Origin of the sequence: Actinomadura syzygii, assembly GCF_008085905.1 — a bacterium.
In the GTDB taxonomy this organism is placed as follows: Bacteria; Actinomycetota; Actinomycetes; order Streptosporangiales; family Streptosporangiaceae; genus Spirillospora; species Spirillospora syzygii.
In genome coordinates, this window is sequence record NZ_VSFF01000011.1 from 454,837 (window position 1) to 512,507 (window position 57,671).

At 72.2% G+C, this 57,671-nt stretch carries 48 protein-coding genes and 2 pseudogenes (2 of these 50 only partly in view); 35 read left to right on the forward strand and 15 right to left on the reverse strand.

Features of this window, described 5'->3' with window-relative positions:
• On the forward strand, positions 1-62 hold the final stretch of the coding sequence (locus FXF65_RS30050; protein ID WP_148353397.1) for a hypothetical protein. It extends 304 nt beyond the left edge of the window; the window shows 62 of its 366 coding nt (coding positions 305-366); its start codon lies beyond the left edge, outside the window; its stop codon occupies positions 60-62.
• Between the two features lie 37 nt (positions 63-99).
• Positions 100-1,194, forward strand: a complete 1,095-nt coding sequence (locus tag FXF65_RS30055) for a DUF1996 domain-containing protein (protein ID WP_148353398.1) — start codon at positions 100-102, stop codon at positions 1,192-1,194.
• 282 nt (positions 1,195-1,476) lie between these two features.
• On the opposite strand, the gene eccB is transcribed toward FXF65_RS30055, so the two are convergent.
• Together eccB and eccD are read right to left on the reverse strand one after the other, a co-directional pair.
• The gene (eccB, locus tag FXF65_RS30060; protein ID WP_148353399.1) at positions 1,477-2,898 is read right to left on the reverse strand and encodes a type VII secretion protein EccB; all 1,422 of its coding nucleotides are present in this window, start codon (positions 2,896-2,898) and stop codon (positions 1,477-1,479) included.
• 5 nt (positions 2,899-2,903) lie between these two features.
• On the reverse strand, positions 2,904-4,286 hold the full coding sequence (gene eccD, locus FXF65_RS30065) for a type VII secretion integral membrane protein EccD (protein ID WP_246199222.1): 1,383 nt from the start codon (positions 4,284-4,286) through the stop codon (positions 2,904-2,906).
• A gap of 163 nt (positions 4,287-4,449) precedes the next feature.
• On the opposite strand from eccD, the gene eccCa reads away from it, so the two are divergent.
• From eccCa to FXF65_RS30140, 14 genes are all read left to right on the forward strand, one after another.
• Positions 4,450-8,421 (forward strand): type VII secretion protein EccCa, encoded by a 3,972-nt coding sequence (eccCa, locus tag FXF65_RS30070; RefSeq protein WP_222868777.1) that lies wholly within the window; start codon positions 4,450-4,452, stop codon positions 8,419-8,421.
• An 84-nt stretch (positions 8,422-8,505) separates the two neighbouring features.
• A complete protein-coding gene (locus FXF65_RS30075; RefSeq protein WP_148353401.1) occupies positions 8,506-9,012 on the forward strand; it encodes an Lrp/AsnC family transcriptional regulator in 507 nt (168 codons plus the stop codon).
• 147 nt (positions 9,013-9,159) lie between these two features.
• Positions 9,160-9,609 (forward strand): WhiB family transcriptional regulator, encoded by a 450-nt coding sequence (locus FXF65_RS30080; RefSeq protein ID WP_148353402.1) that lies wholly within the window; start codon positions 9,160-9,162, stop codon positions 9,607-9,609.
• A 7-nt stretch (positions 9,610-9,616) separates the two neighbouring features.
• Entirely contained in the window at positions 9,617-12,058 is a 2,442-nt protein-coding gene (locus tag FXF65_RS30085) for a hypothetical protein (protein ID WP_148353403.1), read from the forward strand.
• A 33-nt stretch (positions 12,059-12,091) separates the two neighbouring features.
• Entirely contained in the window at positions 12,092-13,417 is a 1,326-nt protein-coding gene (locus FXF65_RS30090) for a S8 family serine peptidase (RefSeq protein ID WP_148353404.1), read from the forward strand.
• 321 nt (positions 13,418-13,738) lie between these two features.
• The gene (locus tag FXF65_RS30095; RefSeq protein ID WP_148353405.1) at positions 13,739-17,086 is read left to right on the forward strand and encodes a right-handed parallel beta-helix repeat-containing protein; all 3,348 of its coding nucleotides are present in this window, start codon (positions 13,739-13,741) and stop codon (positions 17,084-17,086) included.
• 132 nt (positions 17,087-17,218) lie between these two features.
• On the forward strand, positions 17,219-18,706 hold the full coding sequence (locus tag FXF65_RS30100; RefSeq protein ID WP_148353406.1) for a LysM peptidoglycan-binding domain-containing protein: 1,488 nt from the start codon (positions 17,219-17,221) through the stop codon (positions 18,704-18,706).
• Positions 18,703-19,821: a hypothetical protein gene (locus FXF65_RS30105; protein ID WP_148353407.1), complete on the forward strand. Its 1,119-nt coding sequence runs from the start codon at positions 18,703-18,705 to the stop codon at positions 19,819-19,821. The genes FXF65_RS30100 and FXF65_RS30105 overlap by 4 nt, the downstream gene beginning before the upstream one ends.
• 82 nt (positions 19,822-19,903) lie before the next feature.
• A complete protein-coding gene (locus FXF65_RS30110) occupies positions 19,904-20,239 on the forward strand; it encodes a WXG100 family type VII secretion target (protein WP_148353408.1) in 336 nt (111 codons plus the stop codon).
• Between the two features lie 57 nt (positions 20,240-20,296).
• Positions 20,297-20,614, forward strand: a complete 318-nt coding sequence (locus FXF65_RS30115; protein WP_148353409.1) for a WXG100 family type VII secretion target — start codon at positions 20,297-20,299, stop codon at positions 20,612-20,614.
• 131 nt (positions 20,615-20,745) lie between these two features.
• Complete coding sequence (locus FXF65_RS30120) at positions 20,746-21,117, forward strand: hypothetical protein (protein ID WP_148353410.1); 372 nt, start codon at positions 20,746-20,748, stop codon at positions 21,115-21,117.
• A 50-nt stretch (positions 21,118-21,167) separates the two neighbouring features.
• A complete protein-coding gene (locus FXF65_RS30125) occupies positions 21,168-22,667 on the forward strand; it encodes a hypothetical protein (protein ID WP_148353411.1) in 1,500 nt (499 codons plus the stop codon).
• A gap of 28 nt (positions 22,668-22,695) precedes the next feature.
• Positions 22,696-24,123: a WXG100 family type VII secretion target gene (locus tag FXF65_RS44020; RefSeq protein WP_187412554.1), complete on the forward strand. Its 1,428-nt coding sequence runs from the start codon at positions 22,696-22,698 to the stop codon at positions 24,121-24,123.
• A gap of 16 nt (positions 24,124-24,139) precedes the next feature.
• Positions 24,140-24,634, forward strand: coding sequence for a YbaB/EbfC family nucleoid-associated protein (locus tag FXF65_RS30140; protein WP_187412555.1), 495 nt, complete (start codon positions 24,140-24,142; stop codon positions 24,632-24,634).
• Positions 24,635-24,671: 37 nt separating this feature from the next.
• Here the strand turns inward: FXF65_RS30140 and FXF65_RS30145 are convergent, their stop codons facing one another.
• From FXF65_RS30145 to FXF65_RS30155, 3 genes are all read right to left on the reverse strand, one after another.
• Positions 24,672-26,465: a type VII secretion protein EccE gene (locus tag FXF65_RS30145; RefSeq protein WP_148353413.1), complete on the reverse strand. Its 1,794-nt coding sequence runs from the start codon at positions 26,463-26,465 to the stop codon at positions 24,672-24,674.
• Positions 26,466-26,528: 63 nt separating this feature from the next.
• Positions 26,529-28,265 carry an HlyD family secretion protein gene (locus tag FXF65_RS30150; RefSeq protein ID WP_148353414.1) on the reverse strand — a complete coding sequence of 579 codons (1,737 nt, stop codon included), beginning with the start codon at positions 28,263-28,265 and terminating at the stop codon, positions 26,529-26,531.
• Positions 28,255-28,569 (reverse strand): hypothetical protein, encoded by a 315-nt coding sequence (locus FXF65_RS30155; protein WP_148353415.1) that lies wholly within the window; start codon positions 28,567-28,569, stop codon positions 28,255-28,257. Before FXF65_RS30155 ends, FXF65_RS30150 begins: the two co-directional genes overlap by 11 nt.
• A 476-nt stretch (positions 28,570-29,045) precedes the next feature.
• Here FXF65_RS30155 and FXF65_RS30160 point away from each other — a divergent pair, with 476 nt between their 5' ends.
• Positions 29,046-29,612 (forward strand): sigma-70 family RNA polymerase sigma factor, encoded by a 567-nt coding sequence (locus FXF65_RS30160; protein ID WP_281288964.1) that lies wholly within the window; start codon positions 29,046-29,048, stop codon positions 29,610-29,612.
• 119 nt (positions 29,613-29,731) lie between these two features.
• Complete coding sequence (locus FXF65_RS30165; protein ID WP_148353416.1) at positions 29,732-30,196, forward strand: Lrp/AsnC family transcriptional regulator; 465 nt, start codon at positions 29,732-29,734, stop codon at positions 30,194-30,196.
• A gap of 121 nt (positions 30,197-30,317) precedes the next feature.
• Here the strand turns inward: FXF65_RS30165 and FXF65_RS30170 are convergent.
• Together FXF65_RS30170 and FXF65_RS30175 are read right to left on the reverse strand one after the other, a co-directional pair.
• Positions 30,318-30,416, reverse strand: a pseudogene (locus FXF65_RS30170) (acyl-CoA dehydrogenase family protein); the annotation flags it as partial.
• A 165-nt stretch (positions 30,417-30,581) separates the two neighbouring features.
• Positions 30,582-32,240, reverse strand: coding sequence for a zinc finger domain-containing protein (locus FXF65_RS30175; RefSeq protein WP_148353417.1), 1,659 nt, complete (start codon positions 32,238-32,240; stop codon positions 30,582-30,584).
• A 669-nt stretch (positions 32,241-32,909) separates the two neighbouring features.
• Here FXF65_RS30175 and FXF65_RS30180 point away from each other — a divergent pair.
• A complete protein-coding gene (locus FXF65_RS30180) occupies positions 32,910-33,299 on the forward strand; it encodes a hypothetical protein (RefSeq protein WP_148353418.1) in 390 nt (129 codons plus the stop codon).
• A 352-nt stretch (positions 33,300-33,651) separates the two neighbouring features.
• Here the strand turns inward: FXF65_RS30180 and FXF65_RS30185 are convergent, their stop codons facing one another.
• Positions 33,652-34,200 (reverse strand): molybdopterin-binding protein, encoded by a 549-nt coding sequence (locus FXF65_RS30185; protein WP_148353419.1) that lies wholly within the window; start codon positions 34,198-34,200, stop codon positions 33,652-33,654.
• Between the two features lie 149 nt (positions 34,201-34,349).
• Here FXF65_RS30185 and FXF65_RS30190 point away from each other — a divergent pair, with 149 nt between their 5' ends.
• Both FXF65_RS30190 and modA read left to right on the forward strand, forming a co-directional pair.
• Positions 34,350-34,748, forward strand: coding sequence for a TOBE domain-containing protein (locus FXF65_RS30190; RefSeq protein ID WP_148353420.1), 399 nt, complete (start codon positions 34,350-34,352; stop codon positions 34,746-34,748).
• 49 nt (positions 34,749-34,797) lie between these two features.
• Positions 34,798-35,697, forward strand: coding sequence for a molybdate ABC transporter substrate-binding protein (gene modA / locus FXF65_RS30195; RefSeq protein ID WP_246199204.1), 900 nt, complete (start codon positions 34,798-34,800; stop codon positions 35,695-35,697).
• A 716-nt stretch (positions 35,698-36,413) separates the two neighbouring features.
• Here modA and FXF65_RS30200 read toward each other — a convergent pair.
• Positions 36,414-38,480 (reverse strand): ATP-binding protein, encoded by a 2,067-nt coding sequence (locus FXF65_RS30200; protein ID WP_148353421.1) that lies wholly within the window; start codon positions 38,478-38,480, stop codon positions 36,414-36,416.
• 26 nt (positions 38,481-38,506) lie between these two features.
• Positions 38,507-39,508, reverse strand: coding sequence for a CaiB/BaiF CoA transferase family protein (locus tag FXF65_RS30205; protein ID WP_148353422.1), 1,002 nt, complete (start codon positions 39,506-39,508; stop codon positions 38,507-38,509).
• Positions 39,509-39,669: 161 nt separating this feature from the next.
• Here FXF65_RS30205 and FXF65_RS30210 point away from each other — a divergent pair.
• Positions 39,670-39,888, forward strand: a pseudogene (locus FXF65_RS30210) (ABC transporter permease); the annotation flags it as partial.
• Between the two features lie 23 nt (positions 39,889-39,911).
• Here FXF65_RS30210 and FXF65_RS44835 read toward each other — a convergent pair.
• Entirely contained in the window at positions 39,912-40,178 is a 267-nt protein-coding gene (locus tag FXF65_RS44835; protein WP_222868778.1) for a helix-turn-helix domain-containing protein, read from the reverse strand.
• A 233-nt stretch (positions 40,179-40,411) separates the two neighbouring features.
• Between FXF65_RS44835 and FXF65_RS30220 the strand changes: the two genes are divergently transcribed.
• The 7 genes from FXF65_RS30220 to FXF65_RS30250 all read left to right on the forward strand — a co-directional run bounded on the left by FXF65_RS30220 (position 40,412) and on the right by FXF65_RS30250 (position 43,773).
• The gene (locus FXF65_RS30220) at positions 40,412-40,693 is read left to right on the forward strand and encodes a hypothetical protein (RefSeq protein WP_222868779.1); all 282 of its coding nucleotides are present in this window, start codon (positions 40,412-40,414) and stop codon (positions 40,691-40,693) included.
• Positions 40,694-41,052: 359 nt separating this feature from the next.
• Entirely contained in the window at positions 41,053-41,532 is a 480-nt protein-coding gene (locus FXF65_RS30225; protein WP_148353424.1) for an Asp23/Gls24 family envelope stress response protein, read from the forward strand.
• 161 nt (positions 41,533-41,693) lie between these two features.
• A complete protein-coding gene (locus FXF65_RS30230) occupies positions 41,694-42,011 on the forward strand; it encodes a hypothetical protein (RefSeq protein WP_148353425.1) in 318 nt (105 codons plus the stop codon).
• Between the two features lie 31 nt (positions 42,012-42,042).
• A complete protein-coding gene (locus FXF65_RS30235) occupies positions 42,043-42,243 on the forward strand; it encodes a hypothetical protein (RefSeq protein ID WP_378233968.1) in 201 nt (66 codons plus the stop codon).
• Entirely contained in the window at positions 42,240-42,593 is a 354-nt protein-coding gene (locus tag FXF65_RS30240) for an Asp23/Gls24 family envelope stress response protein (RefSeq protein WP_148353426.1), read from the forward strand. Before FXF65_RS30235 ends, FXF65_RS30240 begins: the two co-directional genes overlap by 4 nt.
• Positions 42,594-42,694: 101 nt before the next feature.
• Positions 42,695-43,198: a DUF6286 domain-containing protein gene (locus FXF65_RS30245; RefSeq protein ID WP_246199207.1), complete on the forward strand. Its 504-nt coding sequence runs from the start codon at positions 42,695-42,697 to the stop codon at positions 43,196-43,198.
• A 128-nt stretch (positions 43,199-43,326) separates the two neighbouring features.
• Positions 43,327-43,773 carry an alkaline shock response membrane anchor protein AmaP gene (locus tag FXF65_RS30250; protein WP_246199208.1) on the forward strand — a complete coding sequence of 149 codons (447 nt, stop codon included), beginning with the start codon at positions 43,327-43,329 and terminating at the stop codon, positions 43,771-43,773.
• Between the two features lie 387 nt (positions 43,774-44,160).
• Here the strand turns inward: FXF65_RS30250 and FXF65_RS30255 are convergent, their stop codons facing one another.
• Genes FXF65_RS30255 through FXF65_RS30270 form a run of 4 tightly spaced genes read right to left on the reverse strand, consistent with a single transcriptional unit; the run spans position 44,161 to position 48,402 of the window.
• The gene (locus FXF65_RS30255) at positions 44,161-44,814 is read right to left on the reverse strand and encodes an isochorismatase family protein (RefSeq protein ID WP_148353429.1); all 654 of its coding nucleotides are present in this window, start codon (positions 44,812-44,814) and stop codon (positions 44,161-44,163) included.
• 8 nt (positions 44,815-44,822) lie between these two features.
• Entirely contained in the window at positions 44,823-46,439 is a 1,617-nt protein-coding gene (locus FXF65_RS30260; protein WP_148353430.1) for a (2,3-dihydroxybenzoyl)adenylate synthase, read from the reverse strand.
• Positions 46,439-47,608: an isochorismate synthase DhbC gene (dhbC, locus tag FXF65_RS30265; protein ID WP_148353431.1), complete on the reverse strand. Its 1,170-nt coding sequence runs from the start codon at positions 47,606-47,608 to the stop codon at positions 46,439-46,441. The genes FXF65_RS30260 and dhbC overlap by 1 nt, the downstream gene beginning before the upstream one ends.
• 26 nt (positions 47,609-47,634) lie before the next feature.
• On the reverse strand, positions 47,635-48,402 hold the full coding sequence (locus tag FXF65_RS30270; RefSeq protein ID WP_148353432.1) for a 2,3-dihydro-2,3-dihydroxybenzoate dehydrogenase: 768 nt from the start codon (positions 48,400-48,402) through the stop codon (positions 47,635-47,637).
• A 176-nt stretch (positions 48,403-48,578) separates the two neighbouring features.
• On the opposite strand from FXF65_RS30270, the gene FXF65_RS30275 reads away from it, so the two are divergent.
• The 6 genes from FXF65_RS30275 to FXF65_RS30300 form a co-directional block, all read left to right on the forward strand.
• Positions 48,579-48,809 (forward strand): phosphopantetheine-binding protein, encoded by a 231-nt coding sequence (locus tag FXF65_RS30275; RefSeq protein WP_187412557.1) that lies wholly within the window; start codon positions 48,579-48,581, stop codon positions 48,807-48,809.
• Positions 48,810-48,885: 76 nt separating this feature from the next.
• Positions 48,886-50,406 (forward strand): tryptophan 7-halogenase, encoded by a 1,521-nt coding sequence (locus tag FXF65_RS30280; protein WP_148353434.1) that lies wholly within the window; start codon positions 48,886-48,888, stop codon positions 50,404-50,406.
• Positions 50,407-50,417: 11 nt separating this feature from the next.
• Positions 50,418-51,269: an ABC transporter ATP-binding protein gene (locus FXF65_RS30285; protein WP_148353486.1), complete on the forward strand. Its 852-nt coding sequence runs from the start codon at positions 50,418-50,420 to the stop codon at positions 51,267-51,269.
• Entirely contained in the window at positions 51,256-52,605 is a 1,350-nt protein-coding gene (gene entS / locus FXF65_RS30290; RefSeq protein ID WP_148353435.1) for an enterobactin transporter EntS, read from the forward strand. Before FXF65_RS30285 ends, entS begins: the two co-directional genes overlap by 14 nt.
• A 22-nt stretch (positions 52,606-52,627) precedes the next feature.
• Positions 52,628-53,608, forward strand: coding sequence for an ABC transporter substrate-binding protein (locus FXF65_RS30295; RefSeq protein WP_187412558.1), 981 nt, complete (start codon positions 52,628-52,630; stop codon positions 53,606-53,608).
• A 26-nt stretch (positions 53,609-53,634) separates the two neighbouring features.
• The coding region annotated (locus FXF65_RS30300; RefSeq protein WP_148353437.1) for a non-ribosomal peptide synthetase crosses the window boundary (this coding region is incomplete at its 3' end): on the forward strand, positions 53,635-57,671 show 4,037 of its 8,188 nt. Its footprint extends 4,151 nt past the window's final position.

Consider the following 57,671-nt stretch of genomic DNA (forward strand, 5'->3'; position numbering starts at 1 on the left):
CGCTGGAATCCATCAAGGCGAGGGTCGGCGGCGAACTGAAAATGGGCGATGCGCATCACTGATCACGCCCAGCCTCAGGCAATCTAAGGAGAGTGGCTAATGCGAATCAACCACCTGTTGGTGATCGTGCCCGCAATGGCGTTCACGACCGTCGTGACGGGGAACCATTCGGCGTCGGCGGCGCGGGGACCCGCCTTCGGGGCCATGGCCGTCGGCGCCCACGAGCATGGTGATCGGGACGGCGGCCATCGAGGCAAGGCCGACGGTCGGAAGGGAAGGGACCGCGACGACGACGATCACGGCGAGGGCGATGACGACCTCGGGCCCGAGCGGAACGATTTCGTCGACATCCTGGACGTCCGTCCGGACTTCCGCCGGCCGAGGCTCCGCGACGGCGGCTCGGGCGGGACGTTCATCTCGCGATGCGGCAGGAACGAGAACGAGCACTACAACTCCGACAACTTCATCGCGGCGCCCGGAGTGCGGAACGGGGCCCAGCACCTTCACGACTATGTCGGCAACGAGTCCACCGACGGGGACTCCGACGACGAGAGCCTGAAGCGCGCGGACACCACGTGCGGAAACGGGGACAAGTCCACCTACTACTGGCCGGTCCTGCGGTTGCGGGGCCAGCGGGACGACACCCCGCAGGCACGGCAGAGCGAAAAGGACGGCAATGTGGGAAGGCCGCTCACCCCGGCATCGGTCACACTGCGGTTCTCCGGGAACGCCCGGGGCGACGTCCGTGAAATGCCGCGCTTCCTGCGGATGATCACAGGGGACGCGAAGGCGAAGTCGGGCGATGGCGAGAAGGCGCGGGCCCAATGGACGTGCACCGGATTCGGCGACCGCCGGACCGAGAAGTACCCGCTCTGCCCGCCCGGCAGCCGGGTGGCCCGCGTCCTGGACTTCCCGAGTTGCTGGGACGGTGAGAACACCGACAGCGCCGACCACCGTTCCCACGTCGTCTTCCCAAAGCGCGACGGGAAGTGCGGCGACGACTTCAAGCCCATCCCGCATCTGGAGTACTTGCTCACCTACGACATCCCGCGAAACCGGTTGTTCGCGCTGGATGGGTTCCCCAGCGAGAAGCACAGCCCGATCACCGATCACGGAGACTTCGTCAACGTGATGCCCGACGGTCTCATGCGCCGGGCCACCGACTGCATAAACAACGGCCAGAACTGCTCATAACGAGAGGGCCCGCCATTCACCGCGAGAGCCGGGTGCCGCTCCGGATCGATGCGATCCGTTGCGGCCTCGGCTCCGCCGCGTGGCGTACCGCTGAGGTCGGCGCGTTCCGGACCAGGAAGGCTTCGGTCCTCTCCCAAGCAGGCGGTTCGACGAGCTGACCGTCCGACCTGATGGGGGCCGGGGCGTGGAGGAGCAATCCACGCCCCGGCCCCCTTCCTGTTCGAGGGGGCGGCTCAACCGAACGACCGCGCGCCTCCCGGCGGAGGCCCGGGTTCCGCGAGTTCAGTTTCCGCCGGTCTGGCTGGGACGTGCGGCAGCGGCACGCGACAGGGGCGGGCCCGACGGGAGCAGGTCGAGGAGGGCCGGCGGGACGGGCACCGGCCGTAGGCGCGCGTATCCGAGCGCGGAGAGGTCGTCGTCGCCGGGGACCGGGTGCTTCACACCGAGATCGGTGATCAGGTAGCGGACGCCGATCCCGCTGCCCGGGGCCGGGAGCGACCGCACGAGCGCCCCGGTGCCCGACTTCACCAGGACGACCTGCGCCGTCCTCGGGCCGGGGTCGGTGACCGGCACGCCTCCGGCGGGGACCCCCGACGGAGGCACGACGACCTGGACGCTCGCGCCCCGGTCGGAGCCCGCGCGGGCCGAGGCGCAGATGGGGCGGCCGACTCCACCCGCCTGTCGGACGGGCGGAGGCGTGCCGGGCAGGCCGCCGGACAAGCCGGGGGCGCTGGACAGGAACCGGGCCGCGGCGGCCGACTGCAGGGGGACGGCCCGCACCGCCCGGCCGCCGTACGCGCCGGCCGTGGCGGGGTCACCGAGCAGCAAGGCGGCGACGGTCTCGCTGACCTGGCGGAGCCCGTCGCCGAAGAGGACGAGGTACTGCTTCGCGGTCCCGGGGTTCTCGGTGGTGAAGACCTGGCCGACGCGGGTCGGACGATCACCGATGTCGGGCCCCGCGTCGCCCCGCCCGGGAACCGGGGGCGGCGCCACGTCCCCGCCCGCGGGCAGCAGGTTGATCCACTGGTCCGCGACGCGGTACGGAACGACGCCTCGGTATCCCAGGGAGAACGGCCCGGCGGCGCTGGCGAAGCGGTGCCTCCTGCCTCGCCAGAGCAGATACGCCTGGCCGGAGGACGCGCGGACGAGCACGCCCTCGTCCGGGGCGGCGGCCGAACTCGGCGCGGCCACGTTCATCGTGATGACCACTTGGTCGCCGGTCCGGCCCGCAGGGTCGGTCAAGGCCGTGGTGCAGACCAGCCAGTCCCGTCCTCCCAGCGCGGCGGACCGGGGGAGCGCGTCGGGCGCGCCCAGGATGCCCACCGGGAAGCCGCGGGGGGTGTTCCCGAGCGTGTCCTCGTGCACGGAGACGAGCTTGGCGTCCGGCCCGGCGATCAGCCGGCCGGAGGCGAGGTTCGCCACCGGGTGCAGGCGGCCGCCGAGGAAGACGTAGCGCGCGCCGCTCTCCTTCACCGAGACCAGCGCGCCCTCGGTCCGCCAGTCGGTGGATCCGCCCGGCCTGATCAGCCCGTAGACGCCGAACCCCGCGAGGAGCAGCGTGCCGATGACCGCGCCGACGACGGCGCCGGTGGTGACGCGCCTCATCGGCGCGTCCGGGGCGTCGGGGTCGCCGCTGACGAGCGCCGCGTTGAGGCGTCCCACGGCGCACATGTGGGACTGGACCTGATCCCGCTTGTTCTGCATGGCCGTCAGTCCCCGAAGGCCCGCGCCCAGCCGTAGCCGTGCAGGACGGCGAGCATGAGCAAGGGCAGGGCGATGGAGACGGCGGACTCGGCGAGGTCGGCGGCGCGTCCCCAGTAGGGCAGCAGCCGCTTGCCCGGCATCCGCTCGGCGCCGACCAGGAACAGGCCGGTGAGCGCGACCAGGAGGGGCAGGACCGCGCCGGCGGCCGCCGGACGGTCCCCGACCCAGCGCACGACGTACAGCGCCAGGCCGAAGCACGCGGGCAGGATCACGGCCAGCCGCGTCCAGGCGCCGGACATGACGCGCGAACGGAGCATCAGGGCCGCGCAGATCGCCGGCAGCATGGCCGCGGCCTCCCAGCCGTCCTGCCGCGGCAGCAGCGTCATGCACGCGGCGGCGACCGTGCCGATCGCGGCGGACAACGCGATCATGTAGTGGTCGGCGACCGCGGCCCGGTCGAGCAGCGTGGAGCTGGCGACCGGTTCGAGGTCCTGCTGGAGCTCCTCGGGGGTGCGGGGCAGGATCGGCAGCCGCATCCTGGCCAGTCGGAAGGCGGTTACGGGGACGACCGGCGCGAGCGTCAGCGCGACGGTCGCGACGACCGCCGCCGAGCGCGGCGCGTCCAGCCGGGTGGCGATCTCCAGGATCCCGCCGGCCGTGCCCGCGACGCCGAGGCCGCCCGCCGCCAGGAACAGCGGGCCCGCCGCGCCGGTGCCGAGCATCGCGAGGAACGCGGCGCCCGCGACAGACGCGGACGCCGCGGCCAGGTGCGGCGCGCCGAGGCCGCCGCTCCCCGCCGGCTCGGCGAGCCGCACGGCCAGCGCGCCGGCCAGCGCCGCGTCGGGCAGGGCGGCGGCGCCGAGCAGCACCCCGGCCGCTGTGTCGGCGAACGCCCGCGACATGCCCGCCGCGGCGGCGAGCAGCGTGATCTCGATCAGCGCCGCGGCCGCCGCGCGCTCGGCGGCGGGTATGGGCGCCGACAGCAGCACCGCCAGCGCGGTCGCCAGCGTGACGGCCACCAGCCCGAGGAACATCCACCGGGTGGTCGACTCGCGCCAGCGGGCCGGCCGCGAGCGCACCCCGGCCGACACGCCGTCGACGACGTCGTCGAACTCCAGGGCCGGCAGGCCCGCGTCCCGGGGACGGAGATACAGCGTGTCGCCGTCGAGCAGCCCCAGCGCCGCGGGGGTCCGGTCCTCGTCGAGCGGCTCCTCGCCGAGCCGTTGCAGCACCCACCCGGAGTGCTCAAGCCCCTCCTCGGCCGCGTGGTCGCCGGCCTGCTGCACCAGGACGGGCAGCAGGTCGGCGACCGGGACGTCCGACGGCACCGCGACCTCGATCCATCCCGTCGGCGCGACCACGGTCACCCGGCAGGTCTCGCTCGTCATGTTCGCCACGCGCCTCCTCCTTCCTTGGAAAAAAGAACTTCTTCGCGTCGACCGGCCGAACCGCCGCGGGTCACCGGTCGTAACTCCGACCAGCCCGACCCGGTCGCGTCTCCGAACCGACCTACGAGAGGTTCGGGACGCCAGTTCACGCAGGGGAGTGACGATGGGCACGCGCACGGTTCGGCGGCCGCCGCAGCGGTCGGGTCCCGAGATGCCCGAGGGCGAGATCGTGCTCCAGGAGCCGCCCGCGATCCCGGAGGCGCAGGGCGGCGGCTGGATCGGGGCCGTGACGTACCTGCCGATGGCGCTGGCGTCCGGCGCGATGATGCTGGTCTTCGTCGGCCCGGGCGGCGCGGTGATGGGCTATCTCAGCGCCGGTCTGATGGCGGTCGCGGGCCTCGGCATGCTCGTCGGGATGGCGCTGCGCAACTCCGGCGACCGCAAGCGGAAGATGAACGGCGAGCGGCGCGACTACCTGCGCTACCTCTCACAGATCAGGCGCCAGGTCCGCCGGCACGCCGAGCAGCAGATCAGGGCCGTGCACTGGCGGCATCCGGCGCCGCGGTCGCTGTGGTCGGCGGCGCTGTCGACCCGGCTGTGGGAGCGGCGGCCCACCGACGACGACTTCGGCGAGGCGCGGATCGGCGTCGGCGAGCAGCGCCTGGCGGTGCGGCTGCGCCCGCCGCAGAGCAAGCCGGTGGAGGATCTGGAGCCCCTGTGCGCGAGCGCGCTGCGCCGGTTCATCCGGGCCTACACCGCGCTGCCGGACCTCCCGACCGCCGTCTACCTGCGGGCCTTCGCCCGGCTGCTGTTCCGCGGCGACGCCGAGGCCGTCCGCGGCCTGGTCCGGGCGATGCTGGCGCAGCTCGTCGTCTTCCACTCGCCGGAGGACCTGAGGCTCGCGGTGTGCGTCCGCGCGGACCGGCGGGACGAGTGGGACTGGGTCAAGTGGCTGCCGCACGCGCACCACCCGGAGGCCGCCGACGCCGCGGGACCGGTGCGGCTGGTCACCGACGGCTACGCCGAGCTGGAACGGCTGCTGGGCGACGGGCTCGCCGACCGGCCCAAGTTCGACCCGGCCGCCCGGCCCGCCGCGGACGAGCCGTTCACGGTCATCGTCCTGGACGGGGTGGCGCCGCCGCCGGGGGCGCGCATCGGCGACACCGGGTTCCGGAACGTGCTGGTGCTGGACCTGTCCGGCGCGCTGCCGTGGAAGGCCGACCGGGTGACGCTGCGCCTGGAGGTCACCGGCGAGCGGGTCGAGTCGGTCGGCGCGGACCGGGTCGGGCGCGACGTCCCGGCGCCGGTGGGACGGCCGGACGCGCTCAGCCTCGTCCGGGCGCGGGCCCTGGCCAAGGTGCTCGCGCCGCGCAGGCTCGGCCGGGGCGCGGCGGCCGACGATCCGCTGGCCGCCGACCTGGACCTGAACGCGCTGCTCGGCATCGCCGACCCGCGCGGCTTCGAGCCCGCGACGATCTGGGCGGGCCGTTCGCCGTGGGACCGGCTGCGGGTCCCGATCGGCGTCGCGCAGGACGGCGCCCCCATCGAGCTGGACATCAAGGAGTCGGCGCAGGGCGGCATGGGCCCGCACGGCATGCTGATCGGCGCGACCGGCTCGGGCAAGAGCGAGCTGCTGCGCACCCTCGTGCTGGCGCTGGCGGCCACCCATTCGTCCGAGACGCTCAACTTCGTGCTCGTCGACTTCAAGGGCGGCGCGACCTTCCTCGGCCTGGACGAGCTCCCGCACACCTCGGCCGTCATCACCAACCTCGCCGACGAGCTGCCGCTGGTCGACCGGATGCAGGACGCGCTGCAGGGCGAACTGGTCCGGCGGCAGGAACTGCTGCGCCGCACCGGGCACGCGTCCCTGCTCGACTACGAGAAGGCGCGCGTCGGCGGCGCCGCCCTTGCCGCGCTGCCGACCCTGTTCGTGGTGGTGGACGAGTTCAGCGAGATGCTGTCCTCGCGCCGGGAGATGATGGACCTCTTCATCATGATCGGGCGGCTGGGCCGGAGCCTCGGCGTTCATCTGCTGCTGGCCTCGCAGCGGCTGGACGAGGGCCGCATCCATCAACTGGAGAGCCACCTGTCGTACCGGATCGGGCTGCGCACCTTCTCCGTGGCCGAGAGCCGCAGCGTGCTCGGCGTGCCCGACGCCTACGAACTGCCGTCCTCGCCGGGCAACGGGTACCTCAAGGCCGGCACCGACGGGCTGACCCGGTTCAAGGCCGCGTACGTCTCGGGTTCCCTCCATGAGGGCGAACGGGTCAGGCACGAGGCGGCCGTGGTCCGGCGGCAGGTCGTGCCCTACGGCACCGTCTACGTCGAACCACCTGAGACCCCCGAACCTCCCGAGGCCGAAGAGCCGGCGGAGACGCCCGGAGAGAGGCCGGCCGGCGAGGCCGGCAGGACCACCCTCATGCGGGTGATGCTCGACCGGCTCAAGGACGCCGGGCCCCCGGCCCACCAGGTGTGGCTGCCGCCGCTGGCAGAGCCCCCGACCCTCGACGAGGTGCTGCCCTCGCTGGAGCCCGACCCCGATCGCGGGCTGACCACCGTGGGCTGGCCCGGCCGGGGACGGCTCACCGTCCCCCTCGGCATCGTCGACAAGCCGCTCGACGGCGTGCGCGACCTGCTGGTCGCCGACCTGGCGGGGGGCGAGGGCCACGTCGGGATCGTCGGCGCCCCGCAGAGCGGCAAGAGCACCCTCATCCGCACGCTGGCGCTGAGCCTGGCGCTCACCCACACCCCGGAGGAGGTGCAGTTCTACGTGCTGGACTTCGGCGGCGGCGCGCTCACCTCCCTCACCGGCCTGCCGCACGTGGGGACGATCGCCTCCCGGACGGACCGCGACCGGGTGGTCCGCACCGTCGCGGAGATGGCCGCCCTGCTCGCCGCCCGCGAGCAGTCCTTCACCCGGCACGGCGTGGAGTCGATGGAGGACTTCCGCCGCCGCGGGAACGAGCCGTGGGCGGCCGCCGATCCGTTCGGCGACGTCTTCCTGATCATCGACGGCTGGTTCAGCGTGCGCCAGGAGTACGAGGAGATCGAGAGCGTCGTCTCCGACCTCGCCAACCGGGGCCTGTCCTACGGGATCCACCTCGTCGTGTCCGCCACCCGCTGGTCGGAGATCCGGCCGTGGCTGCGCGACCTGCTGGCCAGCCGCTTCGAGCTGCACCTGGGCGACCCGATCGAGTCCGAGGTGAACGCCAGGGCGGCGGGCCGGGTGCCCGCCGAGCCCGGCCGCGGCCTCACCCGCGACGGCATGCAGTTCCTGGCGGCCGTACCCCGCCTCGACGGCGCCCGCTCCGGCGAGGACCTCGGCGACGCCCTGCGCGCGGCGGTCCGGGCCGTCGCCGACGAATGGACCGGGCCGGTCGCGCCCGCCGTCCGGATGCTGCCGGACGAGGTCACCGCGGACTCCCTCCCCGCGCCGAGCGGCGACCTGCGCGTCGCCATCGGCATCGACCAGGCCGCGCTGTCGCCGGTGCACCACGACTTCGGGCAGCAGCCGCACCTGATGGTGTGGGGCGATTCGGAGAGCGGCAAGACCAACGCCCTGCGGCTCGTCGCCCGCGCCGTCGACCGGCGCTTCGGCGTGGACGAGGCCCGCGTCATGCTGGCCGACTTCCGGCGGGGCCTGTACGACGTGGTGCCGGCGGAGCGCAAGCTCGGATACGCCGTGTCCGGCATGGCGCTGGAGAAGAACGTCGAGGACGTCGTCGGCTCGCTGCGCCAGCGGGTCCCCGGCGCCGACGTCAGCCCTGAGCGGCTCGCGCGCCGCGACTGGTGGCACGGCCCGCGGCTCTACCTTCTCGTGGACGACTACGACCTGGTCGGCAGCGGTTTCGACAGCCCGCTCAAGCCGCTGCTCGACCTGCTGCCGCTGGGCGCCGAGATCGGCCTGCACCTGGTCGTCGCCCGGTCCACGGCGAACGCGGTCCGCGGCATGATGGACCCGCTGATGCGCCGCCTCTGGGAGATCAACACCCCGGCGCTGCTGCTGTCCTGCCCGCGGGACGAAGGCGCCTTCCTCGGCGACGTGAAGCCACAGCTCCTCCCGCCGGGCCGCGCGCAGTACGTCACCCGCCGCCGCGGCGTCTCGATAGTCCAGACGGGCCTCGTCGCCGGGTGAGTTCACCCATTGCTAACCGGCCGTACTCACCCGCGGCGAGCGGTCCCGTCGTGCATGGGGCGAGAGCCCGATGAAGGAGGACCGATGCTGCCCCCGTCCCACTTTCCCGGCGACGAACTCGACCGGAGGATCGTCGCGCATCTGCTCGACCACTCGCGCGCCACGTTCTCCGATATCGGAGCCGATGTCGGCCTTTCGGCCTCGGCGGTGAAACGGCGTGTCGATCGATTGCGCGACAGGGGAGTGATCCTCGGCTTCACCACGATGGTGGATCGCGGCCACGGAAGTCCGCGGACCGAGGCCTATGTGGAGCTCTACTGCGCGGAGCGGACCTCCCGCGCGGATATCCGCCGCGCCATGGAGCGTCATCCGGAGGTCGCCGAGATCTGCGTCGTCGCCGGAGCGCCGAGCGCCGTGGTCCGGCTCTGCACCGAAGACCTCGAACACCTCGAACGGACGCTGGAAAGCATCCGGCTCGAACCCGACGTCCTGCGGACCCGCAGCGTCATCGTTCTGTCGCGGCTCATCGAGCGGCACACGCGAAGGGACCGCACGCGGGCGGACGCTCCCCGGGCGGGTGCGAAGCGGTGAGCGTCCGGACCTGATAGTGAACCGGCCCATGAATTGCCCGTACTTCACTACGAGACCTGAAGTCCGCGCCCTTTGCCGCGGGCTCGTCCTGCCCGGTTCACTCAGCCTGCTCAGTTCACTCAGCCTGCCCAATTCGGGAGAGCGGAAATGCCCGTTAGCGATGAACAGATTCGTCCGGCGGAATCGGGAGACGGCACCGAATGGCGCCGTTCGGCCGCCTGCCGCGATGTCGATCCCGAGGTCTTCTTTCCTGCCGCCGCCTCCGATTCCGCGCCCGACGCGGCGTCCGACGGCAAGCGCCGGATAGCCCAGGCCAAGGCCGTCTGCGCTGGATGCCCCGTGCAGCAGGAGTGCCGCCGAGAAGCGATCGAACGTCGCGAACCCGTCGGGATATGGGGCGGGACGACCCCCCAACAGCGCGCGGCCCTCCGCCGCAAGCAGCGCCGTTCGAAGGCCGGGCAGGCGGCCCGGCAGCCGGGGACCCGGGAGACCGTCCTGCTCGGGGACCGGATCCACCGGGCCGAACGGAGCGGCGCGCGATCGCCCGCGGACGAGCCGGCCGCCTGCGCCCGCCCGCCCTCCGGCGGGGCCCGGTGAACGGACGATGACCACGACGGCCGGACGAAGCGACCGGGCGGCCGGTCTCCCCTCGGGCTGGGCGGCCGATCCGATCCAGGCCGGGTTCCTGCTCTATGACAGGCCGCCCACTCCGGAACTGCGGGACGAGATGTCGCGGATCCCCGGCGACCCGTCGCGCCCGATCCTCGCCGTGCAAGGGTCCGGGTCCCGCGGGTCGGCGCTGGAGGCCGCGGCCGCCGCCTTCGCGGCCATGCCCGCCCTCGGCCGTCCGGACCCGGGCGACGGGCCGCGTCCGGTGCGGCTGCTGCTCCCGGAACTGGCGCCGCGGCACGCCCAGCGGCTGGCCGAGCGCCACTCCCTCGACCTGATCGCCACGTCGGGCCTGCTCAAAGTCCATCCCGCATGCGTGGTCACCTGGGGTTTCAGTGAGAACAAGCCCGCCGCGTACTGGCAGTGGCACCGGTACGTCCCCGGCGGCCGGCCCCGGCCCGCGGGCGCGGTGTACCCGAGCCCCCGCTGGGACACCGCGATGGCGGGCGCGGATACCGAGATCCCGCTCCGCGGCCTCGGCATGACCGCCGGCCGTATCGCCGCCGGCCTCACCGTGTACCGGGACGAGTCGTCCGCGGCCGGCTTCCTCCGGCGCGCGGCGGGCCTGCGGCCCGACCCTGAACGGCCCACCGTCGCCATCGCGCCCACCGTGGCCGGATCGGCCGTGCCGGCCGTCCTGGAGTCGCTGCTCGGGACGCTGCCCGCGGCGGCGACCCGTAGCCTGCGGCTCGCGTGGCCGGGGGCGATGTCGCGCGGGGCGCGTCCGGGCCTGGCGGAGCTGTGCCGCCGGCACGGGATCGAGATCGTCGCGCCCGACACGGCGCTCGTCCAGGACCCCGGGTCGGGCGCCCTCCTCGCGTGGGGCCCGCAGGGGCTCGGCAGGTGGCTCCGCATGTCGTCCGGGGGGCATGCGGAGGCGCTCGGGCCGCTGCACCCCGCGCCTCGATGGCAGCCCCTCGCCCGCGCGACGTTGATCCGGTACTCCGGTGAGGCCGGCGTCGACGAGGTCCCCGCGGGCCTGCGGCTGCGCTGTTCGGACGACCCGGTGACCGCGCGCCTCACCGCCTCGGTGCCGCCCGACGAGGCGCGCGTGACGCTGTTCGCCGACGGGGACGCCGCGCGGTCGGGGGACCGGGCCGTCCTCGAACGCCTCCTCGACCAGCTCCCCGTCTCGCTGGCCCGGTCCTTCCGGCTCGTCATGCACGGGGCCGCCGCCGGTGGGCCGCGGGCGTACGGCCAGTGGCTGGCCAACCGCTACAGCGCCCATGTCACCGTCGCCGACGGCGCACCCGGCGACCCGACGCGGTGGACGGACTTTCGCCTTCAGGAAAGCCCGGCCTTCCCGCCCGCACGCCCGCCCGCCCCCGCTTCCGACCATGAGCGGGCGTCCAAGCCCGCGCACGCGCCGCTGACGGCCGTCCTGCCGCCGCGCCCGCGTCCGCAGGACGTCCTGGTCGCGGGCCATCACCGAGAAGGCGAAGCGACCCCCGCGCCCGTCGAAGCGCCGTCGCATGCCGCCGTCCCGCCGCCGATGACCGCCCCGCCGGTCACACAGTCCCGGTCGCCGGATCCCGTGCCGCGAGCGGAGACCGCGTCGTCGCCGCCCGAGCGGGCGTCCGCGCCCGCGAGCGTGCCGGTGCGGGCCGTGTTCCCCCGGGGCCACCGCAGTACGGCGGAGGAGCGGCGGAGGTTCCGGGAGGAGGGCGGGACCCGGCGCGACACCCACCAGGCCGTCGTGAGCCGGTTGCTGACCGAGCGGCCGGCGCTGCGCGGGGCGCTGTCGCGGGAGCCCGCTGACGCGATCGCGACGGATCTGTCGGCCCTGCGCGCCTATCTGAGCGGTGACCTGCCGGATCTCGATCCCGCGCTGCGGTCGGGCGAGCCCGGCGAGCGCGCCGCCGAGGCCGCGTGCGTCATCTCGGCGCTGCGCCTCCTCACGGCCGAGCGGGGACCGGTCTTCCGGACCGCGGATCTCGGCGGGCCGCGGGCGGCGGGTTACGTGCCGGGGCAGGTGCTGGTGGAACCCGCGTTCGTACGGGCCACCGGCAGGGCGCCCGCGCGCCAGGGCGACACGCTGTTCGCGGTGTGGTCGCGGACGGCGCGCCGGATCGGCCTGCTGGACGCCGGCGACGATCCGGGCGAGGTGCTCTTCGCGGCCGGGTCGCTGTTCGCCGTCCTCGCCGTGGACCAGGGCGCCCGCCGAGTGGTCTACCTCGACGAGCGGATCCGGGTGGACGCTCCGGCCGATCCCGCGAAGAGCGGCCCGGCGACACTGGAGCGGCTCCGCGCGGCGGTGGCCGGGCATGCCGAGCCGCCCGCGCCGGACGCGCCCGCGGCGGACGGGTTCGCCCTGTGCCTCGATGACGCCGGCCGCCGCTTCACATCCGCCCGGATCAGCGCCGACGAACGTCCGTGACCTATCGACTGACCGATCGAGAGGAGCATCGCCATGCCCTTCAGTGTGCGCCGCGCGGTCGTGGCGGTGCCCGTCCTGCTCGTCGCCGGAGCGCCCCTGCTCGGCGTGGGCGTCGGCGCGGCCGCCGGGACCGCCCCGCGGATCGGCGGATGCGCCGAACCGGCCGCCGACCGGTCGGCGGAGACCCCTTGGGCGCAACAGGCCCTCGCCCCCGAGCGGGCCTGGAATCTGACCCGGGGAGAGGGGATCGTGGTCGCGGTCCTCGGCACCGGGGCGGACGGCGACGTCCCGCAGTTGCGCGGACGGGTGCGCCCGGGCCGGGACGTGACGTCCGGGGGCCGCGCCGACGACGACTGCGCCGGGTCGGGAACGTTCGCGGCGGGCATCGTCGCCGCGCGACCCGTCACGGGCGTGGGCTTCGCGGGCGTGGCCCCCGGCGCGACGGTCCTTCCGGTGCGCGTCGCGCGGGACGGCGAGGAGCCGACCGCGACCGGGCTCGCGGCCGGGATCGACGCGGCCGTCGCGGGCGGAGCGAAGGTGATCTCGGTGGCGGTCCCGCCGGTCGCGGGGAACGCGCGGCTCGCCCGCGCGGTGGCGGATGCGGCGGCGCGGGACGTGCTGGTGGTGGCCCCGGCCCTCGACGACCGCGCCGCGGCCGGACCCGACCGGGACGCGGCCTCCAGGCGGCACCCGGCGGCCTACCCGGCCGTCGTCGCCGTCGCCGGTACCGACCAGGCCGGGACGCCCGTCGGCGCGGCGCCGGGCGGGGCTCCGGCCGGGTCCGGGAGCGCCGCGGGCGACCGGTCCGCGGCGCGGGTGGATCTGGCGGCACCGGCCGCGGACCTGGTGGGCCTCGGCGTTCGCGGGCCTGGGCAGGTGGCGGATTCGGGCGGGGAGTACGCGGCGGCCTACGTCGCGGGGACGGCCGCGCTGGTCCGGGCCTACCGTCCCGAGGAGTCGGCGGCGCGGGTGAAGCGCCGTCTGCTCGACACCGCCACCCGTCCGGGCGCACGGGTCCCCGACCCCGGTGTCGGATGGGGGACGGTCAACCCGGTGGACGCGGTCGGCGCGGTGATCCCCGGCGAGCGGGCGGCGGGACGGGCGCCGTCCGTGGCCCTGCCGGAGCGCGTGCCGGCGGACGAGCGGGCCGTCGACCGGGCGCTCACGCTGGTCATGGTGGTCAGCGGGGCGGTCGTGGTGGTGGGCGTCGTCGCCGCGGTGGTCCGATCGGGACGCGGGCAGGGCTGGCGGCCGGGTGGACGCGACGCGGCCGGGACCGGACGCGAAGACACCGTTCCGCAACGGAACGAGCGTGGCGCGCAACAATTGTTCGACAGCAGAGAAAGGTTCCCTTCGTAGGCTGTCGAGCGTCGACAAAAATGGCGCGAAAAGGCAACGCCTTTCCGGAGACGTGGATTTTCCACGATCAGTGAGATTCTGGCGACGGCGTCATCGTGTCGTACCTGGAATAGGTGCGGAACAACAAGGCTCTCGCCTGGACCACCGCACCCGCGGCCTCTACTCCCGATTCCGTCCGTCGCCTGGTGAACCGCGGCGTCGCCGGTGCGTAGTTCCAGGTGGTCTGCCGGGGAACGCACGCCCAGCGGCGCCGCGCGCAGACCGTCCGCGGGCCGTCCGCGGTTTCGTCCGTAGAACCGTTTCCCCGATGGGGGTGGGTTGATGTCGGTCCTGGTCGTGGCATCCGGGCATCCGCACTGCTACGCGACCGTCGCCGAGGCGGTCGCGATGGCCCCCGCCGGAGGCGTGGTCCGCGTCTCGCCCGGCCGGTACGAGGAGACGGTCGTCGTGGACCGGAACGTGACGATCGTCGCCGACGGCGGGCGCGGCGCGGTGGAGCTCGCGGGCCCCGCCGACGGCAGCGCCGTGGTGGTGGCGGCCGAGCAGGTGGTGCTGGAGGGGCTCGTCCTGCGCGGCGCGGCCGAGCATCCCGCGCTGGACGTGCCCCTCGGCGCGGGCACGGTCCGCGACTGCGAGGTCATCGGCGCGGCCTGGTCCGCCGTGCTGGTCAGGGCGCGGGGCGAGCTCCGCATGGCGGACTGCCGGGTGACCAACCCCGAAGGCGCGGGCGTCGTCGCCGTCGACTCCGGCACCGGGACGGTGGAGCGCACCGTGATCGAGGCGGTGGGCAGCTCGGCGGTCGTCGTCGCCGACCGCGCCGACCTGCGCGTCCGGCTGTCCCGGCTGCGCGCCGCCGGGGGCAACGCGGTGTGCGCGACGGGCAGCGCCCGGGGCGTCGTCGAGGAGTGCGAACTGTCGGAGGCGGACCGGCCCGCGGTCGCCCTGGAACAGCACAGCTCCACCTCGATCGTGCGCTGCACCATCCGCGACACCTCCGGCATCGGCGTGTACGTCGCCAGCGACGGCGCCCCGCTGATCGAGGACTGCACGGTGCTCGGCACGGGCTCGCACGGCGTCGCCCTGGGGGCGGGCGCGGCGCCGACCCTTCGCGGCTGCCGCATCTCGGGCGCCGCCGGCCACGGGGTCCAGGTGACCGACCGGGCGAAGGGCACCTTCGAGGACCTCGACATCACCGGCGCGCAGGGGGCGGCGATCTGGGTGGACGGCGGAAGCCAGCCGTCCTTCTCCGACGTCCGTGTCCGGGACTGCGCCGACGTGGCGGTGGCGGTGCTCGACGACTCGGGCGGAGAGTTCCTCAAGCTGGACATAGACGCCTGCCACTCCTACGGCGTCGGCGTCAAGAACGGCGCGAGCCCGACGCTGCGGCGCAGCACCGTGCGCGGCTGCGCCGGCCACGGGATCGTCGTGGTCGACGGGGGACGCGGCCGGATCGAGGACTGCGAGATCGGCGGGAACGGCGGCACCGGGCTCGTCGTGGGCGCGGACGCGCGGTTCGAGGCGGGCGGCACGAGCTTCACCCGGGGGGACGGGCCCGCCGTCGAGGTCACCGCCGGGGGCGCGGTCGCGCTTCGGGAATGCGATCTGTCGGCGCGGACCGGCGTGGTCGTCGGCGATGACGGGGAGGCCGCGCTGACCCGCTGCCGAGTGCACGACTGCGAGGGCCCGGGGCTGCGCTTCGGCGCGCGGGCGCGGGGCACCGTCAGCGATTCGGAGGTCTTCGGCAACGGTGCGGACGGGGTGGTCGTGGAGGCCGCCGAATCGGTCTCGGTGACCCGATGCCTGGTCCGCGACAACGCCGGGTCCGGACTGCGCCAGACCTCGCCGGACGCGCGGCTGACCGTCGAGGATCTGACCAGCCGGGGCAACGGTCGCCCCGACGCCTACGGCACCGCCGCCGCGGGCGGGACCGGCCCCGGCGGGCCCGGGACGGCGGGCGCCGATCCCGAGGCGGCGGGCGCCCGGCCGTCCGGCGACCCGGGCGGCGGCGCCGAGACCCTGGCCGCGCTGCAGGCGGAACTGGCCGGCCTCATCGGCCTGGACGGCGTGAAGAAGGAGGTCGCCACCCTCATCAGCCTGATCAACCTGGCCAGGCGCCGGGAGGAGATGGGCCTGCCCGTCCCGCCGATGAGCCGGCACCTGGTCTTCACCGGAGGGCCCGGCACCGGCAAGACCACCGTCGCCCGGCTGTACGGGCGGATCCTGGCGGCGCTCGGGCTGCTGCGCTCCGGGCACGTCGTGGAGGTCGCCCGCGCCGACCTGGTCGCGCAGATCGTCGGGGGTACGGCGATCAAGACGACGGAGGTCGTGCGGAGCGCGCTCGGCGGGGTGCTCTTCATCGACGAGGCCTACGCGCTGTCGGCGGGGGGCGAGGGCGGCACCGGGCCCGACTTCGGCCGCGAGGCCGTCGACGCCCTGGTCAAGCTGATGGAGGACCACCGCGCCGACCTGGTGGTGATCGTGGCGGGCTACTCCCACGAGATGCGCGGGTTCCTCGACTCCAACCCGGGACTGGCCTCCAGGTTCAGCCGCACGATCGAGTTCGCCGACTACTCCGGCGCCGAGCTGGTGACGATCGTCGAGGCGATGTGCGAGCGGCACCGCTTCGAGCTGGACGAGAGCGCCCGCCGGGCGCTGCTGGAGCGGTTCGACCGGATGCGCCGCGACGCCTCGTTCGGCAACGCGCGGGCCGCCCGGAAGACGTTCGAGGGGATGGTCGACCGGCAGGCGCGGCGGCTGGCCGAGAGCACCGAGCTCACCCCCGGCGACCTGACCCGCCTGCTTCCCGAGGACGTCGGCGAGGCCCCCGGCTCCGGAGTGGCCGCCGGGGCCCGCGCCCAGGGCGAGGACCTGGAGACGCTGCTGGAAACGCTCGCCGGGATGGTCGGCCTCGCCCAGGTCAAGCAGGAGGTCACCGGTCTGGTCGACCTGCTGCGGACGGCGCGGCGGCGCAGGGAGGCGGGGCTTCCGGCCCCCTCGCTGAGCCGCCACCTGGTGTTCTCGGGGCCGCCCGGTACCGGCAAGACCACCGTCGCGCGGCTCTACGGGCGGCTGCTGGCGGCGATGGGCGTGCTGGCCGCCGGCCACGTCACCGAGGTCGCCCGCGCCGACCTGGTCGGCCAGTACCGCGGCCAGACCGCCATCAAGACCAAGGAGGTCTTCGACCGGGCCCGCGGCGGCGTGCTGTTCATCGACGAGGCGTACACCCTGACGCCCAAGGGCGCCGACGAGGCCGACTTCGGCCGGGAGGCCGTGGACACGCTGGTGAAGCTGATGGAGGACCACCGCGAGGAGACCGTCGTCATCGTCGCGGGCTACACCGGCCGCATGCGGCGCTTCCTGGAGTCCAACCCGGGGCTCGGGTCCCGCTTCACCCACCGCATCGAGTTCCCGGACTACAGCCCGGAGGAGATGGTCACCATCACCCAGCAGCACGCGGGCGCGGCCGGCTACGAACTCGCGCCGGAGACCGTGCGCGGGCTGCTGGGGCACTACGTGCGGCTGCCGGTGGACGAGCCGCACGGCAACGGCCGCTACTGCCGCCAGGTGATGGACGGAATGGTCGCCCGGCACGCCACCCGTGTGAGCCGGCTGGCCGATCCGACGCCCGACGACCTCCGCGTCATCCTCCCGGGAGATCTGCCCGGCTGATTCGCGCGCCGGCACCGAGAACGGCGGAACGGCGGCAGGCCGATCCGCCGTGAACCCAAGTACGAGCAGTAGTGACGACCACGCCATTTCATGGCGGCAAGGGGATGCTGGGAAATGTTGAAAAGGTTGGCGATGAAGTCCGTATTACTCGTCCTCGGTTTCGCCGGGGGGCTCGCTCTCGCCCCCTTGCAGGCCGCCGGGCCGGTTCCCGTCCACGCGGTCCTGGCGGCGGCCGCGGACGTGAAGTACTACGTGGTGGCCCGGCCGCGGGACGGGAGACCGGAGTTCCTGTACGACATCGCTCGGCGGACGCTGCGCGACGGTGCCCGCGCCGAGGAGATCTTCGAGCTGAACAAGGGCCGGCCGCAGCCGGGCGGCGGACGCCTGACCAGCCCGGAGACCATCGAGCCCGGCTGGGTTCTGGTCCTGCCCGCCGACGCGGCCGGGCCGGGCGTGCGCACGGGCGAACCGTCCGCGTCCGGCGTGCCCGCCGCGCCGCCCGGGGCCGAGGCCGCTCGGGCCGACGGTCCGCTCTGCTCGCTGCCGGTCGTCCCGGCGCTGGCGGCGGGCGCCGGGACGTTCATCGGGGTCGTCCTCCTGATGGGCGGGATCACCTCGGTGCGCGCCAAGCGGCGGATCACCGGCGGCGCACGGCGGCGTCGCGCCGAAGAGCACGAGACCGCCGCCGCCCGCGAGGCCGTCGACACCGGCTTCTGGGGCCGGGACGACGAGGCGGACGACTCCGGACGCCGCCTGTTCCGCCGGCGCCGGACCGAGCCCCCGGACGACGCCTGGCCCCAGCAGAACGACGCATGGCCCCAGGAGAATGACGCCTGGCACCGGGAGAACGACGCCTGGCACCGGGCGAACGCGTCGGGATTCTGGCCGCCGGAGGGGGAGAACATCCGGCGCCCGGAGTCGCCGGAGCTCTGGGCCCTGCCCCGTGCCGCCGCCCGGCCGCGCCCGGGCCGCGACGGACACGACGGCCCGCCGCCGCGCTCAGACCCCTTCGGCCGGCCCGACCCGGCCCCGCCCGCCGCGCCGCCGGCGGCGGAGTTGACGATGCCCGACCTTCCCCCGCTGGTCGAGTACGAGGTGGGCTTCGGCGACGACCTGGTGGCGCTCGCCGTCAGCGGACACGCCAAGGCGACGTTCTGGCGGCCGCTGCCGCACGACGTGCCGGACGGTCTGGCCGTGGTCTGCCTCGGGGCCGCGTCCAGGGGCTGCCTGTTCCTCGACCTCGGCGCCGTCTCGGGCACCGTCGGGATCAAGGGGCCCGCCGACGCCGTGGCCCGCCTCGCCGAGGCGCTGGTCCACCAGTTGTCCACCGATGCCGGGCATGCCTCCGTCGCGCTGGTCGGCGAGGTCCTGGCGGAGATGCCGGACGGCCCGAGGGTGAGCCGGGTCCGGGCGCTGAGCGCCCTCGCCCCCGGCGGCGGGCGCGGCCCGGTCGTCGCCGTGATGTCGGCGGAGAGCGCCGCCGAGCCCGACCCGCCCGGCGGGCCGTGGATCGTCCGGTTGCGGCTCGGCGGAGCGGGGGCGTCCTGCCTGATGACCGTGACCCCGAACCGCGTCCCGCGCGCGCGGTCGGCCCCGGACCCGCAGGAGACGCGGGCATGAGCGGCGGAACCGGGCTTCCGAAGGGGGAGAGCGGAGCGGACGAGGCGCGGTCGGAGGCATGCCACGAGATGCTGCTGCGGCTGGCCGCCAGGGCCCCGGTCCCGTTGGTCGCGCGGGCCCGGAGCCTGGCGGCCCGGGGGCGCCCGGGGGAGATGGCGCGGGCCGTCACGCTCGCGGCCCTGCAGCAGCGGATCCCGCTGACGTTCGAGGACGTCGAGGTGCTGGCCGAGCTGCTGGAGGAGGCCGGGGCGGACCCGGCGATCCTGGCGCAGGCCGAGCAGGGCGGCGACCGGGCCGCCCTGCCCTATCTCTTCGACGCGAGGGCCGGAGGGCCACCGGACGGGGACGGGGGGCGGGATCCGGACCCGGCGGCCGTGCGGTGGGCCGCCGCGGAACCGGGCGTGATCGGCCTGTGGCGGGCGTGGCGGGTCCCGGCCGACGGCGCGCCGTGGCCGCCGCCGCGCCGCGTGTACGTCGCGGAGACGACCGCCGCCGATCCGGTGGCGGCCACGGGGAGCCTGCAGGACGCGCTGGCGGCCGCGGGCGAGCGCGAGCCGTCGGCCGAGGTGTACCGGACCGGCCGCGAGTTGCCCCTCTACCAGCGGCTGGCCCGCGGCCACGGCGAGCTGATCTGGGCGGCCGACGACGCTCCGGTCCAGGTCGCGGGCACCTTCGGCGAGATCGATCCGGAGACCGGCCCCCGCTACCGGGACGGCCACGCCCGGATCCACGACGCGGTGGAGCGCGACCGGCTGCTGGCCTATCTGCGTTCCGCGGCACCACTGATGATCACCAAGGCGCGGCTGGACGACGTCGTGGACACCGCCCGGAGAGCCGTGGTGCCGATGAGCTTCCGCACCGACGGCCACTGGATCTGGACCGACGCCGTCGCCTATTACCTGGCGGAGCACAGGCTGTCACCCGACCCCGGGCTGCTCGCCCACATTCGCAACCGGAACTACGCGCCGCCGGTGCCCGACGGCGTCCGCATGCACCGGGCCCTCCAAGAGCTCCTGGAACCGGTAGGGACGCCGGGTCCGTCCCGGAGCGCTCGGGAGCCCGCCGCCCACGAGCCCACTGGGTCCGCCCGTCCGGAAACGCGGCGGAACCCGTGAACCCGCCCCTGGAAGACCGCGTAGCTACGGGCGCAGACACCTTCGACCGGCCTGGAGAAGGCCAGAACAGAGGCGGTGAGACATGGCGGCAGGCGACCTGAAGATCACCGACAGCGCCGCGATGGGAGATGCGGCGAACAAGATCGACCAGCACATCGACGTGCTGGCGGCGATCCGCAAGGACATGCTCCGCACGCTTGAGGACCTCGGGGCCAGCTTCGAGTCCGGGGCGGCCAACAAGCACCTGGGCGCGATGTTCGCCTGGGACGCCAAGTACCACCGGATCATCGAGGCGCTGATCGCCGTGAAGATCACGATGGGCGGCAACAAGGACGCCAACGACCAGCGGGAGCTGGACAACAGCACCCATGCCGACGCCGCGGCCGCCGAGGTCGAGGCGCTCCGCCTGCCGGTCTGACCGGCGGGCCCCCAGTCGACGAACGGCCGGTGAGCCCGGCCGGGAAGGAGAACGATCATGCCACCCGCTGACGGACGGATGCGGATGCAGCGCGTGATGATGGACGACATCACCACGAGGATGGACAACGCCGCCACCCAGATCCAGCAGACGCTCACCAACATGGACCGGGATATCAAGCTGCTCCTGGGCGACGAGAACTGGCAGGGCACGGAGCGGCAGGAGTACGACACCCAGCAGCTCATCTGGAACCAGTCCGCCGCGCAGATGCACGGCGCCGCCGTCACCGGCGGCGCCACCCTGCAGAGGATGGTGGAGAACGTGGACGTGACCGAGGCCGTCAACAGGAAGGCCTGGCAGAACGTCTACGGCTGACCGGCGGCCCGGGGCCGAGCGCGAGCCGCACCAGGCCGGGCAGGCCGGCGCGGCTCGCCGACAGGGGCCGGCGCGGGTGGCGAACGGCGCCCGCGCCGGCCTTTCGCCGCACGTCCCGCGAAGGGGGAGTCATGGCAGCGAAGGACAAGGAGATCCAGGTCACGCCGCAGGCGCTGCGCAATTTCGCGAAGATGCTGCGCGACCAGATCCCGTCGATCGAGGACGCCCAGAACAGGATCAACCAGGTCGACGTCACGGCCGGGAACTTCAAGGACGCCAACCTGCTGCGCGACCTGATCGGCTGGGGGCAGCAGGGACGGGCCGACCAGTACTCCGCGCACCTGGCGAGCCTGAAACTGGCCGTCGAGCGGTTCGCGACCGAACTGGACGACATGGCCAAGAAATACGACACCACCGAGGCGCTCAACACCGACCTCGCCGCAAAGGTCGGGGAACTCATCGGGAAGATCGAGCCCCTGCTGCCCGCCGGTCCGGCCGGCTGAGGCCGCGCGCACCGTTCTCCCGCCCGCCCCCTGATTCCGAGAGGGTTGCCATGCCTGATGACAAGGACATTTCGCCGGACGACGACAAGTACGACGGCTGGGACTGGCGCAAGATCAAAATGGCGATCACCGGCTCGGTGAACACCGATTTCCAGACCGCGCAGAACTCGCTCGGCGGCACGTCCAATCCGTCGACGCTCGTCACCGCGGGAGGCCATTTCGACGCGGCCTACACCGCGCTGGACTCCACCTGGCAGAACATGAAGGCCGGGACCGACTCGCTGGTCGGCTTCGACGACCCGCTGTGGAAGGGCGAGGCCGCCACGGCGTTCAAGGGCCTGGCGCTGAAGACCATGGCCTCGGTGAAGGCGCACGCGGATCCGCTGACCGGGCCTCCGTCCTACAAGACGACGCTGGACGACGCGGCCGGCTATCTCACCTGGGCGATCAATACGGTCAACGGACAGGACGCCGAGATGGCGAGGCGCGTCATCGAACGCTGGACGGACGAGCACACGTACACGATCGGCCAGTCGAACGTCACCGACCTGAGCGGGCCGAAACCGTGGCACGACCAGAACGGGACGACGATCGTCCACATCTCCCATTATCCGGAGATGGACAACGAGCTGTCCGTGCAGATGCGGAAAACGATAAACGAGCTCGCGCAGAACTACCGAAAGTCGCGCAACGGAATGCCGGCGCCCGCGGCGCCGCTCCCGCCCGGACCGGGGCCCGGCGGCGGGCTCCCGGACCCCGACAAGGACAAGGACGCCGACAAATACAAGGACGACCTCGACAAGTTCAAGAACAAGGCCAAGAAGGACCTGGACGACCTGAAGAACGAGCAGAAGGACGCGGCCGACGAGTTCGACAAGGCGCAGCAGGAGGCGAAGGAGAAGGCGGCGCTGGACGCCGAGAAGGCCGCCGAGCAGGCCAAGAAGAACCTGCCTGGCCAGGCGTTGCTCGGCGCCCCGGGAAACCCGGGAGCCGATCAGTCGGCGGCTCGGGAGGCGGCCCGGAGGCAGGCCGCGGAGGCGGCCAGGCGCGCCGCCGACGAGGCCGAGCGGAACCTGCCGGGCGTCGGAGCGATCCCGAACCCGGTGGGCCCGAACCTGGTAGGCCCGGGACCGTTCGGGCCCGTCGGCCGGGTGCCGGGCGGCCCGAGGACCGGGAACCTGAGGGGGCCCGGTGGCAGGTCGCTCACGGTTCCGGGGATCAGGTCGCCCAGACTGTCCGATGCTCGGTTGCTGAACAACCTGAAGAAGCTCGGCGTCGCCCCGCCCAACCTGAGCAGGCTCACGTCCGGTGGGCCGCCGCCGGGGTCGGCCGGTCCGCGGGGTGCCAAGCCGGGGGAGGCCGCGTTCGGGGCGAAGGGCCCCGGCGGCCGGACCCGGACGGGCGGCCCCGCGCCCATGGGCGGCGGCATGGGCGCGCCGGGCGGTGCGGGCGGCGGCGAGCAGAACCGCGAGCGCACGACCTGGCTGACCGAGGACGAGGAGATCTGGGGCGCCGAGTCCGAGGCCGGGGCCGGCGTCCTCGGCCGCTGACCGCGCGCCGGACCCGAGGAGGCGGACGATGGCGCCACCGTTCGACGGCGGAGTCTACGCGGACTGGACCTGGCAGCAGGTGCAGGCGGCAGTCCTGGCCGGGACGCCGAAGACGTTCGAGGACGCCGGGAAGCACTTCGCCTATGCCAAGGAGAAGCTCGACGACGTCGCCGCCGCCGGAAAGAAAGGCACCGAGGACCTGACCGGGCCCGGCGGCACCTGGGCGGGACCGGCCTCAGCCGCGTTCACCGGACTGATGAACGAGGTGCTCACCATCGTCGTGGGGCATGCCGACGTGCTCGGCGGGCCGCCGTCCTACCAGAGCGTGCTCGACACCGCCGGTGATGACCTGACCGACGCGCGGACGGCCGTGAAGGAGGCGATGACCCAGGCCGCGCAGGACACCATCGACCGCTACAACGACGACGTGACGGCCTACAACACGGCGGCGACGGCGTACAACTCGGGCAACGGCCCCCCGCCCGGCGACATCGGCCCGGCTCCCTACGTCGAGAACGGCGGCGCCGGGCTCACCGTCGACGTGAGCCGGTATCCGGAGATCGAGGCGGCGCTCGACAAGGAGATGCGGAAGATCATCACCACGCTCGCCGATGCCTACGCCACGGCGGGCGGCCGCCTGACCGACCCCGGCGACGCCCCGCCGCCGAGTCCCGCGGACCTTCCGGGCCCGGCACTGAAGACCGACGTGGACGGCGCGGACGTCGCTCCGCCGGTCGTCCCTCCGCCGGTCGTGCCCCCGCCGGTGGTCCCTCCGCCGGTGGCGCCTCCGCCGGTCGTCCCGGGGACCGCGGCCCCGCCCGCGGTCACCGCCCCGCGGGCGCCCGGGGTGGGCGGCCTGAGCCTGGTCACCGAACCCGGGGCGCTCGACGCCGTCCCGCGGGACGCGGCCGACGCCCCGAAGCTGGTGCCGCTCGATCCCGCCGTGGCCGCTCCGCCGCCGATAACCGCCGGTCTCCAGATCCGTCCGGGGGCCGGGTTCGACGGCGTGCTCGGCGACCGGCCCTACACCGGCCCGAGGGCCGGTGCACGGCCCGGCGGCGTCGCCGCGCCGCCGGGCAGCGCTCCGTCCGGAACGCTCGGCGCGCCGCCCCCTGTCGGTTCGGCCGACCTCGTGCCTCCCGCCGGACTGCTCACCACGGGTCCCTTCCCCCCGGTGGGCGGAACGGCGAACCGGCCGCCGCAGCCCGCCCTGCCCTCAGCGCCGGGTGCGCCGCGGGCTCCGGTGCCGCCGCCGATGCCGCTGGGGGGTGGCTACGGCCTGATGTCGGCCGGTCCCGACGGCACGGGCCGCCGCACGACCGAGGGCGGGCCGATGCCCTTGTCCGGCGAACCGTACGGCGGTGCCGACGACGAACGGGAACGCAGGAACGAGTACGTCGACCGCGACGACGATGCCTGGGGCTCCGCGCCGGGCGCACCGACCCTGGGACGTTGAAGAGGAGAGGACCACCGTGTCATCGGAGAGAGACGGCGGCGCCCGGCGCCGTGCGGTGGAGCCCGGCATCGGGGACCTGCCCGACGTGATCGAGGCCCTGCCCGACATGATCGAGGAGTTCGTCGAGGACTTCGGCAGACGCCGCGGCGAGCTGCGGGAACTGCGGGAGGAGATCAAGAAGGCCCGGACGACGGTGAGCGCGGACCGACGCGTCCTCACCGTCACCGTCGGCCCGCTGGGCGAACTGGTGTCGCTGAGGTTCAACGACGAGAACTACCGCGACCTCGCGCCCACCGACCTGGCCGACCTCATCGTCCGGACCGTCGAGAGGGCGCGTGAGAAGGCCATGGGGAAGATGAGCGAGACGCTGTCCCCCGCACTGCCGCGCGGGTTGGACTGGGACGCGGTCATGAACGGCAGGCTCGACCTGGCCGACATCCTTCCGGAGAACCCTTTCGAGTCCCTCGACCTCGCCGCGTTCCTCGACCGGGACGAGCGCAACGGCCAATAGGCCGCGGCGTCGCCGGGCCGACGCCGCGGCGGGGATCTCAGTGGCCGAGCAGGCGGCGCTCGTCCTGCGTCGGCGAGAGGTCGACGACCCGCACCGTCCCGCGGCGGACCAGCGCGACGGCCTGCGGCGGCAGCATCCGCAGGTCGTCGGCCATCCGCCGGGGCAGCCGGAACGTCCGGCACAGCGCGTCCACGGCCGCCGCCGCGGGCCGGTGGACGACCGTGGCGTCGTGCGCGCCGAGCGGGCCCGCGCCGCCCTCGGCGAGGATCTCGATGGACGTGCACCAGGCGCCGGGCGGCTCGTGCGCCGGCGCTCCCCCGCTGACCAGCAGCCACGGCAGCGGGCACGTCCCCTCCACCGGAGCGGGATCGTCCGGGGGCGCCATCCGGAGCCGGGCCGCGGCGCTCCCGGCGGCACGGGCGACCCGTGCCCAGGCGGCCTCGTCGCCGCCGGCGATCCCGACCGCGGCCCCCGAGCGCAGCGCGCGCAGGACGAGCACCCCGGCCAGCCGTGCGTCCGCGAGCAGCGCGATACGGGTGGGCGCCTCGCGGAAGGCCGGGAGGAGCACGGGTGCCCCCGTCCCGTCGCGGCCGAGCGGGAGGCCGCCGCCGACCATGCGGACGGCCGTGGCGGGCCCGGTCCCGGCCCGGTGGGCGTGCCGCCACGTCACCCGGCCGTCGATCGCACGGGCGAGCGGCAGCGTGGCGAGCATTCCCCGATGGTGCTCGCCGGTCAGCGGGACGAGCCGGGCGCCATGGGAGCGCGCGAGCCTTCGCGCCGCCCTCCGGGCGGCCTCGGCGCGGCCGTGCCCGGCCGAGGTGATCACGCGGACGAGCGCGGTGGCCGTGACCGTCCCGTCCGGCGCCGGGGCCAGCGTGACGGAGAGGACGGTCCCGTGCGCCGGGAGCCCCGCCAGCCCGTCCTGCAACGCGGACAGCCCGGTGCGCGGCCACGTCCGCACCCACAGCACGGTGTGCCGGTGGCGCCCGGCCGACCAGTACCGCCAGCCCTGGTGCGCCGGCCGCTCGGCGGACGGGTCCACCGCCGCGTCGGCCAGCAGCGCCGCGCGCGCCTGCCCGGCATCCATGATCCGCGCCTCCAGGCCCGCCGCGGCGAGCATCTCCACGACGCGGCGGGCGCGCAGCCGCAGCGTGCGCTGGAAGGACGGCACCCGCAACGCCTCGCTGCCCGGACCGGCGGTCCGCGGATCGACGCGCAGCGCGATCCGCACCAGCTCGGAGCGGGGCCGTCCGCCGAGGCCGCCGTGCACCGCGTGCACCAGGACCTGCACGGCGCTCAGGGTGATCTCGTCGCCGTGCAGGACGGACGCCAGCGCGCCCGGGAGCAGATCGGCGGGCCCGATCGCGTCGGCGCCGCACGCTACGGAGATCACGACCGTCCAGGCGCCGCCGTCCTCGATCACACCGATCTTCGACCGAGCGGGCCCGGCCTGGGGGATGCGCAGTTCGGGCAGCAGCGTTCCGCGCAGCGCGGCGAGTCCGGCGTCCGGCGCGGCGTGCGGCGCGAGCGTCGCCCGCACCGGACGGCGGCGCCTGAGCAGCGCCGTCGCGAGCCATTGGTACCCCCAGCGGTGCCCCGCCCGCGTGAGCGTCGCGCCGAGGACCGCGCCGCCGGTCGCGACGAGCGCGGCGCCGGCGGCGCCGGGGCGGTCCAGGCCGTGGGCGACGGCGAGGACGGCGGGCGGCCACGCGGCGATCTGCACCGCGCGCAAGCCGAGCAGCGTGCCGCGGACGGGCAGCGGCCGGGGCACGGCGTCCGCCGTGCGGGCGGCGCCGGGCGGTCCTGTCCTGTGCGCGAGGGGCGCGGCCATCGGATCCTCCACTCCTTGGGGCTGCACGTGCTACGCGCGAGACGAGGTCGGGGTTCAGGCGGCTCACTTGTCGGACGGGTCGATCAGCGGCTCGACATAGCCGTTCCTGATGGTCACGTCGAGGCCCTTGGTCCCGATCTTCCAGAACTGCTCCTCCAGACCGACCTTCGGGTAGTAGACATTGGCGCCGAAGCCGTTGAACACCCCGCGCCCGCCCGCGAACGCGCCCGAGAGCAGCGCCTTCTTCCAGATGAGATTGGGGTCGCCGCCGTGCTGGCCGAAGTCGATCGCGTTCTTGACGGTGTCGTTGACGAAGGACTTCATGAAGTCCTTCGTCCCGTCGTAGATCAGCCATTCCTGCCAGGGCTTCGGGGAGGAGAACCCCTTCAACGGCTGCGCGCCGAAGCCGGCGAGGTTCGTCGGCTCCCACGCGTTCGGTCTCAGCACGCGCCGGCCGCCGGCGATGACCTCCTCGTAGCCGGTGGGCACCCCCTCGTTCCACATGTTGTGGCGCCAGTGCTCCTGGAAACGGCGGACGGGGGACACCTGGCGGAGGGCGTCCCGGGCGTTGTCCAGGTTCTCGACGATGCCCTCCCCCCGGCGCGCCTGGCCGAGCGCGGCGTCCGCCGTGTCGACCCCGGTACGGGCGCGGGCCAGGGCCGTGTCGGCGTTCACCAGCCGCTGCGCGGAATCGTAGCCCGCCTCCTGGGGCATCCAGCCGCGCCGGACGAACTCGTCGATCCGGTCGAAGGCCGCCTCGGCCTGGTCGAACTCCAGCTGGGCGTCGCGCCGCGCGGCGACGGCCTGGCGCTGGGCCCGCCGCGCGTTCCCCGCCTGGCCCAGCGCCCGCCGCGCCGCGACCGGGTCGAGCAGGCCGGCGGCCCGGGCGGCGGCCTCGGCCCGCGCCGCCCGCTGCCGGGCCGCCGCGGCCGCCGGCAGCGGCACGACGGGCCCGCCGTCGGGCCGCGGCCGCGGTCGCGGCCCGATCTTCTTCAACTCGGTCTTGACCTGGTCGCTGAAGGTCTTGAACTCCGGCAGGCCGTCCGTTCCCCGCCTGATGTTGCCGCCCCCGTCGACGACCTTCTTGACGCCGCTGCCCTCGAGCCCGCCGAACAGCCCGCCCCCGGCGAAGGAGACGGCCGCGCTGGTGAAGACCTTCGCCGGATCGATCGGCTCGTTGAGGATCTTGGACGAGGTGACGTTGGTGACGATGTCGGTCACGAAGTCGCGGGAGCCGTCCACCAGGGGACGGCCCCAGTTGATGCTGAACCGCTCCGTGCGCCAGGTCTGCTTGGCCAGCCGCTCCAGCCACAGCCGCGCCCGCGTCATGAACCGCGCCAGGGCGCGCAGCACCGACACGAGGATCTGCACGGCCCGTCCCGCCGTCTCGGCGAGCAGCGTCAGCTCGGCCATCGCGGCGGCGGCCAGGTGGGGGAGCACCGACGCGAGAGCCATGAAGCCGATCGATATCGCGATCTGGATGCCCAACTCCCGCAGGATCCGCAGGACCATGTCGTGTCCCGCGGCGGTATGGCCCTGTGCGTTCCCGACGCTCTGCGCGACCGCGGCCGTGCCCTGGAGGTTGTTCGCCAGGTTCAGCGTGTGCTGCTGGAAGCCCGCCGCGGACGGCGCCTGCCAGTGCGGCGTCGCCGACCCGGCCGACACCTGGCCGGCCTGCTCGGTGAAGTGGTCGCCGAGCGTCAGCCAGTGGCCGGCCTGCTCCCGCTGGGCGGCCGGGTCCCCGCCGGGATGCCTCACCCCCACGGCCGCCAGTGCCCGCGCCGTGGCGTCAGACGGCATTGGCCAGGACGGTCGCGGTCCGCATCCGGTCCTCCTCGGCTTCGTCGTACCGCCGCGCCGTGCGCGCCGCCTCGGCGCCGGACTCCGCCAGCAGATCCCCCGTGTCCCGCAGGTGGTCGTGCATGCCCCAGACCAGGGCTTGATGCTCGCGCTCGGCCTCCGCGCCGGCGTCGGTCTCGCCGTAGGCGGCGGCGGTCCCGGCGGTGAGCCGCGCGGCCTGTTCGTGCAGTGTCGCCGCGCTCCCGTGCAGCGACGCCGACAGCGCTCCGAACCCCGCCGGATCGACGGACAGGTTCCCAGCCATGACGCGGTCTCCTTCGCTGTGCCGTCCGGCGGACCGTCTGCTGCCGCGCCGGACTTCGACAAACGTTTCCAGTGACAATTATCGTACGCTCGCCGCCGCGTAATGGACGTCCAGTCGCCAGGCTTGTGAAAACACGCAACAGATCGCTCCCGATATGCAACGTCGAGCCGCGGCGATCGGGTGAGCCGCTGCATATCATGGGTCCCGTGGCGCGCCGCCCCGACGTCCCCTCCGGTGCGCCGCCTTCCCGTGACCCCGCAGGCGGGAAGGCAGGCGAGGGCCGACGCCGATAATGGCGTCGGCCCTCGCCGGTGTCGCTTCGGTCCGTTCCAGGTACTCTTTTCAAGTAATTCCTGAAACCTTGAACCGTTCCTTCGACATTGCTCGTACGGGTGGTCGGCACGAGATTATCGGTCGGCTCCGGGCGTGCCGCGGTCGAATGCAGGACCCGGTGCCGCGATATCAATGGAGGAACGGTGACGGCGGTAGCCTGCCCGATTCAGGAAAACCCATACGAGCGCGACGCGGCACGGGACGAGCAACTGATCAGGGGCATTCACGACGAGTACGGCAGGATGCTGCTCGCCTACGCGACACGCCTGACCGGGGACCGGGCCGCGGCCGAGGACCTGGTACAGGAGACGCTGATCCGAGCGTGGAAGCACGTCCATATCGTGGCCACCGCCACCATCCCGCTCACGGGCTGGCTGCTGACGATCCTGCGCAACCTGGCGTTCGACCGGGCCCGACGGCAGGCGACCCGGCCGCTGGAAGTGCCCGAACTGCCCGAGGCCGGCTCCGCCGGCGGCGCCGCCGCCGGCGGCGACCACTCCGATCGGGTCGTCGATTCCATCGTGGTCGTCGAGGCGCTGAAATCCCTGCCCGAGCTGCACAGCAGCATGCTCATCGAGGTCTACTACCGGAACCGCTCGGTCGCGGAGGTGGCGAAGCAGTTCCAGATCCCTCAGGGCACGGTCAAGTCACGAACCCACTACGCCCTACGCGCGTTGCGCAATGCTCTGGCTACCCACGGCGAAGAATAAGCCGGGCAGTGTTTTTTGGGTGACCGTTTCGGCCTGCTCTCCCGGTCCCCTGGGAAATGTCGGCGGCGTTGATCCCCAGGAGGCTTCTCGGACGTGCTCCCGTATAAGAATGCAGAGTCATGGAGGAACCGGCCGTGCATGCAGAACGGGACGACATCGACGAAAAAGTCATCGCCCGCCTGGTGGATGACGCCAGAACGACGTATGCCGACATAGGAGACGAGCTCGGGCTTTCCGCGCCGGCCGTGAAACGCCGGGTGGACAGGCTGCGCGAAGTGGGCGTCATCCGAGGTTTCACCGCCGTCGTGGACCTCGACGTCCTCGGTTGGCGGACGGAGGTGTTCGTCGAAATCTACTGCGCGGGAAAGATCTCCTCGGACGATATTCTCAGCACTTTGGAGAGGCATCCGGAGATCGCCGACCTCTGCACGGTCGTGGGCGAGCCCGACGCGATCGTTCGATTGCTCGCCGCCGACACTCGGCATCTGGAAGCAGCCCTGGAACGGATTCGGAGTGAACCTCTCGTGCTACGGACCCGCAGCATCGTCGTCCTTTCCCGGCTGCTGGAACGCCCGCGAGCGTAGGCCCGTCGAGCGTCTCCGCCGCCGGGGGACGGTCGGCGCGCGAGAAAAGCGCTCGGCACGGTGCGGTCAGTGCCGAGCGCCATGGGGCTACTGGGGTCATGCTGCGCACCGCGCGCAGGGGTCAGGCGGGCGGGAGGCCGAGGGCTCGGGCGATCAGCATTCGCTGGACCTCGGACGTTCCCTCGCCGACTTCGAGGATCTTCGCGTCCCGGTATAGCTTGACGGCCCCCTGCGCCCGAAGGCCGCCCGTCAGATGGAAGCTGACCTGCGAGGATCAACGATCCACTGATGGCAGGCTCAAGTCGATGGACGACCGCTGATGAGGATCTCGGCTGCCGTCTCCCCGATTGGGAGACGTTCGGGAGACAGCCGCCAGCGTTCCCGTTCACGCGGCGAGCAATAGATCGTTCAAGGCCGGTACGAGGGAGGCCGGCGACAGCGCGCGCCGCTGTTCCAGGGTCTGTTCCCACAGCGCTTGGAACCGCTCACGGAGCTGCTGGCGCATGAATGGGGAGACGTGGGCGTAGGTTCCCCCGATGCCTGGCAGCGCGTGGCCGAGGCGGTCATGGGTGAGGACCTTGGAGGTGCCCACGTCGTCCAGCCAGACCCGCTGGGAGTGCCGGAACCCATGGGGCGTCAAGTCCGCGGCGATCGGCAGCCACGACGCGAGTTCCAACTGCTGGACGTGCCCCGCAGCGGCGGCGGCGGCACGGCGAGGCCGGTGCCGCTCAGCGCTCCCATGGGGCCAGATGCAGGGTTCGCCTGCCAGAGCGCCGCACCGAGGACAGTCGACCGCGCGGTCATCCACGATGGGAAGGTCGTAGCGAGGAATACCCTGCACTCTCGGTGGCGACCAGTCGGGCCCGGTGGCGGCAGGCCACGCGGGCCGCAGGGGGCGGCCGGGCCAACCCGGGACCATGTTGACCAGGACCGGCCGGGCCTGGGCGCCTCTAGCCCGGCCAGGCCGCCGTCGGCGGGCGGGATGCACTCCTGCAGCGGCGGGCAACCAGGGGAAGTCGGCATATCCGCGGTGGCCATGATGTCCTCCGCGAGGATTGAGGAACAGGAAGTCTTCGCCCCCACAGGGGCAGCCGCAGGGACCAGTTGAGCCTTTGATCACATGCCGCGCGAACAGTTCCATCAGGAATGGTGGTAGATCCACGGCACCGAAATAGTGCGGGTTATCGTTGCGGTAGGACCCCTCTTTCGGCGCGCGGAGCCCCACCGGTTTGGCCCTGTAGTCGAGCTGTGTTTCTACGGCCAACGTGTCGCCGCGGAGATGGTGGCGCTGCAAGCCCATGAGTTCGCCCCATCGCAACCCGCACCAAGCGCACACCGTCCACATGACGAAGTCGTCGTCCCGCCCGGTCAGCACCGCGCATCGTTCGGCGATCAGCAGCGCTTGAAGCGGAGTCACCCATGGCCGTGGTTTCTCGGCGTCTTTGGCGCGCTGATCCACCATCTTGCCTCGTCGGCGGCGCCGGGCCGCGGCGTTGACGTCGAGCAGTCCTCCTTCGCAGGCGTCCCCGAGGATGGTGGACAACAGATTCCGAGCGTTATCCACCGTGCTACGGGCATACCGGCGACGGAGCCCGATGGCCCACGCTTCGATCTCTTCTCGCTCGAAGATCGCGTTGATGGGCAGGTCGCCGAATGTTGGGAGAATCCGCAGCCGCAGGTGCTGTTCGTATCTCTCGAGACTGCGGGCCTCGATGTCCTGCGCGGGAAACCATTTGGTTTCGATCCATGTCCGGAGGGTGATCTCCCCGGCGAAGGGGTTCCTTTCTCCACGGGCTCGGCGCCGCCCGGCCAGAAGGCGTTTCCACTGATCCAGGGTGACGCCTTCGACGGGTGGACCCTCCCACCGGGAGACGAGTTGCCGGATTTGGGCCTCCTTGTCGTTGGCGGCGTTGTAGGCCGCGATCCGGGTGGTGAACGGGTCCCCGTTCTCATCTGCGGACACGGTGCCCCATTGGGGGACGACGCCTGGGGGGTTGCGGTAGCGGCCACGGAAATATCGCCCGCGTTTCTCGACGTAGGCCATTGCGGATGACCGGACGCCTACCTCGATACGGTGGGCACCCGGTTTCTCCTTCCTATCTGAGGGGTCCTAATAGCCAGCGGGGAACATTTCGATCCTCAATAGAGGGATGAGACGGACCTTCAGGCGACGGCTCCTATCCGAAGATCCATGCGGGCAACCGGATTGGGTCCCTGCATGCGGGACTCCTCCGCCCATCGGCTCATGGACAGGGAGAAGCGACGGCGCCGCCCGACATCATGACGGGCATGTCTCGCGACGTCCTGCACCATCGCTACCTCGCTCCCAGCCAGGGATCTCGTCCCCTGCTGTGGGTGGGCCCGGTACCGACGCGGAGACAGGCGACTGGCACACCGATCACGATCGGGGCCTGCTGCCGAGTGCCTCTCCGTACGTGCAGTGTGCTGCGCCAATTGCCTCTCCCTGATGCGCCTGGTGGATGGGCGCCGCTCATCATGCAGGAGGAATGATCGCCACGGGCCGTGCCGTTGCACCGACTTTGATGTCACTCCTCTGGGCTGGGTCGCCATCGCCTGCGATCCCGTCCCATCCACAGGGCCGCCGTCGAACAGGCATTCGACTATTTGTACCATGTCTACCGTTCTGTGACACGGTGCCTGGCGAACGAGGAGGCCGCGGGGAATGCCGCAGACGGCTACGGGGAGGGACGGCGTGCTCATCAGGGATGTCAAGCGGGCCGCAGCCGCTGCGGTTTTGGCCGTCATGGCCGCTCTCGCGCTCTCCGCCTGCGGTGGAAGCGACCTGGACGGCGCGTACTACGACAGGAACGGCAAAATCATCATCGACGGAAGCAGCGTCACTTACCACACGTTCGGGTGCCAAAGCACAGGGAAGAGCGCCGTCGTCATCAACGACAAGGCGAAGAGGACCGGCGAGCTCAACGACGCGGGTGACCAGGTGATCTGGTCGGGTGGAGGCGGCACCGAGGCGATCACCGTCAGCGAGAGCGGCGACACCGTCGACATAGGCGGCAAGCAGTACTCCGCAATGGACGAAAAAGAAGCCATGGACGGGTACAAGCGCATGTGCGGTCAGAATTGAAAGGCAACACCTGCGAGGTCATCCTAGACGAGACGGGCTAAGGCATACTGCGGATCTCGCAAGAGTAAGGCCACCGTCTTGGGGCGGCATCGTCACCTGGCTCCTCGATCTGCTCGCTCACCACCTCTAGCTCTCCGGCTATGTCCTGCGGGTGGCCAGCCGCGGCAGCGTGTCGGGGTTCCCGGTGTCGGTGGCCTGCCGGTAGAGCTGCTCAGCCTCCTCGAGGTCACTGGTCTCTGCTCGCAGTTGGACCAATCCAGTAGCGCGAATGGCTGCCAGGCGCTGGCGGCCTGCCAGTAGAGCCGCTCGCCTTCCTGATGGTCTCCGGTCCGCTGCTGCGGTCGTGCTGGGCTTATCGGCGGGTAGGGGGTCGGGTGGGTATGGCTGGTCCGACCCAGATTGTGGTGATCTGGGATACGTATCGGCCGCCGGCTGCGTCGCCGGGGACGACCAGTTGTGGGCCTTGGGTGTCCAGGTGGTGGTGGTCGACGCTGGTGGCCAGTAGCACGGTGGTGTCGCCGTACTGGGGATCGATTTCGGCCCAGGACAGCACGGCGAGGTGTCCGTCGCGGCCGGTCACGGTGACCAGGAACCGGACTCGGTCCTTGCGGACGGCGGGGTCGAATCGTGGTCGGGCGGCCAGGAGCACGCCCAGCAGGGGTGTGCCGGTGTACTCGTGGCGTTGTGCGCCGAGTCTGCCGCATAAGAATTTCGCGGGCATGGTGTGCTGGGGCATCGCTCGCAGATCGGCCACGGTCAGCGGCGTCGCACGTTCCAGTTCTCCGGTGAGCCGGACCTGCGCGCTCGCTTGCGGGGGGTTGTGTGTGCGATGTGAGTTGGCCGCCATGGTGCCGTGTGGGGTGGTCGGGTGGGGGAGTGGGGCTGAACCTGGTTTGTCCATGGGCGCTCCTTGGGGCACGTGCCAGGTGGGACGACGGCGCGGCCCACTCCCTTGCAAGGATTTCGCATCTGAGGACGGTTGGAAACTATTGCCTGGCAGTTGCATGGCCATACTGGCGCAGAAGGTAGATTCTGCGGGAAGAGGGTGCTGTGGTGGTGTACCGGATCAACGAGGTGAGTGCGGTGCTGGGCGTCAGTTCCGATACCGTGCGCCGCTGGATCGACGCCGGGCGGCTGCCCGCGCATCGGGACCAGGCGGGGCGGCGGGTGGTCGAGGGGGCCGATCTGGCCGCGTTCGCCCGCGCTCAGCACGGGTCGGGGCAGCGTGAGAACTCCACGTCCTCGGCGCGCAACCGGTTGCGCGGCATCGTGACCGAGGTCGTGCGGGACGGGGTGATGGCCCAGGTGGAGATCACCACCGGTCCTTTCCGGCTGGTGTCGCTGATGAGCCGGGAGGCCGCCGACCAGCTCGGTCTGCAGGTCGGTGTGCTCGCCGAGGCCGTGGTCAAGTCCACCAACGTCGTCGTCGAACGCCCGGCCCCCACCTGATCTGGCATCCGCCCCCTGCCGGGCCCATCCCCCTGTTCGAGGAGTTGCTGTGCTGCTCAAGCTCAAGCGCCTGACCACCCACCTCACCGCCCCCAAGAGCACCCGCCCGAGAGGCCACCAGGCCACCGGCCCGGTAACGGCGGTGTCCACCCGGCCGTCCACCTGGCGGTCCACGCGGCTGACAGTCGGGGCGGCTGGGCTGGCTCTGTTCGCGGCGGCCGTTACCGGCTGCGGCGACACCGGTGACAAGGGCGCGGGAGGTTCGGGTGGAGGCGGGAAGACGGTGACGGTGTTCGCGGCGGCGTCGCTGACCGAGTCGTTCACCGCGCTCGGCAAGGCTTTCGAGGGTTCGCATCCGGGGGTGAGGGTCCGGTTCAACTTCGGCGACAGTTCCGCCCTTGCGCAGCAGATCACCCAGGGCGCTCCGGCCGATGTGTTCGCTGCGGCCAGCCCGGCCACGATGAAGACCGTCACCGACGCCCGCCTGACCGACGGGCAACCGCAGACCTTCGTGCGCAACCGGCTCCAGATCGCCACTCCCGCCGACAACCCCGCCAAGGTCACCGGCATCAAGGACCTGGCCGGGCCCAAGGTCAAGGTGGTGCTGTGCGCCCAGCAGGTCCCCTGCGGCGCCGCCGCCACCAAGGCCCTGGCCGCCGCCGGGGTGAAGGTCAAGCCGGTGTCGCTGGAACAGGACGTCAAAGGCGCCCTGAACAAGGTCACCCTCGGTGAGGCAGATGCCGCGCTGGTCTACCGCACCGACGTCAAGGCAGCCGGCGCCAAGGTGCACGGGATCGACTTCCCCGAGGCCGCCAAGGCCATCAACGACTACCCCATCGCCACCCTGGGCAAAGCACCCCAGCCCGCCCTGGCCAAGGAATTCCTTCAACTCGTGCTCTCGGCACAGGGCAAGACGACCCTGACCGCGGCCGGGTTCGAGAGCCCCTAAACCCGACCTCTGACTTCGGGTCCCGCCGCAGGGAACGCCCCGGCGGCGGCCCTCCCTCTCACGCGCAAGGCCGCGTGTACTGCGGACGAGCGCACGCTCCGACGCCACCCCGGTCGAGTTGAACACAGCCCCGCCGCTGAGGTGCCGGGGCTGACCTCTGGCGGCAGATTCTCCTAGACACAACCCGCTACGTCCACGAGGGATCTATGGGCGGACGGCCGGGGCCAAGAACTGGTGATCTGAATCGTCATAGCGCTGCGGGCCCTCGCTCGCTACTCCCAAGAGCAGCTGAGTGAGGCAGCGCCGTGCTGCTTCTCCGCCGCCAAGACCTGGCAGTCACCCGGCCCACCGAACGAGGCGCAGAGCGCGACGCTCTGCATCACGCGACATGATGGGCTTCATAGACGCGGTGGTGTTCTCGAGCGACTGTGACCCCGGGCCTCGCCACCTGGATGCGCCATGCGGGCCGCTGGTCATGGAGAATGCCTGATCCCCTCCTCATCACCGACTCCTCCACGGCGTCGCCGCCGAGCACCGAATGCCTGTCCGGTTCTTGATCGCCACACGCTCACCCATCGTGGAGCGGATACGCGCCGCACGCCGCAGTCAGGACGGGGTCGCTGCCATCGCGGGGGACGCTGCAGTGCGCCGGTGGTGCCCGGAGGCGCTCAGCGAGACCGGGGGACACCTACCTTGCGGTTCTCCGTGCCGCAAGCCTAGGGCCAGGTGGCGTGCAGGCCGGTCGTGAAGAGCGTGTTCAGAGCGTCCTTGCCGATGGCATCGGCGATGGACCTCTCGCATTCCTGGCGTGCCACGGCCAGTTGAGGGACAGTGAAACGGTCACGGCCGCCGTCGTGGCTCCACAGCCGGGTGCTGGTGCCGAGCAGCACCGCGGCGCGTTCGGGGGCACCCTGGGCATGGTTCGCGATCGCGACGACCTCAAGGCTCAGCGCCATGTTCGAGGCGTCGTTGAGCTGTCGGCTCCCGTCGAAGGCCACTCCGGCGTGTTCTGCCGCGGCGGCGTGGTCTTTGGTGAACAGGGCGATGAGCGCATGGATGTAGTGGCCCCAGCAACGGAACTTCAGTTCGCCGCGTCGTGTGCCGTCCTCCCTGAGATCGTCGGCGAGTTCGGTGGCTGCCGGGTAGTCGCCCATGGCGACCCGGGCGAATGCCAGGGCGGCCTTCGACAGCATCCAGACCGCTTCCTGGACGGAGTCCTCCCAAGCCGCCGAAACCAGGTGGACGAGTCGCTCCAGGGCCTGTTCGGGCTTGCCGCCCATGGCCCAGTCGGTGGCCTCGATGTAGTCGGCGGCCCGGACCGCGGTCGGATCGGGCGCGGCGGAACGGCACTCGGCGATGCACATCTGGATGCCGTCCAGATCGCCCTGGAAGTTCATCACGCAGCCCAGGGCCCAGGCCGCCCGGACGCGCAGCGGGCCCGGGACGGTGTGATGGTTCAGCGCCCGTTCCAGGAATTCGCGGCCCTCGCGCTCGAAGTCGCAGGAGATCCAGAAGAACCACAGCGCGCCGGCGAGTTCCAGCGCGCTCGGCCCCGGCTCGTCCAGGCAGGTCCGCATCGCCTTCCTGACCTCGGCGAACTCATCTGCCAGCAGCTGATACCACCCGACCTGCCCCTGACGGGTCCACTCGGGGAAGGCTCGGCGGGCGATGGCGAGGTACCGGTCGCGATGCCGCGCGCGCAGATCGTCGTCCTCGCCGAGTTCGGCGAGCCAGAACGCGCCGTATTCGCGCAGCGCGTCCAGTAACCGGTAGGAGTCGCCGCGCAGGATCAGGACCGATTGGTCGACCAGCCGCTCCAGCACGTCGTCCAGGTTGGTGAGCGGGCCGCCTCCACAGACTTCCTCGGCGGCCTTCCGGGTGAAGGGGCCGGCGAACACCGACGCGCGCGCCCACAGCAGCCGTTCGGCCGGGGTGCACAGCTCATGGCTCCAGCCGATCGCCGTCCACAGGCCGCCGTGCGCGGCGAGCGCCGTGCGAGGTGACATCGCCTCGATCACCACCTCCGACATCGTCTCGGCCTTCGCCTCGGGTGGAACAGCGCGGGGATCGGGCCGGTCGGCGAGGTCTTCGACCGTCCGGTGGAGGAGTTGGGCAGCGGCCAACTCCAGGGCCAAGGGCAGCCCGTCCAGACGGTCGCACAGGGCGCCGACCGCTTCGGCGTTGTCCTGCGTCACCGTAAATTCCGGGACGCATTGCCGGGCCCGCTCGGCGAACAGCCGCACCGAGTCGCCTCCCGTCCTGCCGCCCTGCTCGGCCGGGGTCGGCATCGGCTCCAGTTCGAAGATCACCTCGTCGGCGATGAAGAGCGGTTCGCGGCTGGTGGCCAGGATGCGGGTCTGCGGTGACGCCGCCAGTAACTCGCGGGCGACGAAAGCGCAGCCTTCCAGCAGGTGTTCGCAGGTGTCCAGGATGATGAGGCAACTGCGGCCCGCCAGATGCGCGGCGAGGAGGTCGATCATCGGCCGCGCGGTCTGGTCGCGCACCTTCATCTCCAGCGCGACGGCATTGGGGACATTGGCCGGATCGGACAGTTGGGACAGCGGGATCAGCCACACTCCGTCCGGAAACCGGCCCGCCAGGTCCTCCCCGGTGCGAAGCGCGGTCCGGGTCTTGCCGACGCCGGCGACCCCGGTCACCGTGACCAGGCGGTGCTCCGACAGGAGCCGTCCGATCTCCAGCAGATCGAGAGTTCGCCCGACGAACGTCGGAAGTCCGCGGGGAAGGTTCCCCGGGGGATCGTTGGGCGAAACTTCCATGACCATTTCGACTCCCTTGTGTGATCAGATTGCTACGGATTGTACAAAGGAGTGGTTGTGGAGACCCATAGCTCTCGCATAGTCGGCCGCTGACCTGGTGCGCTGAACTGTGGGTCCGCGACGATGTCGGCCGCCGTGTGGACCGGTGCCACCACCACGTTCGCGCGCAGCAACGCCGCGGTGGCGTGCTCAGCGGTGTGCTCGGCGACCCACTGCCCGACGATCTCATCGATCTCGTCCTGATGCCTGCCCCGCGCGCGGTGGTCGGTGAACCGCTGGTCGTCCGCCAACTTCGGCATGTCCATCGCGGCGCAGAGTCTGCGGAACACGCTGTCCTGGTTGGCGGCCACGATCAGCCACCGGTCGTCGGCGGTGCGGAAGATGTTGGACGGTGCGATCCCCTCGAGCCTGGTGCCCGAGGGGCGGCGCACCCGGCCGAGCCTGTCGTACTCGCCGATGACCGACTCGGTGAGCGCGAGGCACGCCTCGGTCAAGGCGACGTCCACGACCTGCCCGGCGCCGGTCTCGCCCCGGCCGAGGAGGGCGGCCAGGATTCCCTGTACCGCGAACATGCCGGCCAGGGAGTCGCCCAGCGAGATGCCCATGCGCGGGGGCGCCTCCCCGGGATGACCGTTGATCGCGCGGAGTCCGCCCATCGCCTCCGCCGCCGACGCGTACCCGGGGCGCTCCCGGTAGGGACCGGTCTGGCCGTATCCGGAGATGCGGGCCAGGACCAGTCCCGGGTTGTGCTCGCTGAGCCGGTCGTAGCCCAGGTTCCACCGTTCGAGCGTCCCCGGACGGAAGTTCTCGATGACGACGTCGGCGGACTTCACGACCTGAAGCAGCAGGTCGCGGCCTTCCGGCGAGCGCAGGTCCAGGGTGACGCAGCGTTTGTTGCGCGCGTGCACCGTCCACCACAGCCGATGCCCGCGGTAGGACCCCTGGCCGTGATAGATCCAGGTGGCCAGCCTGGCCAGCGGGGAACCGTGAAGACGGCGTAGTAGGCGAATGTGACCGGCACACCGATCAGGCATACCCAGCGGAACCAGCGTGCGACCGCCATTCCCAGGTCCTGAACAACGACTGTGAGGCTAACTTGTCACTCAGATGTTCTGCCGCCTTCGAAGCGGCACCTGGTGAGTGGGCCGGAGGAAAGATCAGTACCGAGACGTGTCCTGGAGATGCCTTTACCCTTCTCCCGTTTCTCGGCAGCGGATTCGTTCCCACGGACTCGATGCCGACCGTCCTGCGCTGGTTCGCCGAATACCAGCCGTTCACGCCCATCATGCAGACCGTCCGGGGCCTTCTGCTCGGAAGCCCCATCGGCAACAACGCCGTCATCGCCATCGCGTGGTGCGCGGGAATCGGCGTCGTCTCCTACCTCTGGGCCAAGCACACCTACAACAAAGCGTGACCGTGAACCGGCCGGAAGGGCCGTCAGACCACCCGGTCTGGCGGCCCTTGGCCGTTTCGGGTGCGGAACGCGCGCCGGTAGTCGGTGGGCGTGACGCCTACATGCCGGGTGAAATGGCGGCGCAGGTTCGCGGCGGAGCCGAGGCCGCTCTGCCCGCTGATCTGGTCGATCGGCAGGTCGGTGGATTCCAGCAGGAGGCGGACGCGCCCAAGCCGCTGGTCGAGCAGCCACCGCGACGGGCTCGTCCCGGCATGGGCCGCGAAGCGGCGGGCGAACGTCGGCGAATTCATCTGGGCTTGCCGGACGAACCAGCTCCGACTCCACGTGCTCCATCGGCAGCGCCGGGACGACCACCATCTCGGCCTCCGCCAGCGCGTCGAACCCGTGCTCGGCAGGCACGCCGAACCCGAACTCGAACCCCACGTCGCCGGGCTCGGCCGCGCAGAGCCGCAGCTCATACCACCCGACCCCGCCCTTGGGCCCGGTCAGCTCGCTGCGGTCCACACCGAACACCTGGCAGGCGATGCCGACCTCGTACAGCGGCATCCCGTCCAGCAGCGCGAGGGCGACCGTGGCCATGGACGCCTCCCGCGGCGGAAGTGGCCGAAAACGTGCGGATATCGATCGGGAGTTCGTGGAGTCGCAGGAAGCCGTCGGGATGCGCGTTATCGGGCAGTTCCACGACGAGGACGACCCGAACCGCTACGTGTGGCTGCGCGGTTTCCGCGACATGGAGGCGCGGAAGGCGGCGCTCACCGACGCTGCGGGATCAACGCGACGGTCAACACCGACAACCGGCTCATGAGCCGGACCAGACTGAGCCAGGAGACGGCGCTGCTTGCTACCGCGCTCGGCGCCGGGCCTGACCAGATCCGCGACTTCCACGTGCGGGCTGCGGAGGCGACCTCCCGCCCCCGCCGAACGTCGGCGGCTGGCAGTCCCGATCTCTCGTTTCGGCGACGGAAACGACGCGCTCTCGACTTAGGGGCGTATTCCTTGATTCGCCTCTGGCCTGAAACGCCGGCGGGGCGTGCTGTCAATTTCGTTCGAATCACCTGATTGACCCACTCTTTAGCTATATCACGGTTTTCAATGACGCTCAGCGAGCATTAACGGCACGTTGGCCGAGGCGGTTGGGTCGGCGTGTGTGTCCAGGGGGCAATCGTGAGTCAGGATGATAGGCGGGGCGCAGGGCAGGGCGCGGCTGGGACGAGGCGCAAACGTAGTGCCGACGGCGGGTCGAGTGAGCTCGTCACGTCCGGCGGCAACACCAGGATCGCTGACGACGTCGTCGCGAAGATCGCCACCATGGCCGCCAGGAAGGTCGGGGGCGTGCACGAGATGGGCGCGGCCATGTCCCGGACACTCGGGTCGGTTCGGGACCGGATGCCGGGCTTGACGGCCGACAGCACGCAGGGTGTGGCCGTGCAGGTCGGTGAGCGTCAGGCGGCCGTCGACATCGATCTAGTCGTGGAGTACGGGCTGTCCATCCCCGAGTTGGCCTCCGCCGTTCGCGCCAACGTCGTCAGCGAGATCGAGCACATGTGCGGCTTGGAGGTCGTCGAGGTGAACATCACCGTGGACGACGTCCACGTGGCCGGTGACGAGCCGGAGGAGCGACCCGAGGAGTCCCGAGTCCGATGATTTCCCCGCCGGACGCGCCGGGCGCGCCCCACCGGCCCTGGGCGGGGGCCGCCGGTGAACCGGGTCCGGTCGGGAGGAGGGGGACGGGCGAGCCGCGGCTCTTGGTAGGGGCACGGCCAGGCGGTCGGCCAGAGGAGAGCCAGCCTGGCGGAAGCGGAAAGATGAGCGACCCGACCAGGGTGGCGTCCAGCCGTGGGGAGCCGCTCGCTCAACTGGCGGAGCGGGTTGCCGAGACGACCATGACGTGCCCGGACGTGCTGGGACTGACGGCCGGTCCGCGCGGCTGGATCGCGACCTATCGCGCAGGGCCCCCGTTGCCGGGCGTCGCCGTTCACGACGCGGTGATCGAGGTGGGGGTGGTCGTCCAGTATGGACGGCCTTTCGCCGAGATCGCCGACGACGTCAGGTGTCTGGTGCGCCCGCTGGCCGGCCGGCGGACGGTGGACGTGCTGATCGGGGACGTGGCCGATGACGGGTGAGCGTTTCGCGGAGCTCAAGGGGAAGACTCAGATGGATGTGAGAGTGCTGTGGTCCCTGGTCGGTCTGGCCTTCGGGGTGGCCCTGGGGTTCGCCGGGGCGTTCGGCGGCGTCGGCGCCTTCTTCCTCGTGCTGTTCCTCGGCGTGCTCGGCTTTGTGGGCGGCCGCGTCATCGAGGGCGATCTTGACCTCAGGGAGATCTTCTCCCCGGGCGGCGCCGGACGGCGGCGGTGACACACCCCGAGCGCGGCAGGACGACGATCCGCGAGCGGGCGGTCGCGCGTATCGTCGTCAAGGCCGCGCAGGAGGTCGAAGAATCGGGCGGTCTCGGCCGGACGATCGTCGGCGTGCCGGTCCCCGGGCGGCGTCCCGCCCGCACCGAGGTACGGGTGACCGGGGACATCGTGACGGCCAAGATGACGCTGTCGGTGGCCTATCCGATGCCCCTGCGCGCCGTTGTCCGCCAGGTGCGCCAGAACGTGCGCGATCGGGTTAAGCAATTGACCGGGCTCACCGTCCGGCAGGTGGACGTCGACGTGGCTGAGCTGAGGAGCCCGGCGCTCGGCGGGAGGACTGTACGGTGACCGCGCCCGCCAGCAACCGGCCAGCGACCGAGCCGCGCACGCGTGCGGGTGGTACGCGCAGGGCCGACCGGGCGGCCAAGCACGCGTTCCGCTCGAGGCGGGTGCTGCCGGCCCTTGCCGGTGCGCTGCTGATGGTGGTGGCCGGCGTGCTGACGGCGATCGAGGTCATCTCGACGACACTGGACCATCCGGCGCGCGTCTTCCCGTACGGGTGGGTGCGGAAGGCGGACTGGAACGACTGGTACGCGCTCGCGATCTTCGCGGTCCTAGCGCTGATCGGCGCCTGCTTCGTGCTGGCCGCCGTGCTGCCGGGCACGTCCCGCGTCGTCCCGCTGCACGGGCGCGACCCGAGCCTGCTGACGGGAGTGAGCAGGCGCGGGCTCAAGCGCCTCGCCGCTGCGGCGGCCGAGGGGGCACCGGGAGTGTCGGGTGTTCGGAGAGTCCGGCTGCGCCGTCGGCGGGTGAGGGTGGTCGCGCAGACACCCGTGCAGGCGCCCGCGGGGTTGGACGAGGGAGTCGCCGAGGCCGTACGCGAGCGGCTCGACCGGCTCGGGCCGCTGCCCGCTCGCTCGGTCGCGGTGCGGATGAAGCACCGGGAGGGGTGATGGACCGCCGTCCAGCGCACGTCAACCGCACCGGCCTGATCTTGCTCGGAGTCTTCCTCGCTGCCGCCGGAACCGGTGGTTTGGCACGAGGCTGGGGTGCCTTCGGAGATGCGCGATCCTCCGCCCCGGTGCTGGAGGAGGCGCGCCGCTTCGCCAATGACCATGGCTGGTTCTGGCCGGCCGTCGCCGCGGCGGCTGTGGTCGTGGCGCTGCTGGGAATGGCCTGGCTGTTCATGCAGATCCGCTCTGGCCGGCTGCGGAGCCTCGCACTGGAGCCGGACGTCGAGGTCGGCATGGCGCGGGTGGAGGCGAAGGCGATCGCGGGCGCGTTGGAAGCCGAGATCGGCGAGTACCCGGGCGTGCGCAAGGTGCGGGCCCGGCTGATCGGCTCGTCCAAGCGGCCCGAACTGCGGCTCGACATCGCCTATGAGCAGGACGCAGACCCAGTCGATCTGCGGCGGCGTATCCGGGACGAGGCCATCCACCGGCTCTGCACCGCCCTCGAACGCGGGACGCTCCCAACTGTGCTGCGGTTGCGACCTCTTCCCGGGATGCGGTCAGCGACCATCATCTGAAACGGGCGATGCTTGGCCACGCACCTTCGGTTGCCGTGATCTCGGTGTTCCGATAGCCGCTATCTGGCGAACACCGCCAGCAGTGCTCCGCGTGGTCTGGATGACCACAGGGGTACCCGCAGCCTGAGACGACCTTGACGATGGCGCCAAGCTGCCCCGGTCCACGGCCTAATCTCCCCGCCGTCGCGCGGACCGCCCGGAGGTCGGCTCGTGGCGACGGCCCGGCGAGCCCGTCACTGAACCGGCCGCGACCCAGGCGCAGGCCGCGCACGCCATCCGCCACACGGCCTGCTGCTGAGCAGTGCGGCTCGTTCGCACGTGTGTGGTCCGTGACCGTAAACGGTCTGGCCCACCCGGCACGGACGGGGCCGCAGTGTATCGACGCGGCTACTGGGCTGCAGGCGCGGGATGGGCGACCAGTCGGGAGAGCAGGCGGCTAGTGGTGAGAGCCATCGCGCAGCGTTCGGCGGCGTAGGTGATGGCCGAAGCGTGATGGTCGGCGGAGAAGTCGGCTGTGGCGTCGGTGACGAAGAACGTCTCGATGTCGCGCATGAACGCTTCGACCGCTGTCATGAGGCAGCCGATGTGGGCATAGATGCCGGTGATGATGAGCTGGTCGCGACCGAGATCGGACAGCACCGTGTCCAGCGGGGTGCGCTGGAAGGCGCTGTAGCGCCATTTGGTGAGCAGGATGTCGGAACCGGTCGGGGCGAGCGGGTCGATGATCTGGGCGGCTTTGGGGTCGGCGGGGATGCCAGCGCCCCAGAAGTCCTGGAGCAGTCCGCGCTGTTGCGCGGTCTGGGCGCCTGGCTGGGCGCTGTACACGACCGGGATTCCGCGGTTGTCGCAGTGAGCGCGCAGAGCGAGGATGTTGGCGAGGAGTTCGGGGATCGGGGATCGGTCGCGGGCGAAGGCGTCGACGAAATAGTTCTGCATGTCGTGGATCAGCAGCACGGCGCGGCTGGACTCGACGGTCCAGGAAACCCGGTTCTCGGGTGCTGCGTCGGGCATCGGGTACGGGGCAATCCGGGGCAGGCCCATGATGACTCCTAAGGGGTGGAGGTGAGGTGTGCGGCCAGAGCCCGGCGCAACTCGCGCTTACTGATCTTTCCGACACCGGTGACCGGGAATCGGGTGACGATCTCAACTCGGTCGGGAATCTTGAAGGAGGCGAGCCCGCGGTCGCGCAAGAACTCCCGCAGCTCGCCGGCGACTGGGGCGACTCCGCGAGGCACCACGACCGCACAGGTCCGTTCGCCGAGAAAGCGATCGGGGACGGCCACCACGGCGGCGTCCTGGACGGCGGGGTGGGCGAGCAGGTGGTTTTCGATCTCTTCGGCGGCGACCTTCTCGCCGCCGCGGTTGATCTGGTCCTTCTCCCGGCCCGCGACGACGAGGTGGCCGGACGGGAGGCGGCGGACGATGTCGCCAGTCCGGTAGAACCCGTCCGGAGTGAACGCGACGGTGTTGTGCTCGGCGGCGCGATAGTAGCCGCGGATGGTGTAGGGCCCTCGAGTGAGCAGTTCGCCGGGCTCCCCGGGCGGGGTCTCGTTCCCGGCGCGGTCGACCACGCGGATCTCGTCGTCGGGGGAAATCGGCCGGCCCTGTGTCGTCAGGTGATACCTCTCTGCTTCACCGGCACGCGTGTAGCAGACCAGACCCTCGGCCATGCCGAAGACCTGCTGGAGGTCGCAGCCGAGGGCACTGCGGACGCGGCCGGCAGCCGCGTCGCTGAACCGGGCCCCGCCGACCTGGAGCACCTGCAGGCTCGACAGATCGTGCGGGGTGGTGCGAGCCGTGTCCATCCACAGCATCGCCAGCGGAGGGACGAGCCCGGTGAGTGTGACTCGCTCGGCCTCGATCAACGGGAACGCGGCGGCGGGCGATGGTTGCGGTGCCATGACGACCCGTCCGCCCGCATGCAAAGTCCCGAAGACACCGGGAGAGCTCATCGGGAAGTTGTGCGCGACGGGCAGCGCGCCCAGGTAAACGGTGCTGGTCGTGACCCCGCAGATCTCGGCGCTCGCGCGGATGCTGTAGAGGTAGTCGTCGTGCGTGCGTGGGATCATCTTCGGGGTCCCGGTGGTGCCGCCCGACAATTGGAACAAGGCCACATCCGCCGGGTCACACACGGGAAAACCGCCGGTGTCGTGGTCGCGCAGTGTGTCGAACGAAGTGAACCCGCAGGCGTCGCCGATGACGATCACGTGTCGCAGTCCGGGCACCTGAGCCCGGACGGCTCCGGCGAGCGGCCGGTAATCGAAGCCTCCGTGCTCGGCCGCCACAATGTAGGCGACCGCCTCCGACTGCCGGGCCAGGTGGACGATCTCGCTCGACCGGTGCGCGGGGAGTGCGAATACGGGGATGGCATCGAGCCGGAACAGCGCGAATGCCGTCTCCAGGAACTCGGCGATGTTCGGCAGTTGGACGATGACCCGGTCGCGCGGGCCGATCCCGAGGCCGCGTAGTCCGGTGGCGAGGCACGACGCCCGCGCGTCGAGGTCGGTGTAGCTCCAGCGCCGTCGTCCGTCGACCACCGCGACGCGGTCGGTGTGCTCGGCGGCGAGCCGGCTAAGCAGGGCGCTGAAGGTCTCCCCGCGCCAGTACCCGGCGGCGCGATAGCGGGCCGCGGTCTCGTCCGGCCATGGGGTGCAGTAGTCGAGCATCACAGGTCCTGGTCGATGCCGATCGCACGCAAGAACGTGCGGAACTTGGCGGAGGTCTCGGCCAGCTCTGCGTCCGGAACGGAGCCCTCGACGATTCCGGCGCCCGCATAGATGCGGATCTCGTCGTCGGCGACCTCGGCGCAGCGGATCGCGACGGCCCATTCGCCGTCGCCGGACGAGTCGCACCAACCGACGGCGCCGCTGTAGAAGCTGCGGTTGAACGGCTCGATCTCCTGGATGGCGCGCATCGCCAGGCTCCTCGGCGTGCCGCACACCGCCGGAGTCGGGTGCAGTGCCGCCGCCAGATGCAGTGAGGTCACCTCGGGGTCGCGGAGCTGCCCGCGGATCTGCGTCGACAGATGCCACAGCGTCGGCGTCTCGAGCAGCGAGGGCTCGTCCTGGACGTGGAGGTCGTGGCAGAACGGACGCAACCCCTCGGCGACGGCTTCCACGACGACCGCGTGTTCGCGCAGGTCCTTCTCGGAGGCGAGCAGCCGTTCACCCGCGCGGGCGTCAGCGCGGGCGTCGGCGTGTCGCGGCGCCGAACCGGCTAGCGGGTTGGCCGTGACGAGTCCGCCGTCGCGTTGCACGAGCAGTTCGGGGCTCGCGCCGAGCAGCGTCCGGCCGGGCTGCAGGTCCACCGCGAAGACGTAGCCGGCGGGATTGTCGTGGGCGAGGCGCCGCAGCAGCGCCCCGGCCCCCGGGTGCCGGGCACCCTCCAGGTGCAGCGCACGGGCGAGGACGATCTTGCGGATCCGGCTGTCGGCCAGCCGTTCCAGCGCCTCGCCGACGCCGTGCCGGTACACCTCTGGTGAGGGCACGTGCTGGACTTCGGCGAAACCGACCGGCGGTCCCACGGGCGGGGCCGCGGCAGGTGCGGGACCGGTCCACCGAACGGTGCGGGGGACCCGCAGCCGGGCCGGGGTCGAGGGATGGAAGGGCAGGGCGCCGACGACGATCGGCCGCGGCTGCCCCAGGTCCCGGGCCTCGGCGAGCGTCGCGCGGACCCGTCGCGCGACGGCGTCGGCGGGGCTTCGGGGATTGCAGGTCGGGACGACGGCCACGGTGCCCTGGGCGAGCAGCCCATGCGCGGGCGACCGGAAGAAGAAGGATTCCTGGGGCCGGTAGTCGCTCAGGAGGTCGGCGTGGGACTGGGTGAGGATCGTCAAGGAATCGGCTCCGAATCGGCTCCGGGTCAGGCGCGCAGCGCGGCGCCGCCGTCGACGTACAACTCGTGCATGGTGATGTGCCGGGCCTTCTCGGACAGCAGGAAGAGCACCGCCTCGGCGACGTCCCGCGGGTCCGCGACGCGGCCGAGTGGGATGCCGGTGCGAAAGCTCGCCAGGTCGCCCTCGACGACGTCGCCCGCGCCGAGGGCCCGCAGCATCGGGGTGTCAGTGGAGCCGGGCGAGACGATGTTGCAGCGCACGCCGTGCGGGGCCAACTCCAGTCCGAGGCAGCGGGTGAAGTGTGCCGCGGCGGCCTTGGACGCGGCGTAGGCGGCCATCCCGGTCCGCGGGACTCCGCCGGCGTTGGACCCGACCGTGACGATCGCGCCTTGGCCGCGTTCGGCCATCCTGCGGGCGGCGGCGCGGCAGGCCACGAAGACGCCGGTGGTGTTGACGGCAAACGTTGCGGCCCAGTCGTCATCGGTCGTCGACACCACGGGCGAGGGACGCAGCACACCGGCGACGTTGACCAACCCCGTCACCGGACCGAGCCCTGCCTCCACCTTGTCGAGCGCCGCCTCCACGGCGGCTCTGTCGCGGATGTCGACGGTGTGCGCCTGGACGGTGTGGGCCTCGTTGGGCCGCCGTTCCTGCAGGTCGCCGCAGAGTGCGCGGAGGCCGTCCTGGTCGATGTCGAGCGCCGCGACCGGCCGTCCGGCGGACACGAGCGCGGCTACGGTCGCCGCGCCGATCCCGCCGGCGGCACCGGTCACGGCCGTCACGCGGTCGCGCATCACCGCACCCCCGAAATTAGGTCTACCTAACTTAGGTTAGGCAAACCTATATTCCAGAGGGCGTCTCTGGCCGTCAAGAGTGATCTATGCGTCTCTTGGACGCCCTTGACATGGCCCATCCGACTTCGCAGAGTTAGGCAAGCCTTACCTAAGTTCATTGTCTGAGGAGTGACGTGATGGAGCGGACGCCGCTCACCCCGGAACGCATCCGCGCCGACGTCGCCGACGTCCTGAGCGTGCCGCAGGACGAGATCACCGATGAGGTCCAGCTCATCGACCGGGGACTGGACTCGATCCGGCTGATGACGCTCATCGAGCGCTGGCGCGCCGAGGGCGCCGACGTCGAATTGGCCGAATTGGCCGAGCGGCCGACGGTGGCCGACTGGGTCGCCAAGCTCACCCGCTGAGAAGCCCGCGCCGCCGGGGCGCCGTCCCGACGCTCGGCACCTCTGCCGCAGCGCGGCGAACCGAAGAGGAGAACGCGTGAAGACCGAGGAGTACGACGTCGTCGTGGTGGGCGGCGGCCCTGGCGGCTCGACCGCCGCCACTCTCGTGGCCAGACACGGCCACCGGGTGCTCCTGCTGGAAAAGGAGACATTCCCGCGCTACCAGATCGGCGAGTCGCTGCTGCCCGCGACCGTGCACGGCATCTGCCGGCTACTCGGCGTCGAGCAGGAGGTCGAGCGAGCCGGATTCACCGTCAAGCGCGGCGGGAGCTTCCGCTGGGGGACCAACCCCCTCCCGTGGAACTTCCTGTTCGCGCTCTCGCCCGAGATGTCCGGGCCGACGTCGTTCGCCTACCAGGTCGAGCGCATGAAGTTCGATGACATCCTGCTGCGCAACGCCGCGGCCCGGGGCGTCGAGGTCAGGGAGAACGCCTCGGTCGGCGAAGTGCTGTCCGACCAGGAGCGGGTCCGCGGCGTCCGGTACACCGGCGCGTCCGGCCAGGTGCGGGAGGTGCGCGCCCGCCACGTGATCGACGCCTCCGGCAACCGCACCCGCATCAGCGGCGCCGCCGGCGGCGAGCGCGTCTACTCCGAGCACTTCCGCAATCTCGCGCTGTTCGGGTACTTCGAGGGCGGCGGACGGCTGCCCGCCCCGGACTCCGGCAACATCCTGTGCGCCGCGTTCGACGAGGGCTGGCTCTGGTACATCCCGCTGAGCGACACGCTGACCAGTATCGGCGCGGTGATCAGCCACACCGCCGCGCAGGAGGTCCAGGGCGACCAGGACGCCCGAGAGAAGGCGCTGCTCGGATTCATCGACCGCTGCGAGATCGTCCGCGACCTGCTCGGGGACGCCACTCGGGTCACCACCGGTACCTACGGCGAACTGCGCGTCCGCAAGGACTACTCCTACGCCAACACCCGCTTTTGGAGGCCGGGCATGGCGCTGGTCGGCGACGCCGCCTGCTTCATCGATCCGGTGTTCTCCACCGGCGTCCACCTGGCCACCTACGGCGGGCTGCTCGCCGCCCGCTCGATCAACAGCGTGCTGGACGGGAGCGTCCCCGAGGACCGGGCGTTCACCGAGTTCGAGGGCCGCTACCGCCGCGAGTACGGCGTCTTCTACGAGTTCCTGAGCGCCTTCTACGACATGCAGGCCAGCGAGGACACCTACTTCTGGAAGGCCAAGAAGGTCACCTTGTTCGACGCCTCCGCGATGGAGGCGTTCGTGGCCCTGGTCGGCGGCGTCGCATCCGGCGAGGCCGCCCTCACCGACGCCCCGGCGCTCACCGCGCGGTTCGCGGGCTCCTCGCGCGCGCTCGGCGCGGCCGTGGAGGCGACCGGGTCCATGCAGACCGAGTCGGGCGAACGCATGAACCACCTGTTCGGCGTCCCGGCGGTCGCGTCGGTCATGCAGGAGATGAACGACATCCAGCGCCGCGGCGTGCTCGGACGGGCCACGGCGGAGTCACCGCTGCTGCGCGGGGGGCTGGTCCCCTCCGCCGACGGGCTCTCCTGGACCGATCCGGAGACCGATCCGAGGACCGATCCGGCGTGACCGGTTCCGGCATGGGCGCGCGGCTGCGGGCCGACGCGCTGACCCTCGGTTACGACGGCCGCGTCGTCGCCGAGGGGCTCGACCTGGCCGTGCCCGACGGCGAGTTCACCGCCGTCATCGGCCCGAACGCGTGCGGCAAGTCGACGCTGCTGCACGCGCTCGCCCGCATCCTGAAGCCCAAGGCCGGCGCGGTCGTGCTGGACGGCGCGCTCATCACCGCGCTGCCGTCCAAGGAGGTCGCGCGGCGGCTCGGCCTGCTGCCGCAGTCGCCGATCGCCCCGGACGGCATCACCGTCGCCGATCTCGTGGCGCGCGGCAGGCACCCGCACCAGCGGCTGCTGCGGCAGTGGACCGCCGAGGACGACGCGGCGGTCGTCGAGGCCATGGACGCCACCGGCGTCACCGCCCTGGCCCGCCGCCCGGTGGACGAGCTGTCCGGCGGTCAGCGGCAGCGGGTCTGGCTGGCGATGGCACTCGCCCAGCGGACGCCGCTGCTGCTGCTGGACGAGCCGACGACCTACCTCGACGTCGCCCACCAGATCGACATCCTCGACCTGTGCGCCGAGCTGCACGCCGAGCGCGGCCGGACGGTCGTCGCGGTGTTGCACGACCTCAACCAGGCGTTCCGATACGCCACACACCTCGTGGTGATGCGCGACGGGGCGATCGTCGCCGAGGGAGTCCCCGAGGACGTGGTGTCGGCTGACCTGCTCGGCGCCGTGTTCGGGCTGGACTGCCGGGTCGTGCCGGACCCGGAGACGGGCGCGCCGCTGGTCATCCCGCGCGCGCCGAGGCACGGGCGATGGTCCCAGGGCCCGGTTCCCGCCGACGACACCACGGGGGTGAGCGGTGCGCCTGCGTGAACTGCTGATCGACCTTGAGCCGCTGCGGACGGCCCGCGACTTCCGCCGGATCTTCCTCGCCAGGGTCGTCTCGTTGCTCGGCCTCGGCATGGCGGCCGTCGCGCTGTCGGCGCAAGTGTACGACCTGACCGGGTCGTCGTTCGGCGTCGCGGCCAGCAGCATGATCATGAGCGTTGCGGTGCTGGCCGGCTCGCTCGCCGGGGGAGTGCTCGCCGACCGGACCGACCGCCGGACGCTGATCGTCGCCGCGCGGGCACTGGCGGGCCTTGCGTTCCTCGCGCTGGCGGGCAACGCGTTCTCCGACCACCCGAGCATCACGGCGATCTACGCCTGCGTCGCCTGGGACGGCCTCGCCACCGGCGTCAGCGTCACCACGCTGATGGCTGTGACGCCGACGCTCGTCCGCCCCGACCAGTTGCGCGCGGCCGGCGCGCTCGTCTCGCTCACCGGCGACATCGGCGCCATCGCCGCGCCGTTCCTCGGCGGCGTGCTCATCGCGCTGTCCGGGCCGGGTTGGGCGTTCCTCGTCGCCGCCGTCGCGACCGGGATCACGACCGTGCTCGTCGCGCGGGTGCGCCCGCTCCCGCCAGGCGGCGAGGACGACGACGAGGACGACGAGGACTCGGCGGGCCGCTCATCGCCGCTCGCCGGGTTCCGGTTCGCCCTGCGGCACCGCACGGTCGGCGCGCTGCTCGCGCTCGGCCTGGTCACCTCGCTGTTCGCGGTCCCGACCGTGCTGTTCCCCGAGGTGGTCGACAAGCGGCTCGGTGGCGGCGACTTGACGCTCGGCCTCCTCTACACCGCGCCCGCCGCCGGTGCCGTGCTCGCCTCCGCGACGAGCGGATGGATCGGCCGCGTCCGCGCGCCCGGCGCGGTGCTGCTCGCCGCCGTGTTCGCCGGAGGACTCGGCACGGTCGCGTTCGGGCTGAGCGGTCACGTCCTGGCCGCGCTGGCCGCGCTCGCCGTCGTCGGCGCGGCCGGCGTCGTGTACGAGGTGCTGGAGTACGCCCTGGTCCAGCACCACACGCCGGACGGGCTGCGCGGCCGGATCACCAGCGTCGTCACCGCCGAGGAGACCACCGGCGACATCGTCGGCGACATCGAGGCCGCCGCGCTGGCCCGCTGGTTCAACCCGTCCGGCGCGGCCGTGGTCAACGGTGTGGTCTGCGCGGCGGCGGCCGTCCTGGCGGCCGTGTTCGTCCCCGGCCTGCGCCGGGCCGAACTGCCCGCCGACGACGAGGACGACGCCGACGATGAGAACACCGGCCCCGGTGACGCGCCCGGCGGCGATTTCGCGGGCGGCCCGGCCCCCGCCGCACCCCTGTCACACCCCTGAGACGAACGAAGGTGAAACACCCGTGTCCGGCACTCCCTCCAGACCTCGCGCCAGACTGCGCCGCTTCGTCGTCGCCTGCGCCGCCGCGACGCTCGCGTTGACCCTCGTCGCCTGCGGCTCGCCCGGCGACGACGCGACGAGCCAGGCCACGGGCACGTCCGCCCGCACCGTACAGACGCCCGACGGACCGGTTCAGATCCCGGCGAAGCCCAAACGGATCATCGGCCTGTCCTACGCGGCTGCCTGGCTCCTGGACGCGGGCGTGTCGATGGTCGGCGTCACCGACATCGACGAGAACGCCCTCACCGAACAGCAGCGCGCCCAGATCAAGAAAGTGCCCCTCGTCGGGGAGGGCAACGAGCTGAACCTGGAGAAGATCGTCTCACTGTGGCCTGATCTGATCGTCATCTCCGCGCCCAAGCGCGTCACGTTCCCGATCGACAAGCTCAAGCCGATCGCGCCCGTCCTGTCCTACGGCATCGGCGACCCAGACGAACTGCTGCCCACCTCCCTCAAGGTGGACGACGCGGCGGGCCGGGCCGCCGCCGGAGAGCAGACCAAGAAGACCTACACCGACAAGCTCGCGGAGCTGAAAGCGAAGTACGCCGACAAGCTCACCGGGAAGAAGTGGGCGATCGTCAACTCCGGCGAGGCGGGCAAGTTTTCGGTCTACACCGCCTCGTCCTGGCTCGGGATCGTGCTGAAGGACCTCGGCGTCACCTGGGCACCGGTGAAGGGCGTCGACGGCGGCGACTTCTCCTTCGACAAGTCGTTCGAGGAGATCGGCACGCTCGCCGCCGCCGACGTGATCCTCGTGGACGGCGACGAGCCCGGCGGCAGCCCCTCGGCCGAGACCGCGACGCTGCTCGGCCAGCAGAACTGGAAGGCGCTGAAGGCGGCGCGCGACGGCCAGGTCCACCCGATCCGCGGCTTCTTCACCAGCCGGTACCAGGAGGCCGTCCGGATCCTCGGCGACATCGAGTCGTTCCTGCCGTCGCTCTGACCCGTCCATCACGCTTTGGAGCCACCATGTCCATGCGCCCGCACCGCCTCCCGCTGACCGGAGCCCAGGCCGGAGTCTGGTACGCCCAGCGCATCACCCCTTGCAGCCCCGTCTACAACGTCGGCCAGTACGTCCGGATCGACGGTCCGCTCGATCCCGCGGCTCTGGCGGAGGCGCTGCGGCGCTGCCTCACCGAGACGGGCACGCTCACGACCCGGCTCGAAGAGGACGACGGGATCCCGTACCAGCGGCTCGGCGCGACCGCCCCGAGTCCGCTGGAGGTGATCGATGCGCGGGACGAGCCGTCCCCCGAGGAGGCGGCCCTGGCGGCGATGCGCGCGGACATGGGCACACCCGTGGACCTGGTGGCCGGTCCGCTGACACGGTTCGCGTTGTACCGGGTCGGCGACGCTGCCTACCTGTGGTACCAGCGGGTGCACCACGTGCTGCTGGACGCCTACGGGTTCATGCTGCTGTCCCAGCGCACGGCGCGGATCTACACGGCGCTCATGGCGGGCGAGGACCCGGGACCCGCCCCGTTCGGGGACCTCGCCGCCGTGCTCGCCGAGCAGGACGCCTACCGCGCCGGTACCGCGTTCGAGCGCGACCGCGCGTACTGGCGCGGCCGTCTCGCCGACCGGCCCGAGCCGACGTCGTTCGCCGGAGCGTTCGCGCCCGCGTCGCCCTCGTTCCTGCGCGCCGGCGGAACACTGGACCCGGAGGCGACCGAGGCGCTGCTCGCCCTCGCGGACGAGGCCGGCGTCACCTGGTCGGAGGCGGCCCTCGCCGCGTTCGCCGTGCACGCCCACCGCGTCGGCGGAACCTGGGACGTGCTGCTGTCGCTGCCCGCCATGACGCGGCTCGGGTCGGCCGCCGCCCGCGTGCCCACCATGGTCGTCAACGTCCTGCCGCTGCGGTTGGACGTGCGGCCCGCGGCGCCGCTGGGCGATCTGGCCCGGCAGGTCGCGAGCGGCGTGCGCGACCTGCGCCGCCACCAGCGGTACCGGATCGAGGACGTCCGCCGCGACCTGTCCCTCGTCGGCCGCGGGCTGGGCGTCCTCGGCCCGATGGCGAACGTGAAGGCGTTCGACTACGCGCTGGACTTCGCGGGAGTCCCCGCGACGCCGCGCAACCTCGCTGCCGGGCCCGTCGAGGACGTCACCCTTGCGCTCTACCTGGACACCGCGCCGCATCTGAACACGGCACCGCATCTGAACACGGCACTGCGCCGTATCCGGTTCGAGCTGGACGGCAATCCGGCGGTCTACGACGCCGCCGCGCTACAAGGTCACCGCGACGAGTTTGCGACGCTGCTGGACGGTCTCGCGCACGCCGCGCCCGACACTCCCACCGGGCGCCTGCACCTGCTGCCCCCGCCCGTCCGGGACCGCGTCGTGCGCCCGGCGGCCGGAGCGGGCGGCGCGGAACCGTCGGTGGTGACCACGTTCGCCGCGCGGGCCGCCGCGACGCCCGGCGCGCTGGCGCTGGCCGCCGGGGAGACCCGGCTGACCTACCAGGACCTGAACCGCCGATCCGCCGCGCTCGCCGCGCGGCTGGCCGCGTGCGGCGCGGGCCCCGAACGGGTCGTCGCGGTGGCCCTGCCCCGCACCGCCGACCTGGTGGTCGGCCTGCTCGCCGTGCTGCGCACCGGCGCCGCCTACCTGCCGCTCGACCTGGACTATCCGGCCGACCGGCTCGCGTACATGCTGGACGACGCCCGCCCGGTCTGCGCCCTCACCGCAGGCGCCGTCCTTCCCTCCGACGTGCCCGTGCTGGACGTGCGCGCCGTCGACGCGGACGTCCGGCCCGCGCCGCCGGAGGACGTGGAGATCGACCCGCGCTCGGCCGCCTACGTCATCTACACCTCAGGCTCGACCGGGCGTCCCAAGGGCGTCGTCGTGCCGCACGGCGCGCTCGCGGACTTCCTCGCGGCCATGCGCGGCGACCTCGCGCTCGCCGCCGGAGACCGGCTCGTCGCCGTCACGACGACCTCCTTCGACATCGCCGCGCTGGAGCTGTACGGCCCGCTGACCAGCGGCGCGACGGTCGTACTTGCGGACCGCGACACCGTCCGCGACCCGGCGGCGCTCGCCGCCCTCGTCGCCGCGCACCGGCCGGCCGTGATGCAGGCGACACCGGCGCTGTGGCACGCCCTGCTCGACCACGACCCGGACGCCGTCCGCCACACTCGCGTCCTGGTCGGCGGCGAGGCGCTGCCTGCCGAGCTCGCCGAACGCCTCGCCGTCGCCGCGCCCACCGTCGTCAACGTGTACGGGCCGACAGAGGTCACGGTGTGGGCGACGTCGGAGCGCCTCGCCCGCAGTCACCGGGGCGTGCCCGGGATCGGAGAGCCGTTCCCGACCACGGCCGGATACGTGCTCGACGCCGCGCTGCGGCCGGTCGCGCCCGGCGCGGCAGGCGAGCTGTACCTGGCGGGCTCGCAGCTCGCGCGGGGCTACCACGGGAAGTCGGCGCTGACGGCCGAGCGGTTCACCGCCGACCCGTTCGGCCCGCCGGGCACCCGCATGTACCGCACCGGCGACCTGGTGCGGCGGCGCGCGGACGGGTCCCTGGAGTTCCTTAGCCGGGTGGACGGCCAGATCAAGATCCGAGGCTTCCGGATTGAGTTGGGCGAGGTGGAGGCGGCGCTCGCCGCGCGGCCCGAGGTCGGACGGGCCGTGGCGGTGGTCCGCGAGGACCGTCCGCGAGTGCGCCACCTGGCTGCCTACGTTGTCCCGGCGGCGGACGGGAAGCGCCCCGACCCGGGAGCACTGCGGCGCGCGGTCGCCGACCGGCTGCCCGAGTACATGGTGCCGTCGGTGGTCGTCGTCCTGGACGCCCTCCCAATGACCGCCAACGGCAAGGTCGACCGCAACGCCCTGCCTGAGCCGACGGGCGCCGCCGACGGCGCCCGGACACCCCGCGACCTCCGCGAGGAGCTCCTCTGCGGCGTGTTCGCCGAGTTCCTCAACCTGGCCGCGGTCGGCCCCGACGACGACTTCTTCGCCCTCGGCGGGCATTCGCTGCTGGCCGCGCGCGTCGCCAGCCGCGCCCGCACGGCGCTCGGCGCGGCGGCGACGATCGCCGACGTCTTCGACGCGCCGACGCCAGCCCGCCTCGCGCGCCGGCTCGCGGCGGCCCGCGCCGCGGCGGGACGGCCGCCGCTCGTCCCGGCCGACCGGCCTGGGCGGGTGCCGCTGTCAGACGCCCAGCGGCGGCTGTGGTTCCTGCACCGTCTCGAAGGACCGAGCCCGACCTACAACATCCCGATCGTGCTGCGGACGGGCGGCGACCTCGACGCCGCCGCGCTGGAGGCGGCGCTCGCCGACGTCGCCCGGCGGCACGAGATCCTGCGGACCGTCGTCGCCGAGCACGACGGCGAGCCGTACCAGCGGGTCACCGGCGCGGTGCCCGTCTTGCACCGGGGCGACGGCGATCTCACGGCCGTGCTGCGCCGTACCTTCGACCTCGCCGCCGAGCCGCCGCTGCGCGCGACGCTTTTCACCTCCGGCGACGGCGGCAGCCACACGCTGGCGATCGTGTTGCACCACATCGCGGCGGACGAGTGGTCCTCCGGCCCGTTCCTCGCGGACCTGGACCGGGCCTACCGGGCGCGTGCCGCTGGTCGTGTACCGGACTGGGCTTTGCTGCCGGTGCAGTACGCCGACTACACGCTCTGGCGGCAGGCCGCCAGCGACGGCACGCGCGCCGCGCTCGACCACTGGCGGGCCGTCCTGGACGGTGCGCCCGAGGAGCTGCCGCTGCCGTTCGACTGGTCGCGTCCCGCCGTCGCGTCCCACCGGGGCGCAGTCGTGCGGATCGCCATGCCCGACGACGTCGCCGCCGAGATCCGCCGCTGCGCCCGCGAGGCGGGGGCGACCGTCTTCATGGTGGTGCAGGCGGCGGTGGCGGCGTTGTTGTGCCGGTTGGGTGCGGGTGAGGATGTTCCGCTGGGTTATCCGGTGGCGGGTCGTGATGATGAGGCGCTGGACGACCTTGTCGGTTTCTTTGTCAACACGTTGGTGTTGCGTGCGGATGTGTCGGGTGATCCGTCGTTCGCGGA

Excerpts from the sequence above, each read along its gene's own strand:
- FXF65_RS44020 (WP_187412554.1), top strand. The coding sequence starts at position 22,696 with ATGGCGCCACCGTTCGACGGCGGAGTCTACGCGGACTGGACCTGGCAG.
- FXF65_RS30115 (WP_148353409.1), top strand. The coding sequence starts at position 20,297 with ATGCCACCCGCTGACGGACGGATGCGGATGCAGCGCGTGATGATGGAC.
- FXF65_RS30120 (WP_148353410.1), top strand. The coding sequence starts at position 20,746 with ATGGCAGCGAAGGACAAGGAGATCCAGGTCACGCCGCAGGCGCTGCGC.
- FXF65_RS30110 (WP_148353408.1), top strand. The coding sequence starts at position 19,904 with ATGGCGGCAGGCGACCTGAAGATCACCGACAGCGCCGCGATGGGAGAT.
- FXF65_RS30080 (WP_148353402.1), top strand. The coding sequence starts at position 9,160 with ATGCCCGTTAGCGATGAACAGATTCGTCCGGCGGAATCGGGAGACGGC.
- FXF65_RS30055 (WP_148353398.1), top strand. The coding sequence starts at position 100 with ATGCGAATCAACCACCTGTTGGTGATCGTGCCCGCAATGGCGTTCACG.
- FXF65_RS30185 (WP_148353419.1), bottom strand. The coding sequence starts at position 34,200 with ATGGACAAACCAGGTTCAGCCCCACTCCCCCACCCGACCACCCCACAC.
- FXF65_RS30125 (WP_148353411.1), top strand. The coding sequence starts at position 21,168 with ATGCCTGATGACAAGGACATTTCGCCGGACGACGACAAGTACGACGGC.
- FXF65_RS30105 (WP_148353407.1), top strand. The coding sequence starts at position 18,703 with ATGAGCGGCGGAACCGGGCTTCCGAAGGGGGAGAGCGGAGCGGACGAG.
- FXF65_RS30145 (WP_148353413.1), bottom strand. The coding sequence starts at position 26,465 with ATGGCCGCGCCCCTCGCGCACAGGACAGGACCGCCCGGCGCCGCCCGC.
- FXF65_RS30150 (WP_148353414.1), bottom strand. The coding sequence starts at position 28,265 with ATGCCGTCTGACGCCACGGCGCGGGCACTGGCGGCCGTGGGGGTGAGG.
- FXF65_RS30165 (WP_148353416.1), top strand. The coding sequence starts at position 29,732 with ATGGAGGAACCGGCCGTGCATGCAGAACGGGACGACATCGACGAAAAA.
- FXF65_RS30175 (WP_148353417.1), bottom strand. The coding sequence starts at position 32,240 with ATGGCCTACGTCGAGAAACGCGGGCGATATTTCCGTGGCCGCTACCGC.
- FXF65_RS30085 (WP_148353403.1), top strand. The coding sequence starts at position 9,617 with ATGACCACGACGGCCGGACGAAGCGACCGGGCGGCCGGTCTCCCCTCG.
- FXF65_RS30260 (WP_148353430.1), bottom strand. The coding sequence starts at position 46,439 with ATGCTCGACTACTGCACCCCATGGCCGGACGAGACCGCGGCCCGCTAT.
- FXF65_RS30075 (WP_148353401.1), top strand. The coding sequence starts at position 8,506 with ATGCTGCCCCCGTCCCACTTTCCCGGCGACGAACTCGACCGGAGGATC.
- FXF65_RS44835 (WP_222868778.1), bottom strand. The coding sequence starts at position 40,178 with ATGAATTCGCCGACGTTCGCCCGCCGCTTCGCGGCCCATGCCGGGACG.
- eccB (WP_148353399.1), bottom strand. The coding sequence starts at position 2,898 with ATGCAGAACAAGCGGGATCAGGTCCAGTCCCACATGTGCGCCGTGGGA.
- FXF65_RS30090 (WP_148353404.1), top strand. The coding sequence starts at position 12,092 with ATGCCCTTCAGTGTGCGCCGCGCGGTCGTGGCGGTGCCCGTCCTGCTC.
- FXF65_RS30220 (WP_222868779.1), top strand. The coding sequence starts at position 40,412 with ATGCCGACCTCGTACAGCGGCATCCCGTCCAGCAGCGCGAGGGCGACC.
- FXF65_RS30285 (WP_148353486.1), top strand. The coding sequence starts at position 50,418 with ATGGGCGCGCGGCTGCGGGCCGACGCGCTGACCCTCGGTTACGACGGC.
- FXF65_RS30275 (WP_187412557.1), top strand. The coding sequence starts at position 48,579 with ATGGAGCGGACGCCGCTCACCCCGGAACGCATCCGCGCCGACGTCGCC.
- eccD (WP_246199222.1), bottom strand. The coding sequence starts at position 4,286 with ATGACGAGCGAGACCTGCCGGGTGACCGTGGTCGCGCCGACGGGATGG.
- FXF65_RS30230 (WP_148353425.1), top strand. The coding sequence starts at position 41,694 with ATGAGCGACCCGACCAGGGTGGCGTCCAGCCGTGGGGAGCCGCTCGCT.
- FXF65_RS30100 (WP_148353406.1), top strand. The coding sequence starts at position 17,219 with ATGAAGTCCGTATTACTCGTCCTCGGTTTCGCCGGGGGGCTCGCTCTC.
- FXF65_RS30200 (WP_148353421.1), bottom strand. The coding sequence starts at position 38,480 with ATGGTCATGGAAGTTTCGCCCAACGATCCCCCGGGGAACCTTCCCCGC.
- FXF65_RS30155 (WP_148353415.1), bottom strand. The coding sequence starts at position 28,569 with ATGGCTGGGAACCTGTCCGTCGATCCGGCGGGGTTCGGAGCGCTGTCG.
- FXF65_RS30255 (WP_148353429.1), bottom strand. The coding sequence starts at position 44,814 with ATGGGCCTGCCCCGGATTGCCCCGTACCCGATGCCCGACGCAGCACCC.
- FXF65_RS30270 (WP_148353432.1), bottom strand. The coding sequence starts at position 48,402 with ATGCGCGACCGCGTGACGGCCGTGACCGGTGCCGCCGGCGGGATCGGC.
- eccCa (WP_222868777.1), top strand. The coding sequence starts at position 4,450 with ATGGGCACGCGCACGGTTCGGCGGCCGCCGCAGCGGTCGGGTCCCGAG.
- FXF65_RS30095 (WP_148353405.1), top strand. The coding sequence starts at position 13,739 with ATGTCGGTCCTGGTCGTGGCATCCGGGCATCCGCACTGCTACGCGACC.
- FXF65_RS30205 (WP_148353422.1), bottom strand. The coding sequence starts at position 39,508 with ATGCCTGATCGGTGTGCCGGTCACATTCGCCTACTACGCCGTCTTCAC.
- FXF65_RS30235 (WP_378233968.1), top strand. The coding sequence starts at position 42,043 with ATGGATGTGAGAGTGCTGTGGTCCCTGGTCGGTCTGGCCTTCGGGGTG.